This is a genomic window from Thalassospira sp. CH_XMU1448-2 (assembly GCF_037027285.1).
In the GTDB taxonomy this organism is placed as follows: Bacteria; Pseudomonadota; Alphaproteobacteria; order Rhodospirillales; family Thalassospiraceae; genus Thalassospira; species Thalassospira profundimaris_C.
Genome location: NZ_JAYMEA010000003.1, coordinates 399,566 through 455,913, shown reverse-complemented (window position 1 = coordinate 455,913; position 56,348 = coordinate 399,566). Strand labels below are relative to the sequence as shown.

57 protein-coding genes (1 of these 57 cut by a window edge) are annotated in these 56,348 nt (G+C 54.2%); 29 read left to right on the top strand and 28 right to left on the bottom strand.

Going from position 1 to position 56,348, the window contains the following annotated elements; genetic code table 11:
• Positions 1-90: 90 nt before the first annotated feature.
• Entirely contained in the window at positions 91-1,359 is a 1,269-nt protein-coding gene (locus WA318_RS14640) for a DUF3422 family protein (RefSeq protein WP_336082401.1), read from the top strand.
• 69 nt (positions 1,360-1,428) lie between these two features.
• Here the strand turns inward: WA318_RS14640 and WA318_RS14635 are convergent, their stop codons facing one another.
• A complete protein-coding gene (locus tag WA318_RS14635; RefSeq protein ID WP_336082241.1) occupies positions 1,429-2,484 on the bottom strand; it encodes a COX15/CtaA family protein in 1,056 nt (351 codons plus the stop codon).
• 256 nt (positions 2,485-2,740) lie between these two features.
• Between WA318_RS14635 and WA318_RS14630 the strand changes: the two genes are divergently transcribed.
• The 4 genes from WA318_RS14630 (at position 2,741) to WA318_RS14615 (ending at position 5,226) form a co-directional block, all read left to right on the top strand.
• Positions 2,741-3,301, top strand: coding sequence for a precorrin-2 dehydrogenase/sirohydrochlorin ferrochelatase family protein (locus WA318_RS14630; protein WP_336082239.1), 561 nt, complete (start codon positions 2,741-2,743; stop codon positions 3,299-3,301).
• Positions 3,298-4,041, top strand: a complete 744-nt coding sequence (locus WA318_RS14625) for a phosphoadenylyl-sulfate reductase (RefSeq protein WP_114099050.1) — start codon at positions 3,298-3,300, stop codon at positions 4,039-4,041. Before WA318_RS14630 ends, WA318_RS14625 begins: the two co-directional genes overlap by 4 nt.
• A 251-nt stretch (positions 4,042-4,292) precedes the next feature.
• Positions 4,293-4,715 carry a hypothetical protein gene (locus tag WA318_RS14620; protein ID WP_336082237.1) on the top strand — a complete coding sequence of 141 codons (423 nt, stop codon included), beginning with the start codon at positions 4,293-4,295 and terminating at the stop codon, positions 4,713-4,715.
• Position 4,716: 1 nt separating this feature from the next.
• Complete coding sequence (locus WA318_RS14615; protein ID WP_336082235.1) at positions 4,717-5,226, top strand: hypothetical protein; 510 nt, start codon at positions 4,717-4,719, stop codon at positions 5,224-5,226.
• Between the two features lie 68 nt (positions 5,227-5,294).
• Here the strand turns inward: WA318_RS14615 and WA318_RS14610 are convergent, their stop codons facing one another.
• Entirely contained in the window at positions 5,295-6,749 is a 1,455-nt protein-coding gene (locus WA318_RS14610; RefSeq protein WP_336082233.1) for a deoxyguanosinetriphosphate triphosphohydrolase, read from the bottom strand.
• A 132-nt stretch (positions 6,750-6,881) separates the two neighbouring features.
• The gene (locus WA318_RS14605) at positions 6,882-7,301 is read right to left on the bottom strand and encodes a DUF4870 family protein (RefSeq protein ID WP_336082231.1); all 420 of its coding nucleotides are present in this window, start codon (positions 7,299-7,301) and stop codon (positions 6,882-6,884) included.
• Positions 7,302-7,530: 229 nt separating this feature from the next.
• On the opposite strand from WA318_RS14605, the gene gor reads away from it, so the two are divergent.
• The gene (gene gor / locus WA318_RS14600; protein WP_114098967.1) at positions 7,531-8,889 is read left to right on the top strand and encodes a glutathione-disulfide reductase; all 1,359 of its coding nucleotides are present in this window, start codon (positions 7,531-7,533) and stop codon (positions 8,887-8,889) included.
• Positions 8,890-8,968: 79 nt separating this feature from the next.
• Here the strand turns inward: gor and WA318_RS14595 are convergent, their stop codons facing one another.
• Positions 8,969-9,433 (bottom strand): Lrp/AsnC family transcriptional regulator, encoded by a 465-nt coding sequence (locus WA318_RS14595; protein ID WP_114098968.1) that lies wholly within the window; start codon positions 9,431-9,433, stop codon positions 8,969-8,971.
• Positions 9,434-9,594: 161 nt separating this feature from the next.
• Between WA318_RS14595 and WA318_RS14590 the strand changes: the two genes are divergently transcribed.
• Entirely contained in the window at positions 9,595-10,611 is a 1,017-nt protein-coding gene (locus WA318_RS14590; protein ID WP_336082227.1) for a 1-aminocyclopropane-1-carboxylate deaminase, read from the top strand.
• A gap of 99 nt (positions 10,612-10,710) precedes the next feature.
• Here the strand turns inward: WA318_RS14590 and WA318_RS14585 are convergent, their stop codons facing one another.
• From WA318_RS14585 to WA318_RS14570, 4 genes are all read right to left on the bottom strand, one after another.
• Positions 10,711-12,018 (bottom strand): TRAP transporter large permease, encoded by a 1,308-nt coding sequence (locus WA318_RS14585; protein ID WP_336082224.1) that lies wholly within the window; start codon positions 12,016-12,018, stop codon positions 10,711-10,713.
• 77 nt (positions 12,019-12,095) lie between these two features.
• Positions 12,096-12,701 carry a TRAP transporter small permease subunit gene (locus tag WA318_RS14580; protein WP_114098971.1) on the bottom strand — a complete coding sequence of 202 codons (606 nt, stop codon included), beginning with the start codon at positions 12,699-12,701 and terminating at the stop codon, positions 12,096-12,098.
• Between the two features lie 157 nt (positions 12,702-12,858).
• The gene (locus WA318_RS14575) at positions 12,859-13,887 is read right to left on the bottom strand and encodes a TRAP transporter substrate-binding protein (RefSeq protein ID WP_181850327.1); all 1,029 of its coding nucleotides are present in this window, start codon (positions 13,885-13,887) and stop codon (positions 12,859-12,861) included.
• Positions 13,884-14,483, bottom strand: coding sequence for a gluconokinase (locus WA318_RS14570; RefSeq protein WP_114098972.1), 600 nt, complete (start codon positions 14,481-14,483; stop codon positions 13,884-13,886). Before WA318_RS14570 ends, WA318_RS14575 begins: the two co-directional genes overlap by 4 nt.
• Before the next feature lie 166 nt (positions 14,484-14,649).
• Here WA318_RS14570 and WA318_RS14565 point away from each other — a divergent pair, with 166 nt between their 5' ends.
• The gene (locus WA318_RS14565; RefSeq protein WP_114098973.1) at positions 14,650-15,675 is read left to right on the top strand and encodes a LacI family DNA-binding transcriptional regulator; all 1,026 of its coding nucleotides are present in this window, start codon (positions 14,650-14,652) and stop codon (positions 15,673-15,675) included.
• 3 nt (positions 15,676-15,678) lie between these two features.
• Here the strand turns inward: WA318_RS14565 and WA318_RS14560 are convergent, their stop codons facing one another.
• From WA318_RS14560 to WA318_RS14550, 3 genes are all read right to left on the bottom strand, one after another.
• The gene (locus WA318_RS14560) at positions 15,679-16,251 is read right to left on the bottom strand and encodes an IMPACT family protein (RefSeq protein WP_114098974.1); all 573 of its coding nucleotides are present in this window, start codon (positions 16,249-16,251) and stop codon (positions 15,679-15,681) included.
• A gap of 80 nt (positions 16,252-16,331) precedes the next feature.
• Entirely contained in the window at positions 16,332-16,976 is a 645-nt protein-coding gene (locus tag WA318_RS14555; protein WP_147252018.1) for a hypothetical protein, read from the bottom strand.
• 105 nt (positions 16,977-17,081) lie between these two features.
• On the bottom strand, positions 17,082-17,825 hold the full coding sequence (locus tag WA318_RS14550; RefSeq protein ID WP_114099054.1) for a sulfite exporter TauE/SafE family protein: 744 nt from the start codon (positions 17,823-17,825) through the stop codon (positions 17,082-17,084).
• A 369-nt stretch (positions 17,826-18,194) separates the two neighbouring features.
• Here WA318_RS14550 and WA318_RS14545 point away from each other — a divergent pair, with 369 nt between their 5' ends.
• From WA318_RS14545 to cysS, 5 genes are all read left to right on the top strand, one after another.
• Positions 18,195-19,580: a class II 3-deoxy-7-phosphoheptulonate synthase gene (locus tag WA318_RS14545; protein ID WP_114098976.1), complete on the top strand. Its 1,386-nt coding sequence runs from the start codon at positions 18,195-18,197 to the stop codon at positions 19,578-19,580.
• 291 nt (positions 19,581-19,871) lie between these two features.
• Positions 19,872-20,357: a hypothetical protein gene (locus tag WA318_RS14540; RefSeq protein ID WP_114098977.1), complete on the top strand. Its 486-nt coding sequence runs from the start codon at positions 19,872-19,874 to the stop codon at positions 20,355-20,357.
• Between the two features lie 100 nt (positions 20,358-20,457).
• Positions 20,458-22,134, top strand: coding sequence for an NAD+ synthase (locus tag WA318_RS14535; RefSeq protein ID WP_336082218.1), 1,677 nt, complete (start codon positions 20,458-20,460; stop codon positions 22,132-22,134).
• Positions 22,135-22,148: 14 nt separating this feature from the next.
• Complete coding sequence (gene gltX / locus WA318_RS14530) at positions 22,149-23,501, top strand: glutamate--tRNA ligase (RefSeq protein ID WP_336082216.1); 1,353 nt, start codon at positions 22,149-22,151, stop codon at positions 23,499-23,501.
• A gap of 69 nt (positions 23,502-23,570) precedes the next feature.
• Positions 23,571-24,947 (top strand): cysteine--tRNA ligase, encoded by a 1,377-nt coding sequence (gene cysS / locus WA318_RS14525; RefSeq protein ID WP_336082214.1) that lies wholly within the window; start codon positions 23,571-23,573, stop codon positions 24,945-24,947.
• A gap of 73 nt (positions 24,948-25,020) precedes the next feature.
• On the opposite strand, the gene WA318_RS14520 is transcribed toward cysS, so the two are convergent.
• On the bottom strand, positions 25,021-25,413 hold the full coding sequence (locus WA318_RS14520; protein ID WP_336082212.1) for a carboxymuconolactone decarboxylase family protein: 393 nt from the start codon (positions 25,411-25,413) through the stop codon (positions 25,021-25,023).
• Positions 25,410-25,784 (bottom strand): MerR family transcriptional regulator, encoded by a 375-nt coding sequence (locus tag WA318_RS14515; RefSeq protein ID WP_336082210.1) that lies wholly within the window; start codon positions 25,782-25,784, stop codon positions 25,410-25,412. Before WA318_RS14515 ends, WA318_RS14520 begins: the two co-directional genes overlap by 4 nt.
• 218 nt (positions 25,785-26,002) lie before the next feature.
• Between WA318_RS14515 and WA318_RS14510 the strand changes: the two genes are divergently transcribed.
• A complete protein-coding gene (locus WA318_RS14510; protein ID WP_336082208.1) occupies positions 26,003-26,953 on the top strand; it encodes an aldo/keto reductase in 951 nt (316 codons plus the stop codon).
• A 23-nt stretch (positions 26,954-26,976) separates the two neighbouring features.
• Positions 26,977-27,702 carry a DUF6064 family protein gene (locus WA318_RS14505; protein WP_336082206.1) on the top strand — a complete coding sequence of 242 codons (726 nt, stop codon included), beginning with the start codon at positions 26,977-26,979 and terminating at the stop codon, positions 27,700-27,702.
• Here WA318_RS14505 and WA318_RS14500 read toward each other — a convergent pair.
• From WA318_RS14500 to lsrA, 6 genes are all read right to left on the bottom strand, one after another.
• Positions 27,692-28,348, bottom strand: coding sequence for a LysE family translocator (locus WA318_RS14500; RefSeq protein ID WP_336082204.1), 657 nt, complete (start codon positions 28,346-28,348; stop codon positions 27,692-27,694). The genes WA318_RS14505 and WA318_RS14500 overlap by 11 nt on opposite strands.
• A 157-nt stretch (positions 28,349-28,505) precedes the next feature.
• Positions 28,506-29,753 (bottom strand): class II aldolase/adducin family protein, encoded by a 1,248-nt coding sequence (locus WA318_RS14495; protein WP_336082201.1) that lies wholly within the window; start codon positions 29,751-29,753, stop codon positions 28,506-28,508.
• Positions 29,754-29,842: 89 nt separating this feature from the next.
• Positions 29,843-30,868 (bottom strand): autoinducer 2 ABC transporter substrate-binding protein LsrB, encoded by a 1,026-nt coding sequence (gene lsrB, locus WA318_RS14490; protein ID WP_114098985.1) that lies wholly within the window; start codon positions 30,866-30,868, stop codon positions 29,843-29,845.
• 11 nt (positions 30,869-30,879) lie between these two features.
• The gene (locus tag WA318_RS14485) at positions 30,880-31,881 is read right to left on the bottom strand and encodes an ABC transporter permease subunit (protein ID WP_336082197.1); all 1,002 of its coding nucleotides are present in this window, start codon (positions 31,879-31,881) and stop codon (positions 30,880-30,882) included.
• Positions 31,881-32,930 (bottom strand): autoinducer 2 ABC transporter permease LsrC, encoded by a 1,050-nt coding sequence (gene lsrC, locus WA318_RS14480; protein WP_114098987.1) that lies wholly within the window; start codon positions 32,928-32,930, stop codon positions 31,881-31,883. Before lsrC ends, WA318_RS14485 begins: the two co-directional genes overlap by 1 nt.
• Positions 32,923-34,428, bottom strand: a complete 1,506-nt coding sequence (gene lsrA / locus WA318_RS14475; RefSeq protein ID WP_336082195.1) for an autoinducer 2 ABC transporter ATP-binding protein LsrA — start codon at positions 34,426-34,428, stop codon at positions 32,923-32,925. The genes lsrC and lsrA overlap by 8 nt, the downstream gene beginning before the upstream one ends.
• Positions 34,429-34,664: 236 nt before the next feature.
• Between lsrA and WA318_RS14470 the strand changes: the two genes are divergently transcribed.
• Genes WA318_RS14470 through WA318_RS14460 form a run of 3 tightly spaced genes read left to right on the top strand, consistent with a single transcriptional unit; the run spans position 34,665 to position 37,531 of the window.
• On the top strand, positions 34,665-35,609 hold the full coding sequence (locus tag WA318_RS14470; RefSeq protein ID WP_114098990.1) for a sugar-binding transcriptional regulator: 945 nt from the start codon (positions 34,665-34,667) through the stop codon (positions 35,607-35,609).
• A gap of 3 nt (positions 35,610-35,612) precedes the next feature.
• Complete coding sequence (lsrK, locus tag WA318_RS14465) at positions 35,613-37,178, top strand: autoinducer-2 kinase (RefSeq protein ID WP_336082192.1); 1,566 nt, start codon at positions 35,613-35,615, stop codon at positions 37,176-37,178.
• Positions 37,179-37,225: 47 nt separating this feature from the next.
• Entirely contained in the window at positions 37,226-37,531 is a 306-nt protein-coding gene (locus WA318_RS14460; RefSeq protein ID WP_114098992.1) for an antibiotic biosynthesis monooxygenase, read from the top strand.
• A gap of 116 nt (positions 37,532-37,647) precedes the next feature.
• Here WA318_RS14460 and WA318_RS14455 read toward each other — a convergent pair whose 3' ends face one another.
• Together WA318_RS14455 and WA318_RS14450 are read right to left on the bottom strand one after the other, a co-directional pair.
• Complete coding sequence (locus tag WA318_RS14455) at positions 37,648-38,343, bottom strand: DsbA family oxidoreductase (RefSeq protein WP_336082189.1); 696 nt, start codon at positions 38,341-38,343, stop codon at positions 37,648-37,650.
• 187 nt (positions 38,344-38,530) lie between these two features.
• On the bottom strand, positions 38,531-38,791 hold the full coding sequence (locus WA318_RS14450) for a hypothetical protein (RefSeq protein ID WP_336082187.1): 261 nt from the start codon (positions 38,789-38,791) through the stop codon (positions 38,531-38,533).
• A 309-nt stretch (positions 38,792-39,100) separates the two neighbouring features.
• Here WA318_RS14450 and cimA point away from each other — a divergent pair, with 309 nt between their 5' ends.
• From cimA to WA318_RS14430, 4 genes are all read left to right on the top strand, one after another.
• Entirely contained in the window at positions 39,101-40,714 is a 1,614-nt protein-coding gene (gene cimA, locus WA318_RS14445; protein ID WP_443082641.1) for a citramalate synthase, read from the top strand.
• A gap of 210 nt (positions 40,715-40,924) precedes the next feature.
• On the top strand, positions 40,925-41,707 hold the full coding sequence (locus WA318_RS14440; protein WP_336082182.1) for an RNA methyltransferase: 783 nt from the start codon (positions 40,925-40,927) through the stop codon (positions 41,705-41,707).
• A 293-nt stretch (positions 41,708-42,000) separates the two neighbouring features.
• Positions 42,001-42,618, top strand: a complete 618-nt coding sequence (rpsD, locus tag WA318_RS14435; protein ID WP_114098997.1) for a 30S ribosomal protein S4 — start codon at positions 42,001-42,003, stop codon at positions 42,616-42,618.
• A 296-nt stretch (positions 42,619-42,914) separates the two neighbouring features.
• On the top strand, positions 42,915-43,568 hold the full coding sequence (locus tag WA318_RS14430) for a LysE family translocator (RefSeq protein WP_336082178.1): 654 nt from the start codon (positions 42,915-42,917) through the stop codon (positions 43,566-43,568).
• Between the two features lie 94 nt (positions 43,569-43,662).
• Here the strand turns inward: WA318_RS14430 and WA318_RS14425 are convergent, their stop codons facing one another.
• From WA318_RS14425 to WA318_RS14410, 4 genes are all read right to left on the bottom strand, one after another.
• A complete protein-coding gene (locus WA318_RS14425) occupies positions 43,663-45,861 on the bottom strand; it encodes a mechanosensitive ion channel family protein (protein WP_336082176.1) in 2,199 nt (732 codons plus the stop codon).
• Between the two features lie 192 nt (positions 45,862-46,053).
• Complete coding sequence (gene grxD / locus WA318_RS14420; RefSeq protein WP_114099000.1) at positions 46,054-46,389, bottom strand: Grx4 family monothiol glutaredoxin; 336 nt, start codon at positions 46,387-46,389, stop codon at positions 46,054-46,056.
• A gap of 92 nt (positions 46,390-46,481) precedes the next feature.
• A complete protein-coding gene (gene rarD / locus WA318_RS14415) occupies positions 46,482-47,390 on the bottom strand; it encodes an EamA family transporter RarD (protein WP_336082173.1) in 909 nt (302 codons plus the stop codon).
• Between the two features lie 159 nt (positions 47,391-47,549).
• Positions 47,550-47,783, bottom strand: a complete 234-nt coding sequence (locus tag WA318_RS14410; RefSeq protein WP_114099002.1) for a BolA family protein — start codon at positions 47,781-47,783, stop codon at positions 47,550-47,552.
• A 310-nt stretch (positions 47,784-48,093) separates the two neighbouring features.
• Between WA318_RS14410 and WA318_RS14405 the strand changes: the two genes are divergently transcribed.
• A complete protein-coding gene (locus WA318_RS14405) occupies positions 48,094-48,588 on the top strand; it encodes a glyoxalase superfamily protein (RefSeq protein WP_114099003.1) in 495 nt (164 codons plus the stop codon).
• Entirely contained in the window at positions 48,585-49,043 is a 459-nt protein-coding gene (locus WA318_RS14400) for a GIY-YIG nuclease family protein (RefSeq protein WP_336082171.1), read from the top strand. The genes WA318_RS14405 and WA318_RS14400 overlap by 4 nt, the downstream gene beginning before the upstream one ends.
• Here WA318_RS14400 and moaA read toward each other — a convergent pair.
• From moaA to WA318_RS14385, 3 genes are all read right to left on the bottom strand, one after another.
• Positions 49,040-50,038 carry a GTP 3',8-cyclase MoaA gene (gene moaA / locus WA318_RS14395; protein WP_114099058.1) on the bottom strand — a complete coding sequence of 333 codons (999 nt, stop codon included), beginning with the start codon at positions 50,036-50,038 and terminating at the stop codon, positions 49,040-49,042. The two genes, WA318_RS14400 and moaA, sit on opposite strands and share 4 nt — an antisense overlap.
• Positions 50,039-50,268: 230 nt before the next feature.
• The gene (locus WA318_RS14390; RefSeq protein WP_114099004.1) at positions 50,269-51,084 is read right to left on the bottom strand and encodes a hypothetical protein; all 816 of its coding nucleotides are present in this window, start codon (positions 51,082-51,084) and stop codon (positions 50,269-50,271) included.
• Between the two features lie 203 nt (positions 51,085-51,287).
• Positions 51,288-51,473 carry a DUF3553 domain-containing protein gene (locus WA318_RS14385; protein WP_068517193.1) on the bottom strand — a complete coding sequence of 62 codons (186 nt, stop codon included), beginning with the start codon at positions 51,471-51,473 and terminating at the stop codon, positions 51,288-51,290.
• A 267-nt stretch (positions 51,474-51,740) separates the two neighbouring features.
• Between WA318_RS14385 and WA318_RS14380 the strand changes: the two genes are divergently transcribed.
• From WA318_RS14380 to WA318_RS14360, 5 genes are all read left to right on the top strand, one after another.
• Positions 51,741-52,346: a histidine phosphotransferase family protein gene (locus WA318_RS14380; RefSeq protein WP_114099005.1), complete on the top strand. Its 606-nt coding sequence runs from the start codon at positions 51,741-51,743 to the stop codon at positions 52,344-52,346.
• 143 nt (positions 52,347-52,489) lie between these two features.
• Positions 52,490-55,192, top strand: a complete 2,703-nt coding sequence (locus tag WA318_RS14375) for a hybrid sensor histidine kinase/response regulator (protein WP_114099006.1) — start codon at positions 52,490-52,492, stop codon at positions 55,190-55,192.
• Positions 55,193-55,207: 15 nt separating this feature from the next.
• Complete coding sequence (locus WA318_RS14370; protein ID WP_114099007.1) at positions 55,208-55,714, top strand: chemotaxis protein CheW; 507 nt, start codon at positions 55,208-55,210, stop codon at positions 55,712-55,714.
• An 84-nt stretch (positions 55,715-55,798) separates the two neighbouring features.
• Entirely contained in the window at positions 55,799-56,164 is a 366-nt protein-coding gene (locus WA318_RS14365) for a response regulator (protein WP_114099008.1), read from the top strand.
• Positions 56,165-56,237: 73 nt separating this feature from the next.
• On the top strand, positions 56,238-56,348 hold the 5' end (the start) of the coding sequence (locus WA318_RS14360; protein ID WP_336082163.1) for a chemotaxis protein CheB. It continues 1,605 nt past the right edge of the window; the window shows 111 of its 1,716 coding nt (coding positions 1-111); the start codon lies at positions 56,238-56,240; its stop codon lies beyond the right edge, outside the window.

Below are 56,348 nucleotides of genomic sequence, written 5' to 3'. Positions count from 1 at the left end.
CGTCTATACAGGTACTGTCAGCGTTCGGTCAGAAACCGCCACTGAACGCTTTATATAGACCGCAATGGCCAATTATGAAAGCCCGTGGCAATGTTTGTCGAACATCCCCAGCGTGTCGCCCTTCATAACGAAATTCATGCCCGCCCGTTTGGCGGTGTCAGCAGCCCGACGCGATGTTCCTGCATTGCTTTTCACGCTGGCGAAGAGCTTGATGAAGGCGTCCGGGACCATTTCATGACGTTCTGCAAGCGCTTCAGTCTGACGCCGCCCGCACCGGATCAGAAATATTACGAAGCCGCCTGTGACGGCTTTTCCGTCATTTGGGAACGTCACGCGGAATTCACGGTCTATGTGTTCAAGCGCATGGAGCCGTTCGATAACCCGTTCGAAGACCCGGTCATTAATCTGGTACCTCAGGACTGGCTGTCGGAAACGCCGGGCCAGTTAATGGTCGGACTTCATATCGTGGTTGAGAAAACAGACAGGACCGAAGAAGAGATTTCACGTCTGTTTGATCATAATGGCCTGACCGGAAGCCGGGTTCTGGGCGGTACGGCGCAAATCTGGACCGATTTTCGTCTGCATGGGGATGGCTTTGGTCGCATGCTGGTCAAGGATCTGGGTATGGAGCAGCTGCAGGCCGGGCGTCTGGTGCAGCGTCTCAAGGAAATTGAAGTCTATCGTATGATGGCGCTTCTTGCTTTTCCGATGGCCCATTGCGCGACGCCCAAGGTGTCCGAGATCGATACGCGCCTGTCGGAAATTACCGCTGAAATGGCCAGCAAGACCCAAACCAATGACGAGGAAACCTTGTCTAAGTTGACGGATCTTGCAGCCCAGACCGAAGAAATGGCCGCGTCGCTGAATTATCGTTTCAGTGCTGCGCGTGCCTATTACCGGATCGTACAGGCCCGCCTGAACGAGCTTCGTGAAGAACGTATCGAGGGTGTCCAGACCATTACCGAATTCATGGAACGTCGCCTGGCTCCGGCCATGCGCACCTGCCAGAATATCGGTGATCGGCTGGAAGTGCTGTCGAAACGTGTGGCGCGCGCCAATAACCTTTTGCGTACGCGCGTTGATATCCTGCTTGAGGCGCAAAACCGCGATCTTCTGGCCAGCATGGATCGTCGTGTCAAATTGCAACTGCGTCTGCAACAAACTGTTGAAGGTCTGTCTGTTGCCGCGATCACATATTATGCGGTCGGGCTGTTGGGCTATTTGTTCAAGGCGATCAAGGATGCCGGTGTTCCGATCAATGACCGGATCGCAACCGGGATTGCTGTGCCGGTTGTCCTTGCGATGATCTGGTTTGCCACCCATCGGGTGAAAAAGGCCCTGCATAAGGCCGATAGTTAAGTTGAAGATTTTGGAATTAAAAAAAGGGCAGCACCTGGCTGCCCTTTTTTGTTTTTGGGAAACGCGACCTTAAGCGACGTCGCGCAGCTTGTACGCGGCATAGGTTGCTGTTCCGACCAACACCACCGCACCAGCCTGATGAGCAACGCCGAGCGGTAGCCAGATGACGCTGAGCAAGGTCGAGATGCCAAGGGCGACCTGAAGGCAGGCGGCGGCCAGAACAAGGTGCGTGGCAAAGCGCTGATCAGAAGTCAGGTTCCATTTTCCAGCCCGCCACCAGAACAGGATCACCATCACAAAGGTCAGTTTCGCCAGCCAGCGATGATCCCACTGCACCGTCATGTGGTCTTCAAACGGGGCCAGCCAGGCCGGATCAAACACGAACAGGCCATCGGGGACAAGCTGCCCATCCATCAGCGGGAAGGTGTTAAAGGCATAACCGGCATCAAGCCCGGCAACAAAGCCGCCTGAAAGGGCCGTAAAGACGATCAGTCCCAAAAGCTGCCAACTGCGTTTGGAGGCATCTGTACCAATGGCGCGCGGTGCAAGCTGTTGCAGGCCGACCCATAAAAGCGCAATGAAAATTACCAGCGCCAGTCCGAAATGCGCGGTCAGGCGATACTGGCTGACATCGGGGCGATCCACCAGACCGCTCATCACCATGTACCAGCCCATCAGGCCCTGAAGACCGCCCAGAATGAAAAGGCCCCAAAGCTTCCACTTGGTAGCGCCATCAATCGACTTTTTGGCAAGGAACCAGACGAACGGGATAAAGAATACAACCCCGATCAACCGACCCCAAAGGCGATGGATGAATTCCAGCCAGAAGATCGATTTGAAATCTTCGACCGACATCCAGGCATTGATTTTCTGGAATTCCGGATACTGGCTGTATTGCTGATAAAGGGCGGTCCAGTCGGCGTCATTCAGTGGCGGGATGATGCCGGTAAACGGACGCCATTCAACAATCGAAAGTCCCGATTCTGTCAGGCGCGTCATGCCGCCAATCACCACCATGATAAAGACCATTGCCGCACAGCCAAACAGCCAGATAGCGACATTGCGATGGGCAACGGGGGATATGGCCGGGTGATCGGTCAGGGCGGGGGCGGCACTGCTTGGCATCGGGACGCTCTCTTGATCGTTAGTCTGATCGGCATGGTTATGCCGGATTTTGGCCCAATATAAGGGCATTTTTGAAAAATTGCAGGAAAAGCTTTACGCGGGATACCCGGTCTTTGGATCAGATAATTTGCCTCAAATAAAACACTGTTAATTGTGTTGTATAATTATAAAACACATAAAAAATGTATTGAATATTTTAATTTCCACACCCATAGTCATGGACAACAAACAGAAACTTCTTTTTAGAGGATCGACGATGTTTCCCATCAATCTGGACCTGACGCGACTTTCGGTCGCTTTGGTCGGGAACGGTCAGGCAGCCCTGAACCGTTTGCGCCAGTTTGACGGTGATGGGGCAAAATACGTCACCGTTTACTCGGAAAGCCCGATACCCGAACTGGTCGATCAGGCCGGTGATCGCCTGCATCGATATTTGCCGAATTCAGCAGATGTGAATGCGGCATCCATCATGTTCATTGTCGACCTTGGCAAAGAAAAGGCCGCCGAACTTGCCGCCATTGCCAAGGCGGTCGGCACCATCGCCAATGTCGAGGATGTGAAGGAATACTGTGATTTTTTTTCACCAGCGCGTGTTCAGCGCGGTGATCTGATGATCACGGTTTCGACCAATGGTCACAGTCCGCGTCTGGCCGGTCGTATCCGTCGCGCCATTGAAAACTGGCTTGTACCGACCTGGGACAGGCGGTTGCGTGAACTGTCTGATCAGAGAGAGAAATGGAAAGCAAGCGGCGCAGATATGCAGACCTTGCTTCAAAAGACCGACGAATATATCGATCGGCGGAGATGGTTGCCATGAATGTAATGCGTGAAGAAGATATTGTTTCGGGCGGCTCGATGTCGGTCGAGGAAGCAACCGATCGCGCTCGGCGCCTGCTGGACAAATATGGTCACTTGCAGGGCGTATCGCTGATCGAGCCGATGGTGCATGAGGAATTCAAGGGCCGTGTGACCATGACCTCGTCGTTTGGGACCGAGGCGGCGGCTTTGCTGGCACTGGTTGCCGAAGTCGACCGCAACTTGCCGGTCATTTTCCTTGATACCCGCAAGTTGTTTGGCGAAACCCACAAATATCGTGAACAGCTTGTTGATCAGCTGGGCCTGACCAACATCAGGATCATGCGCCCGGACGAGGAAAAGCTGAAGGCCGAAGACCCCAACGGCATGCTGTTTGCCTCGGACACCGCCAAATGCTGCTATTTGCGCAAGGTCGAGCCGCTTCAGCGTGCGCTTGAGGGCTATGACGCCTGGCTGACCGGTCGCAAAAGGTTCCATGGCGGTGAACGTGATGCGCTTCCGGTGGTTGAACCAGCCGGTTCGCGGATCAAGATCAACCCGCTGGCCGGTTACAAGCGCGAAGATATCGACGATATCTTTGAACATCGTGCATTGCCGCGCCATCCGCTTCAGGCCGAGGGATTCCTGTCGATCGGCTGCATGCCGTGCACGGACCGTGTTGATCCGAATTCAAGCGATGTCCGTGCTGGTCGCTGGGCCGGTCAGGACAAGACCGAATGCGGCATTCACTACATCATCTAAGCGTATTGATGTCTTAACGAAAAACCCGGCCGTCTGGCCGGGTTTTTCGTTAAGCTGTAGTTGGTCGGAATTTACGTAGTCACAAGGTGTTGGTTGTCAAAGTAAAATAGTGCAACTCTTACAGTTTTCTTTTGATGACGGATGCTCTTGCTTTGGTTGTATTTGATGGGTAATGTTCTTCAAAATTTATGGGGTGTTGCATATACTCGGCGGAGGTGAATATATGCATGTTCTGATTAGGAGGGGAGGGGATGAAAGAAAAGCGTGAGTACGAATTTCGTAGTCTGCAGCGCGCAGAGCCTTTGATTAAGAAATTGATAAGTCAAACTGCATTATTGTCTAATCCTGACCTGTACGTAAGTATTGGGCGATATTCTGGAAATGCAGAGAAATTACTTAAGATGGCGGGTGATTGTAATTGCAATATTAATGTTTACGCTGTCTTGGGACCAAGTTTCAAAGATGGTGTGCTAAAGGTGATTGAAGGGAGTAAGTCATTCAAGTTGAAGAAACTTGTTATTCATTTTGATGATTTTATTCCTAACTATTTAGTCTCTGACGCAGGTTATTACTTGCAAAATGGAATAGAATTTGATGAGGCAGTTGTCAGTTTTAAGAAAAAGGATATGAAGAATTTCTTGATCAGCTTGTTTGAAGATGAGATTGGGGGATAACATGAATGAACTGATAAGGACGTTTTTTATATTCTCATTTGCTGTCGTCGCTTTCTCACAATACATGAGAACTTCTTCATCTTCTTTGGTCAACGATTTGCGAAATAAGGCTAGAGAGCTAGATGATCGTTGGAGGATGTTGCATAGTTCAAATGAAGAAATATTGAATAAATTAGGCGGTAACTCCGAGTATAAAAACAAGAAAGAAATTTTATTCTCAAGTAAGTGTGACATCCAACATGATGGAAAGTGGTATTACGTTTTATTTTTCTACCTTTGTAGTGTTATAGTATTTGCAGCGATTGAATCTGTGATGCCATCTGTTTTGGCCGGATATTTATCTTATATGTATTTATACAAAGATCAAATATCTGGGGTGTATTGTCTAATCGGTATTTTTTTAAACATGGCAGTTTTTAGAAGTGGTCATAATGCTATCAAGCCTCGATCTTTGGCTAGAGAGACACATAAAGATTTGGAAACAATACACCGGACACTAATTGGTTTTTGAAGACTAGGTGCCACTTAAGTGCGAATCTTCTTAAACGAAAAACCCGGCCAGATGGCCGGGTTTTTTGATTAGATCGTGATGCCCTGAAGCTTTCGGAACAGGGTCACGGCATAGCGGTCCGTCATGCCCGAGATGTAATCCATCACCCGCATCAGACGGCTGTAAAGATCGGGTGCCTCGGACAGTTTCCCGGCCAGAAGCTTGTCAATCCGGTCGGCCTGTGGGGGCAGGCGCTTGCCGTGATTTTTATGTTCATCAAGGTCAATGGCCGCACGGACAAAACTGTCGAGCAAACCGTTAATCACCTCGAACCCGGCCATCTCGATTGGCAGGACATGGGGGGCGTTATAAATCTTTTCGACTGCCAGTTTCTTGCAGGCCTTGGCATGCGGGCCAAGCGGCGTGTTGGCCAGCAAATCACCTTCAAGCGTGCCGGACAAAAGCGCATCTTCATTGGCAATAAAGGCATCAACAGCGGCTTTCACCAGATTGCCAATCGCCTTGCCGCGCAGGAAGCCGATCCGGTCATTTTCCGATTTTTCGGCATACCATTCCTCGGAACGCAGGTCTTGCCAGCGTTGTTCGGCATCGCCGTCGTATTTTTCCGGGTGCCGGGCAATCGGGGCCAGTGCACGTTCGACTTCTTCAAAGCTCACACAGCCCAGTTCCCAGCCATCTTCAAGATCGACCACGGAATAGCAAATATCGTCGGCCGCCTCGACAAGATAGACCAGCGGATGACGCCGCCAGGCCCCATCAAACCCGTCAAGCGGTGACAGCCCGCAAACCCGCGCAATGGCGAAGGCAATATCGCGTTCCGCCTGATAATAGCCGGGTTTTTTAAGTCCGGTATATTCACGGCGCCGACTATCGGGGACCGAGGTACTGCGCGGATATTTGATAAAGCTGCCCAGCGTCCCGTAGGTCAGGTTAAGTCCGCCATCAAAGCGTTTCATTTCAAGCTGGCTGATGATGCGCAAGCCTTGCGCATTGCCTTCGAAGTGACGCAGGTCTTCAAGTTCGGGCCCGGATAGCCGCGAGGTCAGCTCATCCTTGGCAAGGCGGGATGTTGTGAACCATTCATTGATGGCATCTTCGCCGGAATGGCCGAATGGCGGGTTGCCGATGTCATGGGCAAGGCAGGCTGCCTGAACCATATAGCCGATATCGGCCACGGTTGTTCCTGACCCTTCGGGAAGATTGGCAACGATATGCGCACCGGCCATGAGGCCAAGCGACTGCCCGACCGATCCGACTTCGATCGTGTGGGTCAGGCGGGTATGAACGTGGTCATTTTCCGAAAGCGGATGCACCTGTGTCTTGTTCTGAAGACGGCGGAACGAGGATGAAAAGATTACCCGGTCAACGTCGATCTGAAACGGGCTTCTGCCATCGGGGGTGGGATAGGGGGCGCCTTCGGGAAGACTGATCTTGCCATCCCGAAATTCCAGTCGATGTGAAGAAAGAAGGGTTTCCCAGCGCATTTTATCGCCAGACCCCTGCGCAGACGACGCCAATGTCATGGCGGTGCTACCCCTGTCCGTGTCATGTGTTCCAACTTGGCAATGACTTTAACGGTCCGGGGAGTCCGGTGCAATCGGGCAAAGTGACTTCTTGCCGATTGCACCGCCAATTCTGCCTGATCGGGCTATGGCTTAGCCAAAGAACCAGCTTTGCGGATTGTCAATCGGACGACCATTGAGTGCACGCAAAAGCCCGACAACATTCCGCCCGATAAACCAGGCCGTGGTGTAAAGCCCCATCAACCCGACAACAGCCCAGCCCAAAAGCGGGATCCAGCCAATCACAAAGGTAAAGAAGCCCAGAATGATGGCGTAAAGGATGCTGATCCAGAATGTCCGGATCACGAATGTATAGTGGCTGTTGGTCCAGTGATTGTCTTCTTCGCGCGCGATATAGGACACGATCAGCGCAATAAGCCCGGTGGCAAAGGCCGTAAACAGGGTTGCAATCATCAGCCCGTAACAGACAAGGGCCGTGTTCCCGCCGCGCTCGTCAACATAGCGCGGCGCATTGTCAAAAGACGCATCCTGACCGTGGATATGGTCGTTCATAGACGTATTCCTACAAAAGTTATCGCAATCCCCATCGCGTCTTTTCCATCATATAGCGTGAAAGTTTAAAAATGCTATGTCGGGTTGATGAAACTGTTGCCGGTTTTGGAACCTCACGGGCCTTCACATGAAATTTACGACGGCTTTGCTTGGTTTTGCCTCGACTTTGGGAATTATCGCCCTACATTTGGCGCCATGATGTCAATTGACCGAAAATAGGGATTTCCGCATGTCGGACTATGATTTTGATCTGTTTGTGATCGGTGCCGGGTCGGGCGGTGTTCGTGCCGCACGCGTGGCATCGGGATATGGCGCAAAGGTCGCCATCGCCGAAGAAAGTCAGGTCGGCGGCACCTGCGTCATCCGTGGCTGTGTGCCCAAAAAGCTTCTGGTATATGGTGCGCACTTTGCCGAAGACTTCGAAGATGCGTCCGCTTATGGCTGGACCCTTCCGGGGGAGCCTACCTTTAGCTGGAAGACGCTGATCGCCAACAAGGATGCCGAAATTGATCGCCTGAACGGCATTTATAAACGGCTTCTGGCGGGCTCGAATGTCGAGCTGTTCGAACATCGCGCGACCTTCAAGGATGCCCATACCCTGATCGTTGGTGATCGCGAAGTTACCGCCGAGCGCATCCTGATTGCCGTGGGTGGTCATCCGACCAAGCCCGATCTTCCGGGGGTTGAACACGCCATCACCTCGAACGAGGCATTCTATCTTGAAGAATTGCCCAAGCGTGTTGTTGTTGTCGGTGGTGGTTATATCGCGGTCGAGTTCGCCGGTATCTTTGCCGGTCTGGGATCACAGGTGACCCAGCTTTATCGCAGCGAACAGATCCTGCGTGGCTTTGATAACGATATCCGCAACCATCTGGCCGAGGAAATCGTCAAAAAGGGCATCGATTTGCGGGTGAACACCAATGTCACGGCGATTGAAAAGCAGGCTGATGGCAGCCTGTCACTGACCCTGACCGATGGTTCGACCCTTGAAGCCGATCAGGTGATGTTTGCCACCGGTCGTGCGCCTAACACGGCGGGTCTTGGCCTTGAAAATGCGGGTGTCGAGGCTGATGAACGCGGGGCGGTCAAAATCAATCAGGGCCTTCAGACCACCACGGAAAACATCTATGCCGTTGGCGACGTGACTGACCGCGTGCAACTGACCCCGGTTGCGATCAAGGAAGGCATGGCCTTTGCCGATAGTGTCTATGGCGGCAAACCCTGGCATATGACCTATCAGGCGATCCCGACCGCCGTGTTCAGCCAGCCGCCGGTTGGCACTGTCGGCCTGTCCGAAGAAGAAGCGCGTGCAAAGGGCGGCGAGGTCGTGATTTTCAAATCCACCTTCAAACCGATGCGCCACACGCTTTCGGGCCGTGATGAAAAAACGCTGATGAAGCTGATCGTCGATAAGACCACCGACGTCGTGCTTGGTGCCCATATGGTTGGTCCCGATGCAGCCGAAATCATTCAGGGTATTGGTATCGCAGTCCGTATGGGCGCAACCAAGGCCCAGTTTGACCAGACCGTTGCGGTTCATCCGTCCGCGGCTGAGGAATTCGTCACCATGCGGTTCCCGGTCGAATAATCGGTAACTTTAACGCAGTTCATTAAAGGCGGCATCCCGGCAAGATGCCGCCTTTCTTGTCATCGGAAGGTTTGTCGTGTCAAAACGGCAACGGCGCGTTATCGACCACTTCCTTCATGACAAAGAATGTCCGGGTCTGGCGAACGCCGGGCAGGGCGATCAGTTGGTCGCCGTGCAGGTGATTGAAATCGGCCATATCGCGGACCCGAATTTTCAGGAAATAGTCGAAGTCGCCCGCCACCAGATGACAATCAAGGATGAACGGCATCTTGCGACAATTGGCTTCAAACTCGGCAAAGCTTTCCGGGGTGGAGCGATCAAGGACCACACCCACAATCACCAAGGCCCCCCGGTCGACCTTTTCCGGTGCGATCTGGGCGCGGATGTTTTTGACATAGCCTTCTTCAAACAGCTTTTGCGTTCGACGGTGGCAGGTTGCCGCACTGACATTGACCTGTTTGGCAATTTCGGCGTTGCCCATGCGGCCATCGCTCTGGAGCAGGCGCAAAATCTTGTAGTCGATCTTGTCTGGCTCAAAGGACATGAAAGAACCTTCCGTTATTTTCGCAATTTATGGAATGAAGTTCATTTTCAATAAATCTTGACGACGGGTGCTTCAAATATCAACCCAAACTTCGAGAGCACATTCCATCCACATGGCGCTAGCCTGATTGCGGTCTTCAATCCGTTGTCAGGGAGTGCCCGATGAATCTGAAAAAATTTGAAAAATACCCGCTAACCTTTGGTCCGACCCCGATTGAGTCGCTGCCGCGCTTATCCGCGCATCTTGGCGGGGATGTCGACCTTTATGCCAAACGCGAGGATTGCAATTCCGGTCTGGCATTTGGCGGCAACAAAGTCCGCAAGATGGAATATATCATCCCCGATGCGCTGAAATCCGGGGCCGATACACTTGTGACCATTGGCGGGGTGCAATCCAACCATACCCGCCAGGTTGCAGCCATTGCCGCCAAGATCGGAATGAAATGCCGGTTGGTGCAGGAAAGCTGGGTGCCGTTCAATGACGCGGTCTATGACCGGGTCGGGAACATATTGATGAGCCGTGTGATGGGCGCACAAATCGAGCTGGTGGACGAAGGTTTTGATATCGGCATCCGCGAAAGCTGGGAGGCCGCCCTTGAAGATGTAAAGGCCAAGGGTGGCGTGCCCTATGCTATTCCGGCCGGTGCATCGGTGCATAAATATGGCGGACTTGGTTTTGTCGGCTTTGCCGAGGAAGTCCGTGCCCAGGAAGCCGAGCTTGGTTTCAAGTTTGACTATGTCGTTGTTTGTACCGTGACCGGATCAACCCATGCCGGAATGGCGGTCGGATTTGCCGCCGACGGTCGTGCCGACAAGGTTGTGGGTATTGATGCCTCCGCCACCCCCGATCAGACCCGTGCGCAGGTTCTGGATATCGCGCAGAAGACCGCCGATCTGGTCGAGCTTGAAGGCGGAATATCGGACAGGGACATCACATTGATCGAGGATTACGCCTATCCGCTGTACGGCGTGCCATCCGATGAAACAAACGAAGCCATCCGTCTTTGCGGCCGTCTGGAAGGCATGATGACGGACCCGGTATATGAAGGCAAATCGATGCAGGGCATGATCGATCTGGTGCGCAAAGGCTACTTCCCGAAGGGATCAAAGGTTCTATATGCCCATCTTGGCGGCGTTCCGGCGATCAACGCCTATAGCTATCTTTATCGCAACGGATAAGCAGTTTCGATTGTCACGGATTTCTGATGTCGCAATTGAAAGAAAAACAAAGGGCGGAGCCGTCTGGCTCCGCCTTTTGTCGTGTGGTGATAAATGTGATCAGCGTCCGGTGATGCCGGGGAACATGATCAGGATTCCGACCGCGAGTATCTGAAGACAGATAAAGGGCAGAAGAGCCTTGAAAATATCGCCAAGCGTGATGTCCGGCGGCGCCACGGATTTAAGATAGAACGCCGCGGGGCCAAACGGAGGTGACAGGAAGCTGACCTGCATGTTCATGGCAAACAGCACCCCGAACCATACCGGATCAAAGCCAAGCTGTTTCACGATCGGTACAAAGATCGGCATGGTCAGAAGCGCGATGCCGACCCAATCGAGAAACATTCCCAGAATGAACAGGATCAACATCATGAACAGGATAATGGTGATCGGGTCATCGGAAATCCCGGTGATCAGTCCCGACACGAAATTGATCCCGCCCATCAGGTTAAACACACCAACAAGGGCTGATGCGCCAATCCCGATCCAGACAATCATGCCACAGGTCGAAAGGGTTTGAACCGCTGCTGCCTTCAGCATGGCAATCGAGAATTCACCACGTACGACGGTTGAGGCAATCACACCGGCAACACCGACGGCGGACGCTTCTGTGACGGATGCAATCCCGCCGTAAATGGACCCCAGCACACAAAATACGACCATGATCGGAAGGAAGAGCCCTTTGAGCAGCCGCATTTTTTCGGCATGCGGGATCTTTTCGGTCTGGGGTGGCGGGGCGATATTTTTGCCCGTGTAGGACCGGAACAGGACATAGGCGACATAGAAGCCTGCCAGCATGAAGCCCGGAACAAAGGCCGATGTGAACAGATCACCGATCGATACGTTTGCAGTCAGTCCGTAAATGATCAGAACGATGGATGGGGGCACCATGGTGCCCAGCGATCCGCCAGCACAAACCACACCAATTGCAAGGTTCTTGTCATAGCCCTGTCGCAGCATCTGGGGCAGCGCGATCAGGCCAAGCAGAACAATTTCGCCGCCGATAATGCCGCTCATGGCAGCCAGAATGACAGCAACGAAAATCGTCTGAACTGCAACACCGCCGCGCAAACGTCCGCCGAACAGGCGCATGGCGTCAAACAGGTCTCTTGCGACGCCTGATCGGTCCAGGATGGCAGCCATCAGGACGAACATCGGGACCGAGACAAAGACAAAGGATGAAACGAATGAATAAACCCGGCTGGTAATCAGTGGCACTGCCATCGGACCGAACCAGCCAAGGGTGAAGATCAGGGCAATCAAAAGCGTGACAAAGGCCAGCGGCATGCCGGTTATCAGGAAACCGAGCAGCAGGACGAACATGGCAAGCGTGCCGTATTCGATGCCCAGAGACTGTAAATCAAACATTTAAAGTTATCCTGTCGCGCCGGTCACATTCAGAAAATAATGGTCCGGCTGTCGGTGCATCAAAATGAAAGGGGCATCTATTTGGTCTGATCCGACCCGGTGACCGGCGTATTACGCATATAGTTGATGGCTTGCCAGAAGAACTGGACCATCAGAAGGATCAGGGTCAGAAGCAGGAATACTTTCAACAGGCCGGGATAAGGCGCGTTGAATGCGCTTCCGGTTGTTTCCAGATGAATGTCACCGGACGGCGTAATGGTGGCACGCTTGACCATGAGCCAGGCGGCCCATGCAAAAAAGCCCGACGCAATCATGCAGACAACCGAGATGCCGACATCAAGCGCTTTGCGCAGCTTTGGTCCGGCAAAGTCATAAAGCATCACGACACGGATATGTTTGTCGCGTGACGCGCAATAAAGCCCGCCAAAAACAAACCCGACAGCAGACAAAAACGTTGTTGTTTCATGCGCCCAAAGGGTCGGATCGTTAAACACATGACGCATGAAGATTTCAAAAATCAAAACCCCCATCGCCAGCAAAAATCCGAATGCAAAAATCGGACTTAACTTGTTTACAATGTGACCAAGTCGGCCTGAAACGGCGGGAACGTCATCGGTTGCCGCATCCTGATCAATCGCAGGAGGGATATCTTCATGGGGTGGATCTATGGGACTGGTAGCCATAGTCAGCAATCCTTGCAATGCGGAGAATACAATCCGGCACAGGGAGGTTTGCTTCCCGCTATCGTCTCTTATAACGGGGGCAGCCGGATTGTATTCAGGTGGTTACCGGCAGCGATGTTTGGGCATCACTGCCGGTGATCCATTTATGTCACCTGACTTAGATCATACCTTGTGCGGTAAGATATTTGACAAGGGTATCATAAACCCGCTGTGCGTTTTCGGAACGTGCAGCAACCTTTTCCCACTGGCTGGTGGCAATCTGGCGGAACTTGGCGCGTTCTTCAGCCGACCAGTTATGAATGGTGACGCCACCATCTGAACGGGCCTTCGCAACTGCTTCCATGTCTTTCATGGCAAGACGTGCGTCCATGTCATGAGCAAGATCACGGACAGACATTTCCAGAATGGCCTTGATGTCGTCAGGCATGGAATCCCATTTTGCCTTGTTGATCGAAACTTCGAGCATCGGCATGGAATGGAAGCCCGGATAGACCGGATGTTTTGCAACATCATGCAGACCCATGGCCTGGTTGGTCGAGAACACGGTGGCGTCCGCTGCTTCGATCACTTTTTTATCAAGCGAGGTGAACACTTCAGACTGCGGAATGTTGACCGGGGCGGCACCGGCAGCGGCAAAGACCTGCTGTACCATGCCTTCCGGGGCACGCATTTTCAGACCCTTGAGGTCTGCAACGCCATCAAGCGGAACCGCAGAGACAAAGGCTTCGAGGCCCGGGGTTACTGCGCCGATGAAATGAAGGCCATATGGCTCGACAAGGCTGTTCATCAGCTCTTTGCCGCCACCATATTCAACAAAGCGCAGCATTTCCGACGGGGCAGACCATGCGCCGACCGGGTTGGCAATCAGACCGAATGCAGGATCCTTACCGGTGAAATAGCTGGTATCGGTGATATGGCCGTCAATAATTCCGGCGCTGATCGCATCCTGAGTTTCGGCATGTTCGACGATCGAGTTGACTGGCAGCATTTCGATGACAACACGGCCACCTGTCATGTCGCTGACGCGCTTTGCCCATTCCTGTTCAAGAACGAAGTTTGGAACGCCAGCGGCGTCGCTGGACTGGAACTTAAGGCTGTAATCCTGTGCGTTGGCGGCCATCGGTGCCGCAGCAATCAGGCTGGCGATAAATGTTGCTCCTACGAGCGATTTCAGTGTCTTGGTCATCTGTCTTCTCCCTGGCATACCGGTTTTCCGGAGGTGTTTTCTTTGACAATGGAAGAACTGCCGTTTTCGCAGTTTGGCAGTTTGGAAATAACTGTCGAAACGACAGCGTCGATCGGGGCATCGACTAAGACAGTCACACAGTTCTCATCCGGCCCCGGCGGTTCGAGATCTGCAAGCTGACTGTCCAAGAGAGCGGAAGGCATGAAATGTCCGACGCGACGTTCCAGTCGTGTTTTGATCACGTCACGTGTGCCGTCCAGAAATACAAATGTTACCGGCTGCAAGTTCCGGCTCAGAACTTCGCGGTAACTGCGTTTAAGTGCCGAGCAGGCAATGAAGATAGTGCGTGATGCGCCAGCCTGTTCGTTTTGTTTTGCGGTCGCCCGTGCAGCGCTGCTAACCGCTTCAAGCCAGGGCCAGCGCATTTCGTCATTCAATGGCTGGCCGCGCCGCATATGTTCGACATTATTTGACGGATGATGGTCGTCTGCATCCAGCCACAGGTTATTGGTTTCCTCCGCAACACGGCGGGCGATTTCGGTCTTTCCCGAACCTGAAACTCCCATAACCACGACATACTGTGTCTGTCGATACACCAAGATATTTCCACCCGACTATTGTTATCAGGGCGGTCCTTTGATCGTGGTTTCGCCCTGTGATTTATAATGTTAGCGCTAACATAATGTTAGCGCTAACATTGAGTCAACAGCCTAATTTACAAGGCACTTGTCGATATCGAAAAGACGTAATAAATCTAATGCTATGAGAAAACGCAAAGGGGCCGGGCGGCCAACGATTGCTGATGTGGCCGACAAGGCGGGCGTCAGTACGATTACAGTTTCACGTGCATTGCGCGATCCATCAAAGGTGTCTGACTACCTGCGCCGGAAGATTAATAACGCCGTGAACAAGCTCAATTATGTGCCGCACAGCCATGCGAGTGCACTGGCATCGACTCGCTCCAACATTGTCGGCGTCATTGTCCCATCTCTGACCAACAACGTGTTTGCCGATACCCTGCGCGCCATATACGACGAACTTGAACAGGGCCCGTTTCAGGTCCAGTTGGGGAACTCGCGTTATGTGGCCGCCGATGAAGAACGCCTGATCCGGACTTTCCTCGGGCAGGGGCCTTCTGCGATGATTGTTGCAGGCAAGGATCAGACGGATGCCGCACGTGAACTTTTGCAGAATGCCGGATGTCCGGTGGTTCAGGTCATGGATATCGGTGATGATCCCATTGATATGATGGTGGGATTTTCGCATTTCGAAGGTGGTCGGGCAGCCGGTCGGCATCTGGTGCAAATGGGATACAAGCGTATCGGCTTCCTTGGGGCACGTATGGATCCCAGATCCCACAGTCGTCTCGAAGGGTTCAAGGATGCCCTTCAGTCGGGTGGCCTCTATGACCCTGATCTGATCATGACAACGACGGTGTCTTCCAGCGTATCGCTTGGTGCGGAGCTCATAGAACAATTGATTGCGCGTCGTTCCGATCTTGATGCCGTGTTCTGCAACAACGATGACATGGCGCTTGGCGCGCTGTTTGGCTGCCAGAAAGCTGGAATTTGTGTGCCGGACGACATGGGCATTATCGGTTTTAACGATCTGGAAATGATGGCGGCAAGTCATCCTTCGCTGACCTCGATCCACACCGATCGATACGCAATTGGCAAGCGCGCCGTCGAGATGATCAAGGCCGAACTGGATGGTGAAGCAACGGACCAAAAGATCGTTGATCTTGGTTTCGAGCTTCAGCAGCGCGAAAGCACATCACGCAATAAATAGGCGTTATTCTTCCGGCGGTAGCGGAAATTTCCCGGCAAGTTCAGCAAGCGTTTCGCGCGGGCCTGCAATTTTGATTCTGGTGCCCGTGGTATCGAACTGGCGATCTAGGATGGTAATACCATCCTGTGCGCAGGCTTGCTCCAATGTTCCGGCATCTGAAAATCCGGCAAAAATCTCAGCTTCGCCTTGCGGGATATATTCAATAATCTCGGCAACATCGCAGGCGGCATTCGCCGCCCCGCTATAGGCGCGCACCAACCCGCCCGTACCCAGCTTGGTGCCCCCGAAATAGCGTGTCACAATTACGGCCACATTGATCAGATCCCGCCCCTGAAGAACCTTAAGACACGGGATGCCAGATGTGCCGGATGGTTCGCCGTCATCCTTGCCATGTTCGATCAGTTGACCTTCGTCATTGAGATAGCGATAGGCATTGACGTGATGATTAGCCTTGGGGTGAAGGGCGCGCAATTCATTAATCCGCTTTGCCAGATCATCATAAAAGACGAGTTCTGCAAGAAAACGGGATTTCTTTTCTTCGGTTTCGGCAAAGGCGGGACGGGCGATGGTTTTCATGGACGGGTTGATATCAAACTCCGCCCCTGATCACCAGTCTTCAGCATGAAGGGATCAGGGCGAAGATTAGTTGTCGGCACTTAACGGGTGGCCGGGATCAGCAGGACACCCTCGGCAAACTGGGTTTTGATCATTGCGCGCCATACCGTATTCAGGTCAATGCCGAGTTCCTTGCTGGCTATGCTGAAATCCGGCTCCTGTGGTGATGGCGTGTTCCAGTCCATTGCCTGTGTATCAACGAAATCGAAAACCACATTCATCCGTGATCCGGATTCTTGCAGTATTGAGGCAACTGGCACGTAAAAGGCGTGTTCGTTCGGTTGCCCGATGAACTGTTTGATCTTGCGATGTCCAACCACCATGAAGAACAGCTTACCATCAAGGTTGAAACCCTTCATCATCGCCAGCATGTTTGAGGTCGATTCTGTCCGCTCTTGCGCGCGATGGACGAATTTCCAGTTGCTGTTGCCGATATAACGACCGTCAAGGGCGCTCGCACATGCCATCTCGAAAACGTCGTTTTCCCTTGTTGCACCGGCCAATGCCTTGGCCGACATGATGTTGCGATTTTCATCGCAGAACGTCAGCGTACTAAGGTGCATGATCCGCAAATTGGATGTGAAATTCTCAAAGGATTGCTTGTTCTGAGCATCTGCCGGATGCGGGGCAACAAGGAACAGGCAAAAACAAAGGGCGGCAAATGCCTTGGTCAGCGGGCGGATCATCGTTCCGGTTTCCATAAGGTCGTGATTTATAATAACTATCTCACGCATTTATAGGCGACGGAGTTTCGTCTGAATACAACTTTTCGGTGTTTTTCCTTGGGCCGCTTAGGTCGTGACAAACTTCCCGATCAGGATAACCCCGAAGATAATCAGCATGATCAGGACAACCTTGCGGAAGGTTTCTGCATCTAGGCGGTTGCGCACCGCTGCGCCAAGCTTGGTGCCGATATAGACCGGGACCAGTCCGGCAAGGGAAATCCAGACCGTTTCAAGTGTCATCATCCCCATGCGCCACAGACCAAACGCCATGACGATGCTTGAAAGACTGAACGAGATATTGATGGCCTGGATAAAGCGTTTGGGATCAAGCCGCATCGAAAGCAGAAAGGGCAGAACCGGCATCACCTGTGATCCGGTAATGCCATTGACCAGTCCGGTCGAAAAACCCGAAATCGGTGCCAGACGACGGGCAACCTTGTCCGAGATCGGTTTGCCATGGCGAAACAGCGTGATTGCCCCGTAATTCATCAAAACCAGCCCCAGAACCGCACCTGCAAGAATGCTGTCGACCATTTCAAGAACGGCAAGTCCAATCAGAAGGCCCGGAATGGTGGCCAGAAACATCGGCCAGAACCGGTTGACGGTTTCGCGAAAATGCCCCGCTTGCGCCATGACGATCGAGTTACTGACAAGGGACGGAATGATCACAAGCGGCATGCCGGCCTTAAGCCCCAAACCAAGGGCAAGGATCGGCAGGGCCGATGTTGAAAACCCGAGACCCGTAGCGCCCTTTACAAAGGCCGCAACAAAATAGGCGCAGGCAATAACGACAATTGTTTCAATGGTCATGGGGATCCGCAGACAGGTGGTGACGCGCGCGCAGTTTGCCCGCATTTGGCGAATTGCGCAAATGGTCTGACAATTGCGAAGAACCGGATTCGCCCCCACTTGTCTGGTATGATGATTTGGTAATCACCTGACTGCCTTTCATAATTAAGTGGTTATGAGTGGAATTTTGCGTGATTTTTGGGTGGCTTGGCAAAAAATTGCGGGTTTTTATCGTCCTTAAGTCTAGAAGGGGTGGAAATGCGTGTGCAAAACCCGTATCAAGTTTGACCCGGTTCAAGGACCGGGGCACAGGGCGGAAATCTGCCGGAAAACTGGATTTGTGTTATAATGGCGGCATGATGATGAACATGCCGGATTGAGAGGAAGCAAATGAGCAAGAGCTGGAGCATTGATAGCTGGCGCAACCTGCCGATCAAGCAGGTGCCGACTTATCCTGATGCACAGGCCCTCGAGGCCGTAGAGCAAGAGCTCGGCAGCTATCCTCCTTTGGTATTTGCTGGCGAGGCGCGCGCGCTTAAAGAGAAGCTTGGTGAAGTCGCAGAAGGCAATGCCTTCCTGCTGCAGGGCGGTGACTGTGCCGAAAGCTTCAAGGAATTTCACCCGAACAACATTCGCGACACCTTCAAGGTGATGCTGCAGATGGCAGTTGTCCTGACCTTTGGGGCATCCTGCCCGGTGGTCAAGGTCGGTCGCATGGCGGGCCAGTTTGCCAAGCCGCGTTCGGCTGATACCGAAACCATCAATGGTGTTGAACTGCCAAGCTATCGCGGTGACGTGGTCAATGGCATCGAATTCACCGAAGAAGCCCGTATTCCGGACCCGCAGCGTCAGATCCGCGCCTATAACCAGTCGGCGGCGACGCTCAACCTGCTGCGCGCCTTTGCCCAGGGCGGTTTTGCCGATCTGACCAAAATCCATCGCTGGAACCTGTCATTTGTCGATGGCAGCCCGGCAGGCGAGCGCTACAGCAAGCTGACCACGCAGATCGACGAGGCTGTCGCCTTCATGCAGGCCTGCGGCATCACGGCTGACAGTGCTCCGCAGCTGCGTGAAACCGATTTCTATACCTCGCACGAAGCCCTTCTTCTGGGCTATGAACAGGCCCTGACCCGTCAGGACAGCCTGACTGGCGAATATTATGATTGCTCGGCGCATATGCTGTGGATCGGGGATCGTACCCGTAACCTTGACGGTGCCCATGTTGAATTCATGCGCGGGGTCAAAAACCCGATCGGCATGAAATGTGGCCCGACCATGGATGAAGATGATCTGATCCGTCTGATCGACCGTCTGAACCCGCAGAACGAAGCCGGTCGTCTGACCCTGATTGCGCGTATGGGCGCTGACAAGGTCTTTGATAACCTGCCGCGTCTGGTCAAACGCGTTAAGGCCGAAGGCCGCAAGGTCGTCTGGTCCTGCGATCCGATGCATGGCAACACGGTCAAGGCAACCAACGGCTATAAAACCCGTCCGTTTGACTCGATCCTGTCCGAGGTTAAAAACTTCTTTGATGTTCACAAGGCCGAAGGCACCCATGCCGGTGGCGTTCATTTCGAAATGACCGGAACCGACGTAACCGAATGCATCGGTGGTGCACGCGAAGTGACCGAAGATGCGCTTTCGGATCGTTACCACACCCATTGTGACCCGCGCCTGAATGGCGGACAGGCTCTTGAGCTTGCCTTCCTGATCGCCGAGATGATCAAGAAAGAACGTGACACTGTTCGCGCAGAACAGCTGGCGGCTTCTGCCTGATTATCCTCTCGGGATTGGAAGGCTGTATTCTTGCAAACAAGGCGTCCGGGAAACCGGGCGCCTTGTTTTATTTCGGCGGAAAGCAGATCGACTGTTGAGAGGTAAAAACGTTACGGAGTGCGCGGAATATCAGAATTTCCTTACCTTGAAGGCTGCTTTGGGATGTTTTGTCTCGCAATCAAGGCGCACTGATGTAAAAAAACCTCTACCAAAGGGGATGAAATATTCTTAAGTATAAACAATTACAGGGCATTCCTGCACAGGAATAGAATTCAAGAGGTCGCAACGCGTATGGTGGATGAAGCTGATTTCACCGAATGGCAGAAGAAAGTAGAGGGAACCAACATTTCCTCGACCACGCTATTGGCGACTGACTATCTCAACCATTTCAACGAGATCGTGATGCTTCTCGAAATGGTGCCCGACATGCCCGACATGATCGAGGACTGTAAGGAATGGGCCCCGAAAAGCTATCAGGACCATTTTCGTGACAGCGCATTTTCCGATCGTGAACTGGCGATTGAGGCCTATGACCATGTGCCGGCCCGATTCCGTCAGCCGTTTGAAGAAACGATCAATCACCTTAATACGATTGTCCGCCACGCCATCACCCAGCTTGAAATGATCATTGCCGAGGGTAATGAGGAGCTCTTGCGTGAAACAGCCCATGCGATCACGGTATCGCTGCAAAAATTCATGGATGTGGCCAGCGGGATCATCCATGGATCGGCCAAAACCATGAGTCAGGATGAAATCGACGCGGCACTTGCCCTGTAACGGGCGAAGCGGTCGGATTTTTACGTGAAAAATACTTGTGGAATGCAGCATTGCCCATTCCGCAATTGACAGCGCGTAAGGCGGCTCCTATTCCAACATCATGACAAAGAATCTTGCCATTGCGATTGCCCAGCTGAACCCGATTGTCGGTGACGTCGCCGGAAACCGGGACAAGGTTGTGGCTGCCTGGGAAACTGCGGCCGACAGGGGCGCGGACATTGTCCTTTATTCCGAACTGGTCCTGTCGGGCTATCCGCCAGAAGATCTGGTGATGAAGCCCGCCTTCATGCGCCATCTGCATGAAGCAGTGACCAGCATTTGCGAAGAGACGGCCAAACGTGCTGATGGTCCGGCATTGTTGCTGACCACGCCGTGGGAAATTGATGGCCTGCGCCATAACGCGGTGCTTCTGATTGATCAGGGCAAGATCGTTGATGTGCGCGCCAAGCAGGATTTGCCCAACTATGGCGTGTTTGATGAAAAGCGCGTCTTTAGTGCCGGTCCGATGCCGGAACCGATTTCATTCCGCGGAGTGAAACTTGGTGTGCCGATCTGTGAAGATGTCTGGACGCCAAATGTTGTTGCCCATCTTTCCCGCGCTGGTGCCGAGATTTTCCTTGTTCCCAACGGTTCACCGTTTGAGGCCGACAAGGGCGGGCTGCGTCGCAATCTGATCGAAGATCGCGTGTCTGAATCCAGGACCCCGATGATTTATTGCAACGAGGTTGGCGGTCAGGACGAGTTGGTCTTTGATGGCGGGTCGTTTGGGCTCAATGGTGACGGATCGCTTGCGGTGGCACTTCCGGCCTTTGCTGAAGATGTGGTTGTCACGAACTGGAGCAAGGGTGACAACGGCAAGTGGCGCTGTGCCGATGACGCGCCCAAGGCTGAATACCCGACGGGTCTTGATGCGATTTATCAGGCCCTTGTTCTGGGCCTGCGCGACTATGTGAACAAAAACCATTTCCCCGGTGTCGTGATCGGCATGTCTGGCGGGATTGATAGTGCGCTTTCGGCTGCTGTGGCGGTGGATGCATTGGGGGCGGATCGTGTGCGTCTGGTGATGATGCCATCGCCCTATACGTCACGCGAAAGTCTTGAAGATGCCGAGATTTGCGCAGGTATGCTCAAAACCGGGATCGAAAGCATCAATATCGGTCCGGCAATGGCCGCGTTTGAACAGATGCTGGCGCCTGCCTTCGAAGGTCGTGATGCCGATATTACCGAAGAAAACATTCAGGCCCGTTCACGCGGGATCATCCTGATGGGGATTTCAAACAAGTTTGGCCACATGGTGCTGACCACCGGCAACAAGTCGGAAATGTCGGTCGGCTATGCAACGCTTTATGGCGACATGTGTGGTGGCTATTCGGTTCTGAAAGACCTTTACAAGACGACCGTGTTTGCATTGTGCCACTGGCGCAATGAACACAAACCTTCTGGCGCGATGGGCCCCGATGGCATGGTGATCCCGGAACGGATCATTACCAAACCGCCATCGGCCGAGCTCCGCCCGGATCAAAAAGACGAAGATAGTCTGCCGCCTTATGACGTCCTTGATGATATTCTTCATCAGATGATTGAAGGTGAGCGGTCTGTTCGCGATATCGTGGATAGTGGTCACGACGAGGCAACAGTACGCCGGGTTTGGCGTTTGCTGGATCGGGCCGAATACAAACGCCGTCAGGCGCCCCCGGGGGTCAAGATCACCCCGCGTGCCTTTGGCCGTGACCGTCGCTATCCGATTACCAATGGTTTCACGAACCTTGTTACGTGATTGAAAAGTTTGAAATGACAAAACCTGTACTGCGATTTGCCCCCAGCCCGACCGGGCTTCTTCACGTCGGTAACGCCCGTGTGGCACTGATGAACTGGCTCTATGCCCGGAAATCAGGTGGGAAATTCATCCTGCGCTTTGACGATACCGACCCGGAACGCTCGAAAGACGAATATGTCGATGCCATCCGCGAAGATCTGGAATGGCTTGGCCTTGACTGGGACCGTGAAGAGCGCCAGTCGCTCCGTCAGGACAAATATGACGCCGCCATTGCGGACCTTAAAAAGCGTGAATTGCTGTATCCGTGCTACGAGACCGAAGGTGAACTGAACTGGAAACGCAAGGCGGCCCGCCAGCGTCACCAGCCCTTCATCTATGACCGCAAGGCATTGACCCTTTCAGATGACGAAATCGCCGCACTTGAGGCCGAAGGCCGCAAGCCGCATTGGCGCTTCCTTTTGACCGATGGTCTGGTCGAGTGGGATGATCTGACACGCGGCCTATGCTCGTTTGATACGGAACATGTATCGGACCCGGTTCTGATCCGCGAAGACGGCTCGCTGCTTTATATGTTGGGCTCGGTGGTTGATGACCTTGAAATGGGGGTGACCCATATCATCCGCGGCGAGGACCATGTGACCAACACCGTGTCACAGATTTTGCTGTATCTGGCGATGGGCGGTAAGCCCGGTGCGCTTGAATTTGCCCATATGCCGCTTTTGGCGGGACCGGGTGGCTCGCAGCTTTCCAAACGTCTGGGCAGCCTTTCGCTGCGTGAGTTGCGCAATGACGGGTTCGAGGTCGAAGCACTGGTTGGTCTGCTGACCGGTCTTGGTGCGTCGGATAAAATCGAACCAGCAAGCCTGACGCAGGTTCTTGAGAAATTCGACCTGGATCATTATGGCCGTTCAACGCCGAAATTCGATCCGGCCGAGCTGGCAAGCCTGAATGAAAAAGTCATTCATGACATGTCATTTGAAACCGCCCGACCGAAACTGGTTGCTGCGGGTATGGCTGATGCCAATGAAATGTTCTGGAATGCGGTGCGTGGCAATTGCTGGCGCGTCGCCGAGGCACTGGAATGGTGGGATGTCATCCATCAGACCGTGATCCCGGAAATCGATGCCGAGGATGGTGATTTCGTCAAACAGGCTGCAGAAATGCTGCCCGAAGGTGAACTTGATGCCACCAGCTGGAAATCCTGGACCACCGCATTGAAAGATGCGACCGGTCGCAAGGGCAAACAGCTTTTCATGCCGCTTCGCAAGGCACTGACAGCCCGCGAACATGGCCCGGAAATGTCGGCAATGCTGGTTCTGATCGGGTCTGAAAAGGCGCGTGCGCGGTTGTGTGGGAAGGCGGTCTAAGCATCTGCTTTGATCGCCGGAAACTTGCCTGCACTTAACCGCAAACATAGCCAAACGGACAAAATGATAATGAACAAGACCCTTCGCATTTATGACACGCTCACCCGCGAAAAGCAGGTGTTTGAGCCGATCAATCCGGAACATGTCCGCCTTTATGTCTGCGGACCGACCGTTTATGACTATGCCCATGTCGGCAATGCGCGGCCTGTTGTGGTGTTTGATACGCTGGTGCGTGTTCTTCGCCACATCTATCCCAAAGTCACCTATGTCCGGAACGTCACCGACGTTGACGACAAGATCAATGCGCGAGCCAAGGAAAGCGGCGAGCCGATTTCCGAAATCACCAAGCGCACGCACAAGGCATATCTGGATGACATGGGTGCGCTCAATGCCGCCAAACCCGATATCGAGCCGCGCGCGACCGAACATATCGCCGAGATGATTGCGATGTGCGAAAGCCTGATCGCGCAGGGCTTTGCCTATGCCGCCGAAGGCCACGTTCTGTTTTCGGTCAGCAAGTTCGACGAATATGGCAAGCTGTCGCGTCGTGACCGCAAGGAAATGATCGCCGGTGCGCGCGTTGAAGTCGCCCCCTATAAACAGGACCCGGCGGACTTTGTTCTTTGGAAACCGTCAGATGACGATATCCCCGGCTGGGACAGCCCGTGGGGCCGTGGTCGTCCGGGCTGGCATATTGAATGCTCGGCCATGTCGACCCGTTATCTTGGCGAGAATTTCGACATTCATGGCGGTGGTTCGGATCTGGTGTTCCCGCATCATGAAAACGAACTGGCGCAAAGCTGCTGCGCGAACAAGGGGTCGAGCTACGCCAAATACTGGATGCATAACGGCCATCTGATGGTCGAAGGTGAAAAGATGTCCAAGTCGCTTGGCAACTTTGTCACCGTGCATGAGCTTTTGGAAAAATGGCCGGGCGAAGCGATCCGTTTGGCGATGATGGGAACGCATTACCATCAGCCGATCAACTGGACGGAAGAAAACCTGCGTCAGGCCAAAGAGGCGCTTGACCGGTTCTATACAGCCCTTCGTCAGAGTTCCGACGTGACCCCGGAAAATATGCCGGTGCCGCGCGCGGTACTTGAAGCGCTGTGTGATGATCTGAACACGCCGCTTGCGATTTCTGAGTTCCATAACCTTGTGACCAAATTCAACAAGGCGGAAAAGAAATTCGAGCGTGCCGAGGCCAAAGGTGAAATCCTTGCTGCGGCCAAGCTTCTGGGCATTCTTGAAGCTGACCCCGAAGCCTGGTTTACCGGGTCCGCCGATGAAGATGAGGCTGCCGAGATTGATGGCCTGATTGCCCAGCGCGCAGAAGCCAAGAAGAACAAGGATTTCGCAACCGCCGATAAGATCCGTGACGATCTTCTGGCGCGCGGCATCATCCTTGAAGACTTCAAGGAAGGTACTAGCTGGAAACGCGTTTAAGGCTTAATCCGCCTGTGAAATGATAAAAGGCCGCAGTTTTACTGCGGCCTTTTGCGTTGGCGGGGGCGCAATGTCAGGCGGCCGCGTCAAGTTCGGCAAACAGTTCCTTTGCCGCGTTCAGGCCATTGATCGCGGCGGGAAGCCCGCCATAAACCGCCATCTGCCAGATCGCCTCGATGATTTCGGTGCGCGATGCGCCTGCGGAAAGTGTATGGCGAATATTGACCTTAAGCTGTGGGGCGGTTTGCCCGCCCAATACGGTCAGGGCGGCAATCGTGCAGAGCTGCCGGGTTTTCAGATCAAGTCCCGGGCGAGCGTAATGACGGCCATAGGCCCATTCCACCAGTGTTTCGGCAAAATCAGGCACAAGTTCGTCATAGGCCTCGGCCAGTTGTCCTTCGAGTGGCGGGTTGAGCTTGGTCACAATGTCGCGACCGGCATCAAGGGCGGAGGTTTTATCTGTCATTTCGGGGCTCCGTGAAGGGGGCGAACCGTCGTGTCATAACCGGCGATTTTGGCATCGAGAACTTCAAGCGTTTCGGTCAGGCTGGCAACGCGAATGGCCAGTTCATCGCGATAGGTCTGAAGCAGGTTGCGGCGGGCCTCGATTGTGCTGTCTCCCTCGGCCCGGAGGCGGGCATATAAAACCCGGTCACGGATCGGCATGCCGAGATCCTTGAGCCGACCCAGAAATTCAAGCCAGCGCAAGACATCATCATCATAGGAACGTCGCCCACCCGGATCACGATGTGAGAGGGGTAGCAGGCCGATCTTTTCGTAATACCGCAGGGTGTGGACAGAAAAACCGCTTTTCTCTGCCACTTCGCCAATCATCATGACGGTCACCTTTGTGTTGAGGTCATTCAATCCTGAACAAGGCTAGGTGCTAGAGTGCAATCTAGGTCAAGCATTATTCTTTGACCGATTTTCATGAGGGGCGGGAAAACTGTGATCGGGTGCATATACCAAAGGTTGCGCATGGGCAGATTTCTGCCCAATTCATGTTGGATCATCAGTTCAAACGGGTTGGATGCAACAGCAAGGCAGTGTCTTCCATGTCTGAAATCGACCGTCGGAATTTTATCAAGGGTGCGGGTGCACTTGGAATTGCAGGCATGTCTGCATCAATCGGGCTGACTGTGCCGGGACTGGCGCGCGCGGCGTCGTCGGCAACGGTGCCCGACGTCATCCGTAAAACCGTTGCATCGACGGGTGAAAAAATACCTGCTGTCGGGCTGGGAAGCTGGATCACGTTCAATGTCGGCAATGACATGGTGTTGCGGGATCAGTGTGCGAGCGTGGTTTCGGCGTTTTTCAATGCAGGTGGCCGGATGATTGACAGTTCGCCGATGTATGGATCGGCTCAGGAAGTCATCGGGTATTGCCTTGATAAACTTGGGGCGCATGACCGGGTTTTTTCGACCGACAAGGTTTGGACATCGGGGGATGGTGCCGGGCAGATCGCCGAGACGGCAGAACGCTGGCATACAAGGAATTTTGATCTTTTGCAGGTGCATAATCTGGTCGGGATCAATGAAAACCTGCCGCTTTTGTTCCGGATGAAGGATGAAGGCCGGTTGCGATATGTCGGTATTACGACCTCGCACGGGCGTCGGACTGATGACATGATTGCTTTGATGAAAAACGAGCGGCTTGATTTTGTTCAGGTGACCTATAATCCGGTAGACCGCAAGGTCGAGGAATATTTGCTGCCACTGGCCTATGATCGCGGGATTGCCGTGGTTGTGAACCGGCCGTTCCGCGGCGGCAGCCTGACCCAGCAGCTGGAAGGCGAACCCTTGCCGGAATTTGCCGCCGACCTCAAAGCGGAAAGCTGGGCGCAGCTGATCTTGAAATATCTGATTGCTCATCCGTCGGTGACCTGTCCGATCCCGGCGACAACCAATCCGGCCCATGCTGCCGAAAACATGCGTGCAGCGACCGGCGTACTTCCCGATGACAAGATGCGCGAACAGATTGCCGCTGTCATTGGCGTTCTGGTTTAGGAAACGGATGTGGGGGTGGTGTCATGAGTGAATGGTGGGATTACGGACTGGCGGATTTTCTGCTGTTTTCTCCGCGGGTCTATTACCGGCTGTTTGAAACCATGAATAGTGTGTGGTGGATTGCCGTTCTTGCGGCCTTTGTTGCGGGCCTTGTTGCCGCCGGATTGGCCATGCGTCACGGGCATCGCGGCAACCGGGTGATCCTTGTGTTGCTGTCGCTGATCTGGGGTTGGGCCGGTTATGGCTTTCTTTGGCAATATTACCAGCCGATCAATTGGGCGGTGGCCTATATCCTGCCAGGCTTTGTGATCGAGGCGGTGCTACTTGCGGTTTTTGCCGCCCGTCCCCTGCCTTTGCGGTTTGGCTGGCGCGGTGATCTGACGTCCTGTGTCGGGGCCGGGTTGCTGGTGGTGGCCTTTGTGATCTATCCCTTCGTCGGTCTGATCGAGGGACGTGATTTGATACAGGCAGAGCTGTTTGGCAGTGCAGCCGATCCGACCGCACTTGGCACTTTGGGATTTGTGTTGATGGCGCGGGGCACATGGCGCTGGTTATTGTTGCCCGTGCCACTGATCTGGTGTGTGTTTGCCAGTGCGACCCTTTGGGTGATGGATCAGCAGGTGGCCTATGTGATGTTTGTTGCGGTTTGGCTGACCATCTTTTCAGGATGGCTTGATCTTAAGAACGGGGTGACAACCCGCCGCCTGACCGAGGCGGAGCTTGCCACCCCCGCATCGCTTAGCGATTAACCAGAAGCCGCAATCCGACGACCGCAAAGAACACACCAAGCACCCCGTTGATCCAGTTCGCAGCGCGCCGATAAATCGAGATCGCAGGTGCCGTCGAAAAGGCGGTGGCATAAAGCAGATGTACGCTGGTCGACAGGATGCCGCATCCGATCACGATGGCGGCACCGACCCAAAGCGGCGCCCCTTGATGAAAGCCGATCGAAATGATCGCAATCCAGGTCAGGATCGCTTTGGGATTGGTCAGATGCAGGGCAAGGCCACGAAAATAATAACCGCGTCCTGAAATCTGGCGCGACGGTGCGGTTTCCGCCTGATCTGTGGGGGCAGGTGCCTTGCGAAAGGCCGTCCGAAAGGCCCGATAGGACATCCACAACAGATATAATCCGCCAAAGATACGAATGGCCGTCATGGCATCGGCATAGGCGGCAAGGACGGCGGACAACCCGGTCAGGGTCAGAAGCCCGATGGAAAAAGATCCGGTTCCGATGCCAAGGGCAAAGCGTTGACCGGCATGGCGTCCCTGATCAAGCGACACGCCCATCAATCCCAAAAGAGCAGGGCCGGGGCTGATCAGACCGACAAGAAGTGCGGTATAGGACAATAAGATTCCCGGCAGATATTGCCCGAATTCAGCAAAGGATGGCATGGGGCGATTTCCTTTTTTGGTGGCGCGTAACTGTAAGTCGACAGGTGTCCGATGTCGAGCAACCAAAAAAGAACCCCTGCCAAAGACAGGGGTCGAGGTGGTTTGCAGTCGTTCCAGCCCCAAGTGGGGGAGTTAGAGGCATTGGAACAACAGGGAGTTATTTTTTCTGCAGCTTGGCCTGTTCGAGAGACCAGTATTCCATGTCAAACAGATCGGCCTCATTGAGCGGCTGGAATGTGCCGACTTCTTCCGCTGCATTGATGATGCGGGCCGTCTGTTCGCCAAGGTCACCGGCAATGCGTGCGGCCTTGTCATTGGCACCAAGGCCGATCAGACCGGCACCCTTGATGAGAACCATGCGCGGCCAGGCATCCAGCATGACTTTCGGTTCGCTGGCATTCGGGGCATTACGTTCAAAATAGGCCGTATACCGGGTTTTGAAATCCGCCAGTGCTGCTGCGATGTCATCGGTATTTGCGTTGGCCGCAATGATCAGCGGAAACGGCTTGATGCGGATGACGTGATCCGGGGTTGCCGTGCCACGCAATGCTATGGTTTCAAGTGCATCGTTTTCGAGATACCGACGGATCGACGGTGTGCTGCGGAAATCAAGGGCAAGTCCGCCAGCAAACGGTGAATTATCCGCGCGAAGGACGGTTTCAAGATTGGCTGCAAGTGCCGGGTCAATTTCCCGGTCCGAGCTTTCCGGGCCGGGAAGTGCAATGCCCTTGGCAGTCAGATAGTTTTCGGCATCGGTGACGAAATCAATCATGCGGTCATAGGACTGTTTGGCCGTATCACCAAAGGTGAAAAGCCCGTGGTTTTTAAGCCACAATCCTTCGCAATCGGGGAACTGGTCAAACAGATCGGCACCGGCAATCGACAGATCATAGCCCGGCATGACATAGGGAAGGAATGCCAGACGATCCCCGTAAATTTCCCGCATGATTTCTTCGGAATGGTCCTGGTTGGCGAGCGCGAGGACGGCCGTGGAATGGGTATGGTCGACGAAATCAAACGGAAGATAGGCATGCAGCAATGCTTCGACCGACGGGTTCGGGGCGGACGGGTCAAGCAGGTTGCTGCGCAACAGCGCAACCATTTCCGGGTCAGACAGCTTTTTGCCTTTACGTGCGGCATGAAGCGGGGCGAGCTTCACCGCAGGAAGGCCCGGGGCCTCAATGGTTTCAAGATCCCAGCCACTGCCTTTGACATGCATGATGGCTTCGCCGTCCGCACCGGTGACTTTGACCGAGGTATTGCCACCGCCATGCAGGACCAGATCGGCGACCTGACCGATGATGCGCGAGGTGTAAACACGCAGACCAAGTGCTTCGGGCTGACCGGCTGCGCGTGCCTCGTTGGCATAACGGGCCGCGTCATTATCGTTCCAGAGATTCTCCATCGGGCAATATCCGTAATTCTATCAAAAAATTTCTAAACAAATCCGGGTACGGCAAACCCCCAGGATTGCCGTACCCGTGGTACCAAAGATCAGAAATCGAAGTTATCGATATTGTCTTTGGTGAAGACGGTGCGGTTCGGCAGCAGGATGATGCCGTTACCGTCGGCTTCGTAGTCATAGCCCTGAACACTGTTCGGGGAGACTTCGACGGTACCAACACCCGGAATGTCGAGCTTGTCGCCAACATTCATCGGGCCATTATCAAGAACATGGTTGGCAACAAAGACCGAAATCTTGCCCTGTTCGGTAACGTCCCAAAGACCGAAACGCTCAACAGTGCCGCGTTTGACATAGGGGCGCATGACATTCGGGGTCGAGAAGCCGACAATGGTGACCTTGCCAGCGCGATCAAGGTTTTCAGCAGCCTGTGCTGAAGCCGGAAGAGCATTGGCATCCGGTGCGATGATGGCATCAAGATCCGGATAGGCTTTCAGGATGCTTTCGGCAGTCTGAAGGGATTTCTGAGCATCGTTATAACCGTACTGGGTGGTAACGATTTCCCATTCCGGATGTTCGGCTGCGATCTTTGCCTTGGCGGCGTTGGCCCACGCATTCTGATCGGTCACGGTCGGGCTTGAATAGAAGAAAGCGACTTTTGCCTTTTCCTTTTTGATGCCGTCATTTGCCATATCGACAAGAAGACCGCCAAGCTGTTCCGGGGTGCCCTGGTTGATATAGTAGCTGCGGCATTCCGGTTTCACGTCGCTGTCCCAGGTCATGACCAGAACGTCGCGCTTCATGGCGCGCTGCAAGGCCGGGCACAGGCCATCGGGGGAAACCGACGACAGAATGATCGAATTGTAACCCTGGTTCACGAAGTTGTTCACGAACTGGACCTGACCGGAAACGCTTGGTTCGGTCGGGCCATCATAGGTGACATCGATGCCCAGTTCCTTACCGGCTGTGGTCGCACCATTGCCGCCACTGGTAAAGAAGCCAACGCCGACAAGTTTCGGAATGAAGGCGATCTGGTTTTCGGCAAAAGCCGGTGCTGCTGCCAGAAGCGAGCCGGCAAAGGCTGCTGCGGTCATCAGTTTAAGCGTTCTTCCTGACATTTCTTTCCTCCTTATGATGCTGCGCGTTTTCGGTTCGTCGCCGTTATTCGCGCAGCGACAAAATCGGCCAGCACGGCGCTTCCATGGCGCAATGCGACCGCAACCACCAGCAACGCACCGGAGAGCGCGCTGGAAATCTGACTGGGGACACCGCTCATTTGCAGGCCTTGCTGCAAATAACCGATGACAAGGGTGGCAAGCAGGGTGCCGATGATCGACCCCTGGCCACCATAGATTGACGCACCACCAAGGACTGCTGCGGTAATTGCGGGCAACAGCGTTGCGGTGCCAAGGTCCACACGTGCCGATCCGAAATAGGATGACAGAACAAGGCCCGCGACCCCGGCAAAGACGCCGGTCATGACATAGGTGATGGTCTGAATGGTTTTGATCGGAAGGCCGCTATAGCGGGCGGCATGTTCGCTTAGTCCGCACATAAAGACCGAGCGGCCAAAGCGCGAATAATGCAGAACTACAAACAGGATGGCGGCTTCGATCAGCAGAACAAGGAACGGTGCCGGAAGCCCGCCCAGTTCAAAATAGGCAAAGGATGTAAAGGCATCGGGGAAATTGCCAATCCCCTCATAACCGCTGGCACCGACCACGCCCGAAAGCACGGTCGCAGCCCCGCCAAACAGGTACAAACTGCCAAGGGTGACGACAAGCGGCTGAATGCGCGAGACATGAATGACCGTGGCATTGAAAAGGCCTGCCATCGCACCGGCGGTCAGGGATGCCAGCATCGATACCGGCAGAGGCATGCCAAAAAAGTTTGCGATGCCAAAGACAATGGCGCAAAGGCCAACCGCAGATGCAAAGGATACATCGATCCCGCCAGCGATAATGACAATGGTCAGTGGCAGAGCGACGATCCCGATCTGGGCAAAGTCACTGGTGCTGTAAAGCAGGTTCGAGAGATTAAGGAAGCGCGGATTGATCATGCCAAAGATCGCAAATTCGGCGACCAGCATGGCCAGAAGGGCCGTTTCCCAACGCAGAAGATAACGTTTCATTATTTGCCAGCCTCCTGAATGCGGGTTTTAGGCAGTACATCCGAACCCGGTGCCGCAGATTGATCGGAGTGATTGTGATGATGGACCGCATAGCGTTTGGCGCGGATGGCGCGATCAACAGCCATGCGAACACGGCCATCAAGCAGCAGCACCAGAAGCAACACGGCACCGGCAATGAAATCGTTCCAGAAGGCCGGGATTTTAAGGAACACCAGCGCACTGTCGATCGAGGTCAGGAAAATGACGCCAACGAAGATGCCCGGAACTGTTCCGCTTCCGCCCAAAAGGCTGACGCCACCCAGAACGTTTGCTGCAATCGCCTTGAGCTCAAGCCCGTTGCCAGCCTGATTGGGGATGAAGCCGATCTGCGCGGCAAAGATCATGCCCGCAACGGATGCCAACACACCGGCGGCAACAAAGGCTGCGATCTGAACAAGCTTGACCGGAATGCCAAGATGACGGGCCGCTTCGCGGTTATCGCCCACGGCATAGAAATAGCGTCCAAAACGGGTTTGGCGAACAAACAGCCCGACCACGATCAGGGAAGCAATGACAATGACGGTCAGAACCGAGAATCCGACGGAGCCATTATCGGCTAGGGCCTTAAGCGACAGGGGAAGTTCCTCGATCCAGTTGCCGCCGGTCATGATCAGCATGACGCCGCGGAACAGGCCAAGTGTGCCAAGGGTCGCGATGATTGATGGCACATTGAGCATGGTGACAAGCAGGCCATTGATCAGCCCGGCAATGGCACCGGTCAAAAGGCAGGCGGCAATGGCAAGCCCAAGACTGTGCCCGTCATTAAGCATCATGCCAAGGACGACGGCGCTCAGCCCGAGAACAGAACCGCTTGAAACATCGATGTTGCGGGTCAGGATCACCAGCATGGTGCCCAGTGCAACCGACATCAGAACAAGGCTGTTGGACATGACAACCGATGCGGTCGACAGCGACAGATAACCCGGTGCCGCAGCCCCGATCAGAAGAAAGGCAAGAATGGTGACCGCGCACAGGGTCGCCACGCGATTGCGTGCGAAGAAATCAAGCATCGGTGTGGCTCCCGGACTCGAAGGCAAGATGGGCGATGGCATCAACCGTTACGGCGTCGTGTTCAAGTGCGCCGCATTGAAGGCCATGCGCCATGACGACAACCCGGTCGGCAAGTTGTTCGATCTCGTCAAAGTCAGACGAAATCAGAACAACGCCTAATCCCTTGGCAGCCAGTTCACGAATAAGACGGTAAATGTCGTTGCGGGCGGCAACGTCAACACCACGGGTAGGTTCATCAAGGATCAAAACCCGTGGGTCAGCGGCCAGACATTTCGCCAGCAGGACCTTTTGCTGGTTCCCGCCGGAAAGACGACCGGCCTGTTGTCCTTCGCCCTCGCATTTGATGCCAAGGCTTTGACGGAATGCGTCAAAGGCAGATGTCTCGTCCTTGCGTTTCGGGAAGAAACCCAGACGATGCATGGTGTAGCCAGACATGTTCCATGCAAGGGATGCCTCAAGGAACAGTCCGTTTTGCTGACGGTCTTCGGGCAGATAGACCAGACCGGCATCGACACAGTCACGCGGCGAACGTTTGGTCAGCGGGGTGCCCAGAAGATTGAGGTTGCCGCCGCGTGCCGGACGCAAACCAAACAGGGTTTCTGCAAGCTCAGACCGACCGGCACCGACAACACCGGCAAGGCCGACAATCTCGCCCGCCCGAACATTAAACGAAATGTCGCGGAAACCTTCGCCACTGAAGCGGTCAATTTCCAGAACCACATCGCGTGTGCCGAAATCAATGTCGTTGGCCGCACGTGCAACCGGTTGGGCCGATTGCACGGTTTTGGTCATGGCTTCGACGATCTGATTGTCGTCATATTCGCTAAGCGGGCCGGATAGAACAATTGCACCATCGCGCAAAACGCTGATCACGCTGCAAATCTCGCGAATCTCGCGGAGCTTGTGCGAGATAAAGAAGATGCCAACACCCTGTGCCTTTAGCTGACGGACGCGGTCAAACAGGGCGTTTGCCTCGTGCGGGGTCAGGGCCGATGTCGGTTCATCAAGAATAAGGACACTGGCCTTGCGAATCAGGCCGCGCATGATTTCGACAATCTGGCGGTCGGCAATTTCAAGTGTTGCGGCCTGCGCATCAAGATCAAGCGAAACCGCAAGATCGCGCAGCAGGGCTTCTGCCTCGGCGCGCAGGGCGCGCGGTTTGGCCTTGAGACCAAGACAGATATTTTCCAGCACGGACTGGTTAGGAAGGATGTGAGCTTCCTGCGGGACAAGATAGAGACCAAGCGCCTGTGCGGCAGATGGAGATGCCTTGCCCAGAAGCTGTTCATTGATTTCGACCGTTCCCTGATCAGCATCAACCAGACCGGCGATGGTTTTCATCAAGGTGGATTTACCCGCGCCGTTCCCGCCCAGAAGAGCGTGAACCTGCCCGGCTAGCAGTTCGATATTGATCCCCTTGAGAACCGGTGTTCCGCCATAGGATTTCCATATGTCGGCAACACGGACTGCGATCCGGGGTGTTGTATTCTGTTCCATCCCTAGGAGCCTGTTCATTTGTTTTTATGAAAAACATTTGATCACATGATTCCAAATTCGTCAACAAGCATGATTTTTTGATGAATTTCGCTGATATACAAGGATATTGAACGAAAATGTGCTGCGATGCGGAAAATTTTTATGCAATTCCATGTCGTGCGCACAGCTGTTGACGTGATCATTTGTTTCATGAATAATCAAATGAACATCAAATCAGAATTTCAGGGACTGGAAATATGGCGTCGGACGGAAGCGACTGGAGTTATGCGGATGCGGAGGAGGAAACTCTAACCCGTATTGCGTGGTACTACTATAACGATGGCATGACCCAGGGCGAAATCGGCGACAAGCTTGGTCTTTCGCGTATCAAGGTTTCCCGTCTGCTCGAAAGCGGTCGACGAACCGGCATTATTCAGGTGCGGATCAATTCCCGGTATCAGGGCTGTCTTGAACATGAACAGCGTCTTTTGGATGCCTGGGGCCTTCGCGAAGTACGTGTTGTGCCGAATCTGGAAAACGGTGATCTGAACGAACGTCTTGGTCAGGCGGCTGCGCAGTTTCTGATGCAGCGTCTGGGGAACGACGATCTTCTTGCTGTGGGTTGGGGGGCGACGGTCAGTCACACCATTCAGCGCATCGGGCATATGGCCAATGAACGCAATGTATCGCTGGTCAGTTTGACCGGCGGGGTTGCGACCTATGTTGACGGGATGCGCACCGCGAACTGGGGCAGCAGTGTCCATCTGTTACCGGCACCGCTTGTGGTTTCCGAGGATTCGGTCGCCCGGGCCCTGATGGGTGAGCCGGGCATTTCCAACGTTCTCGAGATGGCGATGAATGCTGCCTATCAGCTTGTCGGTATCGGCGAATTGAATAACGAGTCGACCGTGGTCCGCAGTGGCTATGTCACCCCGGCCGAGGTCGAGCCGCTGCGCCGCAAGGGTGCGGTGGGCGACATCCTGTGTCAGTTCTTTGATGATAATGGCGATGTGCTTGATCTGTCGCTGCATCAGCGTGTGATCGGGGCACGTCTTGAATCCCTGAATAAATCAAAGAACGTCATCGCTGCGGCGGGTGGCGATGGCAAGGTGCGCGCGATCCGTGCCGCCCTTAAAGGAAAATATGTCGACATCCTGATAACGGATGAAAAAACGGCAGAAAAATTGTTGGAGGAAGTCTAGGCAATGTCAGCAGGAGATTACCTGCTTGCGGTCGATGCCGGAACAGGCAGCGGTCGGGCAGTTGTGTTTAATCGCGATGGTCATCAGCTTGGCGCATGCCAGCGTGAATGGTGGCATAAGGAAGACCCGCGTTTCCCCGGTTCAATGGATTTTGACGTTGAGGGCAACTGGAAACTGATTTGCGACTGCATCGCCGGTGCGCTGTCCGAAGCCGGTGTTTCAGGTGACGAAATTGCCGCCGTCAGTGCGACTTCCATGCGCGAGGCAATTGTTGCCTTTGATGCGGATGGCAAGGAAATCTGGGCGTGTGCCAATGTTGATGGTCGTGCCGTTGATCAGGTGCGCGAGCTTAAGGAAAACTTCCCGGGTGTCGAGGAAGACCTTTATGGCAAGACCGGGCAGACCTTTGCGCTGGGCGCCTTGCCACGGCTTCTCTGGATCCGTCAGCAGATGCCAGACATCTATGAAAAGATTGATCGCATTGCGATGCTCTCGGACTGGGTGGTTGCCCGTCTTTCGGGGGTAATCGCATCTGATCCGTCCAATGCCGGGACTACCGGTATTTTCGGATTGAAGGAACGCAATTGGTTGCCCGAGGCCATGCGTGCGGTTGGTCTGCGTGATGATATCTTCCCGCAAGCATGTGAAACCGGAACGGCCGTTGGTCATGTCACTGCAAAGGCCGCAGCAGAAACCGGTTTGTCGACCAAAACCGCCGTTGTTGTCGGGGGTGGTGATTGCCAGTTGGGTACCGCTGGTCTTGGTGTCACCGGGATCGGGGATTGCGCGGTTCTGGGCGGGACATTCTGGCAGCAGATCGTCAATGTCGATCAGAACCTGACCGACCCGTCGATGAATTTGCGCATCAATCCGCACGTGATCACCGGCCTTAATCAGGCCGAGGCGATCAGCTTCTTTGTCGGGGCTGTGATGCGCTGGTTCCGTGATGCCTTCGGGCAAGCAGAGCTTGCGCAGGTCGATGATCCCGGCAAGGCCTATACCCTGCTTGAAAACCAGTCAAAGAATGTGCCGCTTGGTGCGCACGGGGTTATTCCGATTTTCTCCGATGTGATGCGCTATGGCAGCTGGTATCACGCCGCCCCGTCTTTCCTTAATCTCAGCATTGATCCGGAAAAATCCGGTAAGGCCGTCTTGTTCCGTGCCTTGCAGGAAAATGCCTGCATCGTGGCCGCGCGGAACCTGGAAGCGATCTTTGCGCTTAGTGGTAAACGTCCGGAGCAGATCGTGTTCGCTGCAGGTGCGGCAAAAAGCCCGCACTGGTCGCAAATGCTGGCCGATGTGACCGGTATTCCGGTGGCAACACCGGTGATCAAGGAAGCAACCGCACTTGGTTGTGCCGCAGCCGCGGCTGTTGGTGGCGGTTTGCATCATGATCTTGCCGCTCTTGGGCGTGAATGGGTGCGGTGGGAAAATACGTTCGAGCCCAACGACAAGGTCAAAGCCGATTACGACGCATTGGGTGAACGCTGGGCGCAGGCCTATGCCGCGCAGCGCCAATTGGTCGATCAGGGGGTTACGACCTCCATGTGGAAAGCGCCGGGCATCTGACCTGGCAAGAAAATTGATCGAAGTGAATTAATCAAAAAGGATAAATCATGCTCGTACAAATGGTGCATATTGAAGTCAAACCGGGACATGTCGATGAATTCATCGAGGCATTCCGGATCAACTATGAAGGAACGCGCAAAAACGAAGAGGGCAACCTGCGTTTTGATGTGCTGCGCGACCCGGAAAATGAACATAAGTTCATGATTTACGAAGTTTTCAGTTCCGAAGATGCTTTTCAGGCGCATCGCCAGACCGAACATTACAAGGAATGTGTGCGTCGCATCGACCCGATCATCACCGGCCCGCGCACGAAAACCTATTTCAACGCGGAAATGGCCGATTACCTTTCCTGAGGTAATCAGTCCGTCTTTCGGGCGGTCTGTCAGCGTCCGAAGATATAATAAAGCCCCGGTATAATGCCGGGGCTTTGCTTTATATTATATCTATAGATCCGGTTTGACCGGGTTGATCAGGCTTCGCTTTCGGCCTCGGCCAGAATTTCGTCACCCTGTCGGGCGATCTCGGAGAGGGCCTGCTCAAAGACCTCTGGCGGATGGCCGCCGGAAATGGCGAATTTGCCGTTAATGACATAGGTCGGAACCGAGCTGATACCTGCTTCGCCGAATTCGTCTTCCTCGGCGCGGACTTCCTTGGCGAATTCATCGCTGGCAAGAATTTCCGCCGCACGTTCCGGCGACAGTCCGACGTCCTCGACCGCACGTGTGAGAACACCGTGATCAGACATATTGTCCCCACCCTGGAAATAGGCAGCAAACAGATTAAGCTTAAGCGCGGTTTGCTGGCCGTATTCGCCTTCCTTGCCAGCCCAATAGAGCAGGCGGTGGGCATCAAAGGTGTTGTAGATGCGGCTGTCCGAGCTGAAATGGATCGGGAAACCGACATTTTCGGCCATCATGGTAATGCGTGCGCGATTGTCCGCACTCTGGTCAGCAGTAAGACCGTATTTTTCCTTGAGATGCTCGGCGAGGTCCTGACCTTCTGGCGGCATGTCACGGTTCAGTTCGAACGGATGCCAGCGCAGTTTAACATCGATCTCGCCATCAAGACGGCTGATGGCATCTTCAAGGTTCTTATACCCGATAATGCACCAGGGGCAGACAACGTCCGAAACGATGTCGATCTGCATGGGAATGGCGTTCGTCATTGGTAAGCCTTGCGTTATGTAATTCGATACTGCCCATCACATAATAGGTATGGGGCCAAACGCAAGAACAGATCGCAAAGCTTTATGCGAAAGAGGCTGGTGCACATCTTTACGAATGCCGGGTACAAGGCATCGGAAGGTCATATCGGAAATCTGAATGTGGAAAACGGGAGCCGGGTTTCAGCTTTCAGCTTGGTCCATCTGTCGGACTGCGCCGGGCATTGTCGACCATATATTCGGCGAATGTTTCAAGGATCGGGCAAGACCAGTCAGCACGCATACGTTCGCCGTCACGTTCCCATTCGCCGTACCAGCGTTCGTCGATGTCGCGGAAAATGGTGTAATGGGCGAACCTGTCTGATGCCGTCCAGCAATTCTTGCCTGTGCGTTGCCAAGTCAGACCGGCAAGCATCATTATATCAACGCTGGTGGTGGCTTCATATGCCATCGTCGATGTCCCTAGACCGCGGAGGGTGTGCTTCAAACTGCGGCGCAGTATCCGCAGGCTTTACAATGTATGGTAGAGTTAAGCATTGAAAGGTGGGGGTTACAACCATTCAAGGGGACAGGTGAGCTATTCTTAAGGTGGGTGCAGGGTGGGATAGGGTGGAAAACGTCCCAAGCAGCCTGATTTGCGTAATGCTGTTGCGCTGAGGGGGGTTTTGCGGCAATTTGCCAGACCCGTTTACCGGAAAGAGCCGATCCGTAAGGGAAAGCAAGGCCACCCGGGAAGAGAATTCGATCAGTTGGAATGAATATGTCAGACAAGCGCGTCTATCTATATGACAGTACCTTGCGCGACGGGCAGCAGACCCAGGGCGTGGATTTTTCGGCCGCGGACAAGACCGCGATTGCCAAGGCACTGGACGAATTGTCGATTGACTATATTGAAGGTGGTTGGCCGGGGGCAAATCCGACCGATGATGCATTCTTTGCCAATCCGCCCAAGCTTAAGAATTCCAAACTGACCGCTTTTGGCATGACGCGTCGTGCCGGCCGTTCGGCATCAAATGATCCGGGGCTGGCAAGCCTCGCGCAGAATGCGCCGATCGTTTGTATGGTGGGCAAAAGCTGGGACTTTCAGGTCACCGAGGCGCTGGGGATCGAGCTTGATGAAAATCTGGCGATGATTTCGGAATCCATTGCCCATCTGAAATCACAAGTTTCCGAAGTCATGTTCGATGCCGAGCATTTCTTTGATGGCTATAAAGCCAACCGGGACTACGCGCTTTCGGCGATCAAGTCGGCCTATGAAGCCGGTGCGCGCTGGGTGGTTTTGTGCGACACCAATGGTGGCACGCTGCCGGACGAGATTTTTGACATCGTGACCGATGTTTGCTCAGTCATTCCGGGCGGCAACGTCGGCATTCATTGCCATAATGATACGGAAAACGCGGTCGCGAACTCGCTTGCGGCGGTGCGTGCGGGGGCGCGACAGGTGCAGGGCACGCTGAATGGTCTGGGCGAGCGTTGCGGCAATGCCAACCTGATTTCGATCATTCCGACCCTGATGCTCAAGATGGGATATAATGTTGGTATCTCGCATGAACAACTGACCCATTTGCGCCGGATTTCGCATGTTCTTGACGAGCGCCTGAACCGTGAACCGTTGCGTCAGGCAGCCTATGTCGGTGACAGTGCCTTTGCGCATAAGGGCGGGCTTCATGTATCGGCTGTGGAAAAGAACCCGGCCTGTTACGAGCATGTCGAACCGGAACTGGTCGGGAACCAGCGCCATATCCTTGTGTCCGATCAGGCGGGGCGTTCGAATATTCTGGCCCGTTTCCGTGAAATCGGTGTCGAGGTCGATCCAAAATCCGAAGCGATTGGCAAGCTGGTTGAAACCGTCAAGCAGCGCGAGTTTGACGGTTATGCCTATGACGGGGCCGAAGCCAGCTTTGAACTTCTGGCCCGCAAGGCGATGGGCGAGCTTGATCGTTATTTCCGTGTGACATCGTTCCGTGTGATTGACGAACGTCGCTGGGTTGATGAGCAGGACGAGCAGGTCATCACCATGTCCGAAGCCACCGTCAAGGTCGTGGTCGGCGAAGACCAGTTCATGTCGGTCGCCGAAGGTAACGGTCCGGTCAACGCCCTTGATGCGGCATTGCGCAAGGTTCTGGTAACGGTGCCGGAATATCGCGAAGCGGTCGAGCAGATCGAACTGATCGATTATAAGGTCCGCATCATAACCCGTGGCGATGGCACGCGCGCGGTGACCCGCGTCATGATCGAAAGCCGCGACAAGGATGGCAATAGCTGGTCGACGGTTGGAGTTTCGACCAACATTATCGAGGCGTCCTATAACGCGCTTCGCGATTCCATTACCTATAAGCTGTTCAAATCCAGCGTACGCAGCCAGCACGGCTAAACCCGACGCCTTTGAACGCTGCATCATGCGACCGGGCAGTATCTGTCCGGTCGTTTGTATTTGGGGCGGGGGATGGATGCCGCGGAGCAATGTGATCGCAGCTTGCCGTCATCGAGACTGGCGCGAATGGTTGGCTTTTGCTAAGTAAGCGCCAATATTGACGGAAATATCCGTCACCAACCCGCATTTGACGACCGGAGATCTGACCCGATGAGCGACGCCGTAGGGAGTGCCAAACCCGAAACTGGGGGCATTGCCAATCCGCCCGTAATCATTCTGATTGAACCGCAGCTTGGCGACAATATCGGCAAGGCTGCGCGGGCGATGTTGAACTGTGGTCTGGTCGATCTGCGTCTGGTGCGGCCGCGCGATGGCTGGCCCAATGAACGGGCGACGGCCAATGCATCGGGTGCCGATATCGTGATTGATAACACCCGGGTGTTCGAGCGCGAGGAAGATGCCCTTGCTGATCTCAACCGCGTTTATGTGACCACGGCCCGCACCCGTGATGCGATCAAACCGGTCTTTACCCCGAAAGGTCTGGCACCGGAAATGCGCACCGTGATCGGGCGTGGTGAAAAGGTTGGTGTGATGTTCGGTCCGGAACGGACCGGTGTGCGCAATGAACATATTGCGATGGGTGATGCGGTTGTGACCGTGCCGCTTAATCCCGGTTTCACGTCGCTTAATCTGGCGCAGGCGGTTCTGCTGATCGGGTATGAATGGTGGCAGGCCGGCGTCGATGTGCCCGATTATCAGATGATGATGAACGATACCTTCCCGGCGACCAAGGATGATATGGAACGCCTGTTTGTTCATCTTGAGACCGAGCTTGATGCATCGGGATTCTTCCGGGTAGAGGAAAAACGTCCGAACATGCAGCGCAATATCCGCAACATCTTTAACCGTGCGAACTTGACCCATCAGGAAGTCCAGACATTGCGCGGCATGATCGTTGCGATGCGCGGCGGCAAGTTCAAAGCCAAGGATTGATCCTGCAAACCCGATATTGTCCAGTAGGTTATCGGGGAAGCGCCGCCGGGTTTGGCAAAGGGGCGGTTTGCTTTGACCGCTATCGCATCCGATGCGGCAGAAATGCAGGGCTTGCATGCATTGTCAGGCGGGCGATTAATGTTTGACTCTTGGTCAATCATCTCTATATTGCGCCTCACTTCCGAGAAAGCGGGTCGAAACAGGTGTTTTCGTCCCCGTTCCGTATGTCCGGATACCGGCATGTGGAAACTATCGGGACAATAAAGTGATCTTTAAAAAAAGAGAGTTACAAAATGTCGAAACGTATTGCTGCAAAGCATAAGATTGACCGCCGCCTTGGTGTTAACCTTTGGGGTCGTGCAAAGTCGCCGCTGAACAAGCGCGAATACGCACCGGGTATGCATGGCGCAACCCGTCGTAAGAAGCCGACCGACTATGGTACCCAGCTGTTCGCTAAACAGCAGCTTAAAGGCTACTACGGTTCCATCTCCGAAAAACAGTTCCTGCGTTACTTCAAAGAAGCATCGCGTCGTCCGGGTGACACCTCGGAAACCCTCGTTGGTATCCTTGAGCAGCGCCTCGACGCGGTTATCTACCGCATGAAATTCGTTCCGACCGTGTTTGCTGCACGTCAGTTCGTTAACCACGGCCACATTCTTGTTAACGGCAAGAAAGTAACCATTCCGTCCTACCTTGTTAAAGAAGGTGACGTTGTCGAAGTGAAATCCGCTTCGCGCGAAATCCCGATGGTTATGGAAGCAGCCAACCTGGCAGAACGTGACGTTCCGGAATATCTCGACGTTGATGCGAAAGCCTTCAAAGGTACCTTCGTTCGCGTTCCGAAATTCGCAGAAATTCCGTACCCGGTTCAGATGCAGCCGAACCTGGTCGTCGAATTCTACTCGCGTTAATCCTTACGGATTTCGCGACGAAACGATACGAAGACGCCCGCTGGAAACAGCGGGCGTTTTTGTTTGGCTGTATCACGGGCCACCATCGGCCAGCTTTGAAATAATCCTGTCAGAAATTGCTCTGGCGGGATTGTTTTTTGCCCAAACGGCTTTGTTGACAGACAGAGATTTCAAACTTTGTTGCCCCAAAGAGTTTCCTTGATTTTCCATGCCGCGGGCCGCATCTTGACGGTAGGAAAAATATAAAAAATGTCATACGAACCCTTTGGGTGCGTTATGAAGCCAAGGAAACACCGATGCATCTTGAAACCTGGCTTGCCTATGTTGCGGCCTATACCATGATCTGCCTGATCCCGGGGCCAAGCGTCCTGATGGTGCTGGGGCAATCTGTGTCGCGCGGACGCGGTGCGGCGCTTTATTGCGTGATTGGGGATCTTGCCGGGGGTGTGTCGGTGATGACGGCATCCTATCTTGGGCTTGGTGCGGTTCTTGCCGCATCAAGCGAGATGTTCATGGTCGTGAAATGGGCGGGCGTGGCCTATATGGCGATCCTTGGTGTCCTGCAAATTCGTCAGGCCCGCCGTGAAGGCCGATTTGGCGGGCACGCTGTTTCAGATGGCGGGGAAAATGTGGTTTCCCATCCTGCCGAACAGGGTCTTTGGACAGGTTTGCGGGCGGGGTTCCTGACCGGCGTTCTGAACCCCAAGATCATTCTGTTTTACATGGCGTTTCTGTCGCAATTCATTGATCCGACCGGCAATCAGACGGCCCAGTTCCTGATCCTGATGGTGACGTCGCTTGTGATTGTTGCAGCTGTTCTGTGCAGTTATGTCTTTGCCGCGTCACGGGTGCAGACCCTGCTTAAGGGCAAAAAGGCCCGTCAGTATCTTGGTTATGGCGGTGGTGGATTGATGCTTGGTGGCAGTGCAATCATGGCAGCGTCACGCTAGAAACCCGATCACAGCCAAACGATCAAAGAAAACCCCCGGTGCGATGTCGCATCGGGGGTTTTGTCTTTCAGGCCTGTCAGGATGCCAGCAACAGCTATGGCTTGTTGAGTTGCTCGGATGCCTGTTGGGCTGCGGCGGCAACGGCTTCCTGTTTTTGTTCCGATGTGGCGTCGGCAGGGACGTCGACCTTGACGTTGCGCGATGCCATCTGGATGCCGTTTTCCTTGAACATCGCCAGAACGCTTTGATAGACGGTTTTGCGAATGGTGAATTGTTCACCGGGTTTGGAGGTATATTTCAACCCGATCACCATGTTGAATTCCTCCATCCGGCGCACGCCCTGGGATTTCAGCGGTTCGATGAAGCTGTCGCCGATCAGCGGATCATTAAGAAGGTCGGCAGAAAGCTTTTTGACCAGCTTTTTGATCTTGTTGACGTCGGTTTCAAATGGCACACGGAATTCCAGTTTGACGATGACCCAGTCGCGGCTGTGGTTGACGATGGATTTGATTTCGCCAAACGGCACGGTCTGAAGCGGACCGCGATGGTGACGCAACTGCATCGACCGGATCGAGATGTTTTCAACCCGCCCCCTGAGGTTATCGACCTCGATATATTCGCCAAGGCGGAATGCATCATCAAGCAGGAAGAACACACCCGCGACAACGTCACGCACCAGTGCCTGACTGCCAAAGCCAAGCGCCAGACCAACCACGCCTGCACCGGCAATCAGCGGCCCGATATCAACGCCAAGCGATGACAGCGTGACCATGGCCACCATGATCACGATTACCGTCAGGGCAAAGTTCTTGAGCAGCGGCAGCAGGGTTTCAATACGTGACAGCCCGGCGCCACCACCTTCGTCACCGCCGTGACCACTGTTTGACGCGCTCATGCGTTCATCAAGGAATGTCTTGATCAGCGACCAGATCAGATCAGCAATCAGAAGGATCATGATGATTTCGGTTGATGCATCAATGATCCGGGCAAAGATCCCGGCATCCTCTGCCATCGCCAGACGATCCAGACCCCAGATGCGCCACATGCCAGCCAGCACAAAGACCAGAGCCAGCAGGCGCACGCCGCGTTTCAAGACGGTGGTGAAGACCGGAAGCTTGGGTTTGACCGGCTGGTATTCTTCGTCATGTTCAAGGGCATTTGCCTGTGCCGCGGCATTTCGCTCGGTTGCTTCCTGTTCGGCGGCTTTGACCTTGATGCGATGCTGGCCTTCGATGATGTTGCGGAAGATCACATCAAACAGACAGGCCAGACCGATCACCAGCAAGGCCTTGAGCGCGCGCTCCGCCCCGACAATTGCCGCGCCGCCGACAAGGATCAGCCAGGCCGAAACAATCGCGGGCCATAGACGGGCAATCGAGGTTGGCAGGGCGATCTTTTCGACTTCATTGGTTGCTGTGTGGCTGGCAAAGAACCGGCCAAGCCACCATGTCGCGACACAGAATGAAATGACTGCGATCAATACAGCAAGGTCAAACAGGATCACATCGCCCAGGACCATGGTTGGTGCGGCGCTGAATACACCGGCCAGCCCGAAGGCAAACAGGGAAATCCCCGCCGCCCAGGTCAGGCTTTTGGTCAGGGCAGTGGCTGCAAGCGGATCAACATTGATCATGCGAAGACCATCGGCCTTGGGCGCAAACAGGAACTGCAAAATGATCATCAGGATACGCAGCAGGAAGAACGATGTCAGCAGCGACATTACCGCTGCTTTCATGATCGGCGGCCAGTCAAAGATCAGGAATGTGCCCACCGACCCGATGGCAAATACACCAAGTGACAGCAGTGAAAGCACACAAAGGGCGATGATCTGTTTGAGGCGGTCGGAGAATTTTTCGGGTGTCTGGGCCTCAAGATAGGCGCACATGGATGCAGAAAACCGGCGATAGATGATCTCGGCAATGATTCCGACACCAACAAAAACAGCCGTGAAAATGGCAACCCACATCAGACCGGTCTTGCCGAAATCCGAAGACATCAGGGCCAGGGTGGCGTCAACTTCGTCGGGGAAGGCGCCAAAACCGCGAAGGGTTTCGTCAATATGGGCCTTGGTGCGGTTGATGCCATCATCAAGGAACGCGTAATAGCTGAAGGCCTCGGCTGCAACATCATCGGGCGCGCTGGTCGGGCTGGATGTGGCAGGGGCAGCATCATTTGATCCGGCCATGGCGGCAACGGCAGCCATTTGTGCAGATGCAGGTGTGTGCTGGGCGACAAAGCATGTAGAAACCAGCCAGATTGCCAGCCATGCCATTGTTTTGATTGCTCGTTTCATCCCTGGTCTTTTCCCCTGTTACGCGACGGTTCGCATCTCACAAAGATGGGGAACTTGGTCCCAAGCATCAAGAAATAGTTTTGCGACGTAGGGGTAATAAACGCCAAGGATGTATTTTGAACAGTCAAAGGCACAAAAAAAACGCGCCGGGCATGGCCACAGCGCGTTTTAGCGTCGGGTGTGTTGCGCGCCTTAGGCCGCGACAGCAACGCCCTTGTCTTTAAGATGCTGGGCCAGTTCGCCCGAAGCAAACATTTCGCGTACAATGTCGCAACCGCCAAGGAACTCGCCCTTGACGTAAAGCTGCGGAATGGTCGGCCAGTTCGAGAAGTCCTTGATACCCTGGCGGATTGCCGGGTCTACCAGAACGTTGATGTCCTTGAACTGAACGCCAAGCTCGGCCATGACCTGAACCACGGCAGCAGAGAAGCCGCACTGCGGGAACATTGCGGTGCCCTTCATGAACAGAACGATGTCGTTATCGTTGATGTCCTTCTGGATGCGATCGAAAACCGGATTGTCGGTCATAATGATTGTCCTTGGCTTGAGCGGCGATCTTGTGGCCGCGGAAACGAGTTAAACTTTTATGGCCGAAGATATGGCTGGAACCTGTGGTTCTGTCAACTGTTGCGGCGGTTTTTACGGGCTGTGCGAAAGTTATCCCATGTAAAAATACCAAGTCCGAACCATACAAGACCATAGGTGACCATATGCGCGCTGGTAAAGGTTTCTCCAAATACCAGAACCGCGACAAAGAACTGCAGGGTCGGATTGAGATATTGCATCAAGCCCAGAACCGAGAATTTCATGTTCCGCGCGGCATAGGCAAACAGGACAAGCGGGACTGTGGTGCAAACACCCAGTCCGACCAAAAGCAGATCATTGGTCGTGTCGGTATGGCCAAATGCCATGCCGCCCTGTCCGCTTAGCCAGACCATATAGCCAAGGGCAATTGGCGTGATCAGCGCACATTCCACAAACAGTCCGGCAATCGGATCGGCTGGTACAAATTTGCGGATTACCCCGTAAAAGCCAAAAAGGGATGACAGGCTAAGCGCAATCCAGGGCAATTGGCCGTAAAAGACCAGAAGGTTTATGACCCCGATGGCACAGATGCCAACCGACAGGATCTGAATCCGGTTAAGTTTTTCGGCAAAGAAAATCCGCGCAAGGATCAGCATGATCAGCGGCATGATGTAATAGCCAAGGCTTGCTTCAAGCGCGTTGCCGCTATTGACCGCCCAGATATAGATCACCCAGTTTCCCGCCACCAGCAAACTGCTCAGGAACAAAAGCCCCAGCGTCTTGGCCGAGGAAATAAGAACCCAAAGCTGTTTGCGACGGCCAAGTGCAAAGATCATCGCGAATGTCAAAACCGCCGACCAGATGATCCGGTGTGACAGGATTTCAAGCGGCACCGCAAAGGATACCATTTTGAAATACAGGCCAAAAATGCCCCAGATGGTAAAGGCACCAAGTCCGGCAAGTGGTCCGGCACCGATCAGAGCAGGCTTTTCCTGTGATGACATTTGATGAGCCGTGGTCAGTTAATGGGGCTGGTCAAACCGGATCGCGGGCGTGGTGGCGGGCGGTTCCGGTTTTAACGAAATCGGGCGCCGATAGGTGGTCGGCGCCCGAAAAAATCTTGCCTTTTGCCAAAATACCGACTGGCGCATGCAACTGGCGGGTTATTCCGGTGCTGACGTCTGAAGGGCAAGGGCATGCAGATCGCCGCCCATTTTGCCCTTGAGCGCGGAATAAACCATCTGGTGCTGAACCACGCGGGTTTTGCCGCGGAAGGATTCAGATACAACAATTGCAGCATAATGATCGCCATCACCGCGCAGATCCTCGATCCGGACATCGGCGTCAGGAAGGGCTTCCTTGATCATGTTTTCGATTTCATAGGCTTCCATGGCCATGGCGTTTATTCCTTATAAATGATCGGTGGCATGTGGCGGACCCCGATTAAACCTCTTTTCTCTGGTATATGTTGTTGTCACGGGGGCTGTCAATTTCTGCGCGCGGGGCAGGAACAAACATTGGTGAAAGATGCTGTGAAGCTTGTCTTGGAAGCGATATTACGCTAATTACCTAGCCTTGGGTTGCGCACACCCGCCGTCCGCAAGGTTATCCTTTGGTAAAGTGGCGCTTATGAATAAAACGGACCCGTTTCCCGATCAGGGTACGGCCCGGCAATGCGGACCCCCGGCCTCCTGTGTGGAGACGAAAATGACTTCAAACAGTCTGAATATCAGCCGTGCCGATATCGACACGGATGCGACTGAACAATTCAAGGCACAGGCAAAACGCCTGCGCAAAGCATTGGCCGCGCGCGATGTATCAATCTCGCATGCCGGATCGCTGGAACTTTTGGCGCAAAGCCACGGTTTCCGGGACTGGAATACCGCGGTCGCCATGGCGCGCCGGAACATCCCGACCAATGTTTCCGATCTTGGCATCGGCAAACGCTTTGCCGGATCGTACCTTGGCCATGCGGTCACCGGATTGATCCGCAGTGTGACGGCCACCCCGACACCGGGCGTTTTCCGGGTTGAGGTGCATCTTGATGAACCGGTGGATGTAGTGGAATCAAAGCGCTTTAGCGGCTATCGCCAGCGCATAGCGTCACGGATCAACGAACATTGCGAACCGGTTCTGGTCAATGGCATGGCCGGGCCGGGGCTTTCGATTGATCTGCTGTTGCGCGATCAAGACGGCCAGTGACACAGTTTATTGAAACGATAAATGACCAAACGCTCCGGCAGCTTCCCAAAGTTGCCGGGGCCTATGTGCTGGTGATCGAACTGGCAAATGACCTTGCCCTTCGAAACAAACGTTTTGCCGGAACCATTTTGCCCAAAGGCACCTACCTTTATTGTGGCTCGGCCAACGGCCCCGGCGGCATTGCTGCGCGCGTCAAACGCCACTGCAAAGCTGACAAGAAACCCCATTGGCATGTCGATGAACTGACCTCAAACGGGGCAGGGCGGGTTGTGTCTGTGCTGGTGGTGCCGGGCGGGAATGAGTGCGAGCTTAGGGCCCGCTTGCAACTACATGCGCCCGATATCCCGGTAATCGGGTTCGGCAGTAGCGATTGCATCGATTGCCCGTCACACTTGATGTATGTGCTGACAAATCAATTAAGTAACTTCACGGAAACCATCGCAGAAGGCGTTTAGCCCCCCGTCATGCTCATATGACGACCGACAGCCGGTTTCTGGCCTTTGCGGTCGATCACGAAGTCATGGCCCTTGGGTTTAAGGTCCATGGCGGCATCAAGCATCTGATCGAGTGCACGCGGATCGCCGGTGCGCAGGGCGGCGCGCAGGTCCACATGGTCTTCCTGACCAAGGCACATGTAAAGCGTACCGGTGCAGGTCACACGCACGCGGTTGCAACCTTCGCAGAAATTATGGGTCAACGGGGTGATGAAGCCCAGACGCCCACCGGTTTCGGCCACGGTGGTATAGCGGGCCGGGCCCGGGGTGACGTGATCGGACGGGATCAGGGTGAATTCCTGTTCCAGACGTTCGCGGACCACAGTCAGTGGCAAATACTGATCGGTGCGGTCGCCATCAATATCGCCAAGCGGCATGGTTTCGATCAGGCAAAGATCGAAACCTTCTTTCCCGCACCATGACACCAGACGCGACATTTCATCTTCGTTGAAGTTCCGAAGGGCAACCGTATTGATCTTGATGCTGATCCCGGCAGCCTTGGCGGCTTCAAGCCCGGCGAGAACCTGTTCAAGGCGGCCACGGCGGGTGATTTCGGTGAATTTCTGGGAATCAAGGCTATCAAGCGAGATGTTCAGGCGCTTGACGCCAAGGCGGGCCAGATCATCGGCATAGGTGGCAAGCTGGCTGCCATTGGTGGTCATGGTCAGTTCATCAAGCGCGCCGGTTTTGAGATGACGCGACAGGTCTGAAATCAGATCCATTATGCCACGGCGCACCAGCGGTTCACCGCCGGTCAGGCGCAATTTGCGGACACCGCGATTGATAAAGGCCGAGCAAAGCTGATCGAGTTCCTCGAGTGTCAGGACTTCGGATTTTGGCAGGAAGGTCATGTTTTCCGCCATGCAATAGGTGCAGCGGAAATCGCAGCGATCCGTTACAGAAACGCGCAAGTAGGAGACATGCCGGCCGTATTTGTCGATCAGTGGTTTGGTCATGGCGTTGGTTTGCAACATTAACTCTGGTTTCGCGGGGCCTTGGTATCAGACTGTGGCACAGCAGCCCCGGTGTTGACCAGCCCGTTTAGAATGTCTGTGATCACCTTTCCGTCAGGTGCAAACGAAAAAAGCCGCACAGGGTGCAGAATGATATCACCTGTGCGGCCTTTGTTATAGGTCACCGGCGGGTAACCGACGGGTAACTGTGCGTCGCTTTGGGCGCATCTGGCTTACGATGCCGAATGGCGGGCAATGTCGGCGTCAATCGACTTCATGACTTCGCGCAGGGTTGCGACATCTTCGCTGCCCATTTTGGCAACCAGTTCTGCGGAATGTTCGGGGACCCGAAGGATTTCACGAACATCGCCAAACAGGGCATCAAGCAGGCGAACGCAATGGGCCTCGGTGAAGTGCCAGTGGACTTCGCCAGACGGCAGGTTGTCATTGACCAGTTGCAGCAGCCATTTTTTGCGATGATCGTAATCGCGGAAATGAAGCGCCATGCGGGCAAAGACCAGATTGATGCGCAGCTTGACCGCCGGTTCCTTGGCCAGATGGTCCCAATATTCCGACGGATTGCGCAATTCGTCTTCGTCTTCGGCGTGGGCTTCGATGATTTCGTGAATTTCGCGGTCGATTTCCTGAAGCATGTCCATGCCGACCATCATGCGGATGACCTTGAAGAACGGCTGCAGGATGTCGCGTGACAATGCGCCTTCTTCAAGCGTGCCCGCAGCATCGCCTTCAAGCAGATGTTCAAAGCGTGACACCAGCAAACGCCCGAACGGATCGTGCCGGACAGCAGCATGTTCACGGGCCTTGATCGATTCAAGGTCGCTTTCAAGAACCGCCCATGCCCCGTCAAACAGGTCTTCCTTTTCGCGAAGACCGTCAATTGCCTTGATGATTTGTTCTTCGGTAATCGCGCCGCCATGGTTGCGCGCGTGATGGATCAGCCCCTGGGCGAATTGTTCCAGTACCGTAAAGGCGGCAACATGGTGGCGCTGCTTAAAACTGTCGCGTGGTGGTTTATTGGCTGCAATCATGAAGTGTCCAGACCTTGATTATCACGGTGATACATGATCAGGCAGATCTATCTGTAAGGATAGAATCCATGAGGCCCTGATCCTGCATACGCCGAATTTATTAATAAATTGGTGTCAGCAATTCGTGTGCCAAGGACAGCGCTTCGGGCCTTTGATCACGGACCCGTAATTCGAAACCGGCGCGAGCGCGCATGAAGGGCACTTTATTCGTAGCCGACAGCGGCCTCGACAATTTCGAGCACGACATGGCGGGGCCGGATGATCTGGCGGCCGGCCTCTTCGAAATTGACGGCGATTCTGTCGCCATCAACGGCCTGAATACGGCCGAGCCCCCAATCGGGCTGGTTCGGGTGGCGAACGATGGTGCCAGGAGTCAGCAAGAAATCCATTGGGTTCCCAGTCTGCAATGTGTCTGGGATATATATAGTTGGGCCTTTGACATCCCGCAATTATTCAGTACGGCGGGGACGTCGCGCTGTCATCCTGGCAACAGGCAGGCGGCAATATTTGCCGGGTTGGGCGGCTTAAATTTCGCCTCCGCTAAATAAGCTCTTAACATATCAGGGGGCAATCTGTGCCACCAGAGAGACCGGGTGTCATGTTTGGGGACGTGATGCGCTGAAGAACAAATAGAAATACCTTGGAGAACCCGAAAAATGGTTCAGGACCTCGCCCTTGAAATGACGCTGATCGAACTGATCAGTTCGCGCATTTGCCACGACCTTGTCGGCCCGGTTGGTGCTGTCAATGCCGGGGCGGAACTGATGGGCGAAGATGGCGTTGCCGATGACGAGGCACTTGCCCTGATGCGCAAAAGCGGCCTCGAAGCTGCACGGCGTCTACAATTGTTCCGGCTGGCCTTTGGCCGGGCGGGCAACAGTGTCGATACCAAATCCATGCGCGATGCGGTGCGTCAGACCTATGATGCCGAGGGCAAGGTCAACCTTGATTGGCCTGATTTGCCGATTGATCCAGCTCATGGACGAGTCGTTCTCAATATGGTGATGCTCGCCCGTGAAGCTCTGCCTTTTGGCGGAAAGATTGCGGTTTCACACGAATCCGGTCGCACAACCGTCCTTGCAGAAGGCAAACGTGCGGCATTTCGTCCGGAAGTCATGGCAGTATTGGAGAAAGACGTCGCCGCAGACGGGCTTGATCCACGTACTGTACATGGATTTTTTGTGTTAAATCTGGCCAATCGGACGGGTGGGGAGCTTTCAGTCTTGCAACAGGAAGCAAATATTGCATTGATCTATGGATAAAAAATTGATCTGCGGGTCTGGTAATAACGTGTGGTAGCTTCTACGTAAGTAACCGATGTAACATACGTTTCTCGCCATGCGCGTTTAGAATGGGAGTTCCGGTTCCGGCAAACGTCCCTTTGCCGGAGATTTGGAGGGGGTATATGGACGATCTATTAAGTGAATTTCTGACCGAGACTTCGGAAAGTCTCTCGACGCTTGACGTTGAGTTGGTGAAGCTTGAGCAGAACCCGAATGATCCGGACATTTTGTCGAACATCTTCCGTTTGGTGCATACCATCAAGGGGACCTGTGGTTTCCTTGGTCTGCCGCGACTTGAAGCCGTCGCACATGCAGGCGAGAACGTTCTGGGCAAGATCCGCGACGGCGAGCTGGTTGTAACCGCCGAAGCCGTAACGCTGGTTCTTGAGTCCATCGATACAATTAAATACCTGCTTGGCGAGCTTGAGCAGAATGAAGCCGAACCGGATGGCGATGATGCCGATCTGATTGCCCGCCTGAACCATTTTGCGGACACCGGAACGATCCTGGGTGGTGCTGCACCGGCAGCCGCACCTGAGCCCGAACCGGTTGAGGACGAACCTCTGATCGTTGGCGAAAGTGCTGTCGCGGTTGATAGTGATGCGCTTCAGGCTGCTTTTGATGCCACCGAAGTTGATCCGGAATTCGCAACCTCGTCGGAACCGGAGGAACAGCCGGCTGCTCCTGCGGCACCGCCTGCGGCAGCGAAGTCACAGCAAGTTGCCCCGGCCAAGAAACCGGCCGCCGAGCAAAAAGCCGAACCGCCGCGCGGCGAGGCCAAGGAAAGCTCGGTCGCGGCTCAGACCATTCGTGTGAATGTCGAGCTGCTTGAAAACCTGATGACGCTGGTTTCCGAGCTTGTCCTGACCCGTAACCAGCTGTTGCAGATGGTTCGCGGCAAGGATGACAGTGAATTTACCGTTCCGTTGCAGCGCCTGTCACATATCACGACCGACCTTCAGGAAGGCGTGATGAAGACCCGTATGCAGCCGATTGGCAACGCTTGGGCAAAACTGCCGCGTATTGTTCGCGACCTTGCCCTTGAGATGAACAAGAAGATCGATCTGCAGATGATCGGTGCCGATACCGAGCTGGATCGTCAGGTTCTTGAACTGATCAAGGACCCGCTGACCCACATGGTGCGTAACTCTGCCGACCATGGTCTGGAAGATATTCCGGGACGTCGTGAAGCAGGCAAGCCTGAAACCGGCACCGTGACGCTGAATGCGTATCACGAAGGTGGACACATCATCATCGAGATTTCCGATGATGGTCGTGGTCTTAACCTTGATCGGATCAAGGCCAAAGCCATTGCCAACGGTCTGGCCACCGAAGGTGAACTTGAAGGCATGGGTGAACAGCAGATTCAGCAGTTCATCTTCAAGCCGGGCTTCTCGACTGCGGAAAAGGTTACTTCGGTTTCCGGTCGTGGTGTGGGTATGGACGTTGTGCGTACCAACATCGAAAAGATCGGTGGTACGGTTGAACTGAAATCGGTTGAAGGCCGTGGTTCGACCTTCATCATCAAAATCCCGCTGACTCTTGCGATTGTTTCGGCGCTGATCGTCGAAAGTGGCGGCGAACGCTTTGCCATTCCGCAGATCAGCGTTCTGGAACTTGTTCGTGCATCGAACAATTCCGAACATTCGATCGAGCGTATTCACGACACCCCGGTCCTGCGGTTGCGTAACCGCCTGTTGCCGCTGGTGACGCTGAAGAAAATTCTGGGTCTCGATACCCAGGACCAGACCGACGAAAGTGTTGATGAAGAAGCATTCATCGTTGTCGCACAGGTCGGGACCTATTCGTTCGGTATCATCGTTGACCGCGTGTTTGACACCGAGGAAATCGTGGTCAAACCGGTTGCACCGATCCTGCGCGATCTGTCGCTGTTCTCGGGGAATACGATCCTTGGTGATGGCAGCGTGATCATGATCCTTGACCCGAACGGTATTGCGACCCGTACCGGCGAAATCACCGTTGGTGGTTCGCAAGGTGTTGAAGGCAAAGCCAAAACCGATTCGTCGGATCGCGAAACAACCTCGATGCTGGTCTTCCGGGCTGGTGGTAGCGAAGTGCGTGCGGTTCCGCTGGCACTTGTTGCCCGCCTTGAGGAAATCGATGTCGAGAATATCGAACATTCCAACGGACGTCCGCTGGTTCAGTATCGTGGCAAGCTGATGCCGCTGGTCTTTATTGACGGCAGCTATCAGATGAAGGCCGAAGGTCGCCAGCCGACCCTTGTCTTCCAGGATCGCGAACGGACCATGGGTCTTGTCGTCGACGAGATCGTCGATATCGTTGACGATGTTCTCAATGTTGAACTGACCGCAGATCAGGACGGACTTGTCGGTTCGGCTGTGATCGATGGCAAGGCAACCGATCTGATCGATGCCGGTTACTATCTTGAACTGGCCTTCAGCGACTGGTTCGGGACCGAGGACAATGGCGGCGAGAAGAAGCGTGTTCTTCTGATCGATGACAGCCCGTTCTTCCGGAACCTGTTGACGCCGATGCTGTCGGTTGCCGGTTTCCGGGTTACAGCGGTTGAAACTGCTGAGCAGGCCATGGAACTCAAGAACCGTGGTATCCTGTTTGATGCGATTATCAGCGATATCGAAATGCCGGGCATGAACGGCTTTGAATTCGCCGAAGCGCTTCAGGATGACGAGCTGTGGGGTGAAGTTCCGATCATTGCCCTGTCCTCGCATACCAGCGAAGAAGATTTCGAACGCGGTCGTCAGGTCGGTTTCAGCGACTATGTCGCGAAGTTTGATCGTGATGCCCTTGTCTCGACCCTGGTCCAGACATTGAGCAACGTGTAATCGGGAGAAAGTACAATGAGCGATAGCAACGCACTCGTCCCGAGCCATGAAAGAGGCGGCGCACTTGATCTTGGTGGTGACAGCCAGGATTTCGTCACGGCCTATATCGGCAAGCAGCTTTTTGGCATTCCGGTTCTGACGGTTCAGGATGTTCTTGGACCGCAGCGCATCACCCGCATTCCGCTGGCACCGCCAGAAGTCGCAGGGTCATTGAACCTGCGTGGTCGTATCGTTACGGCCATCGATGTTCGCAAGCGTCTTGGCTTGCGTGACAAGGACGATGATGATCCGGGCATGAGCATCGTCGTCGATCAGGGCGGCGAGCTTTACAGCCTGATGGTTGATCAGGTCGGAGAAGTTCTGAGCGTTCCCAAAAAGGCGTTTGAACAGAATCCGGCGACCCTTGATCCGCGCTGGCGGGAGTTTTCCGACGGTATTTTCCGTCTGGATAAAAAGCTTCTGGTTATTCTTGATGTTACGCGTCTGCTTGATTTTACCTCATCGATCAAGCAGGCTGGGTAACCTATTTTGATGTGTCGGACGCGCAATGCGTCCGATATTTTGCCGTTAGTGGCTTAACGACCTAAATAAACGAGAAGGAAGTCGATGAAGAGTTGTCTCGTCGTCGATGATTCGAAAGTCATCCGAATGGTGGCGCGCCGCATCCTCGAAGAATTGGGCTTTGCGGTCGTAGAGGCAGTGGACGGACAGGAGGCATTGGAAAAATGCCTCGAATCCATGCCTGAAGCAGTTCTGCTTGATTGGAACATGCCGGTCAAAAGCGGGATTGATTTCCTGCGTGACTTGCGCGCAACTCCGGGCGGGGATGAGCCAGTCGTCGTATTCTGCACCACGGAAAACGATCTGGAACATATCCAGGAAGCAATTACAGCCGGTGCGAACGAATACATCATGAAACCGTTCGACAGTGAGATCATTCAGGCGAAGTTTGAACAGGTCGGCCTGATCTAGTCCGGTCGACCCTGTTTCTGTCCTTTCCGGACTTCCGAGATTGATCTCCTGACTCACGCGGGGACGCTGCTACGTGGAAGACACGCCTATCCATTCGCCATACAAAGTTCTGATTGTGGACGATTCCGCCATTGTGCGCGGACTTGTGACACGCATGATGACCGAGGACGCCGAGATTGAAGTC

Coding starts and splice junctions, on each gene's coding strand:
- WA318_RS14640 (WP_336082401.1), top strand. CDS start 91: ATGTTTGTCGAACATCCCCAGCGTGTCGCCCTTCATAACGAAATTCAT.
- WA318_RS14635 (WP_336082241.1), bottom strand. CDS start 2,484: ATGCCAAGCAGTGCCGCCCCCGCCCTGACCGATCACCCGGCCATATCC.
- WA318_RS14630 (WP_336082239.1), top strand. CDS start 2,741: ATGTTTCCCATCAATCTGGACCTGACGCGACTTTCGGTCGCTTTGGTC.
- WA318_RS14625 (WP_114099050.1), top strand. CDS start 3,298: ATGAATGTAATGCGTGAAGAAGATATTGTTTCGGGCGGCTCGATGTCG.
- WA318_RS14620 (WP_336082237.1), top strand. CDS start 4,293: ATGAAAGAAAAGCGTGAGTACGAATTTCGTAGTCTGCAGCGCGCAGAG.
- WA318_RS14615 (WP_336082235.1), top strand. CDS start 4,717: ATGAATGAACTGATAAGGACGTTTTTTATATTCTCATTTGCTGTCGTC.
- WA318_RS14610 (WP_336082233.1), bottom strand. CDS start 6,749: ATGACATTGGCGTCGTCTGCGCAGGGGTCTGGCGATAAAATGCGCTGG.
- WA318_RS14605 (WP_336082231.1), bottom strand. CDS start 7,301: ATGAACGACCATATCCACGGTCAGGATGCGTCTTTTGACAATGCGCCG.
- gor (WP_114098967.1), top strand. CDS start 7,531: ATGTCGGACTATGATTTTGATCTGTTTGTGATCGGTGCCGGGTCGGGC.
- WA318_RS14595 (WP_114098968.1), bottom strand. CDS start 9,433: ATGTCCTTTGAGCCAGACAAGATCGACTACAAGATTTTGCGCCTGCTC.
- WA318_RS14590 (WP_336082227.1), top strand. CDS start 9,595: ATGAATCTGAAAAAATTTGAAAAATACCCGCTAACCTTTGGTCCGACC.
- WA318_RS14585 (WP_336082224.1), bottom strand. CDS start 12,018: ATGTTTGATTTACAGTCTCTGGGCATCGAATACGGCACGCTTGCCATG.
- WA318_RS14580 (WP_114098971.1), bottom strand. CDS start 12,701: ATGGCTACCAGTCCCATAGATCCACCCCATGAAGATATCCCTCCTGCG.
- WA318_RS14575 (WP_181850327.1), bottom strand. CDS start 13,887: ATGACCAAGACACTGAAATCGCTCGTAGGAGCAACATTTATCGCCAGC.
- WA318_RS14565 (WP_114098973.1), top strand. CDS start 14,650: ATGAGAAAACGCAAAGGGGCCGGGCGGCCAACGATTGCTGATGTGGCC.
- WA318_RS14560 (WP_114098974.1), bottom strand. CDS start 16,251: ATGAAAACCATCGCCCGTCCCGCCTTTGCCGAAACCGAAGAAAAGAAA.
- WA318_RS14555 (WP_147252018.1), bottom strand. CDS start 16,976: ATGATCCGCCCGCTGACCAAGGCATTTGCCGCCCTTTGTTTTTGCCTG.
- WA318_RS14550 (WP_114099054.1), bottom strand. CDS start 17,825: ATGACCATTGAAACAATTGTCGTTATTGCCTGCGCCTATTTTGTTGCG.
- WA318_RS14545 (WP_114098976.1), top strand. CDS start 18,195: ATGAGCAAGAGCTGGAGCATTGATAGCTGGCGCAACCTGCCGATCAAG.
- WA318_RS14540 (WP_114098977.1), top strand. CDS start 19,872: ATGGTGGATGAAGCTGATTTCACCGAATGGCAGAAGAAAGTAGAGGGA.
- WA318_RS14535 (WP_336082218.1), top strand. CDS start 20,458: ATGACAAAGAATCTTGCCATTGCGATTGCCCAGCTGAACCCGATTGTC.
- gltX (WP_336082216.1), top strand. CDS start 22,149: ATGACAAAACCTGTACTGCGATTTGCCCCCAGCCCGACCGGGCTTCTT.
- cysS (WP_336082214.1), top strand. CDS start 23,571: ATGAACAAGACCCTTCGCATTTATGACACGCTCACCCGCGAAAAGCAG.
- WA318_RS14520 (WP_336082212.1), bottom strand. CDS start 25,413: ATGACAGATAAAACCTCCGCCCTTGATGCCGGTCGCGACATTGTGACC.
- WA318_RS14515 (WP_336082210.1), bottom strand. CDS start 25,784: ATGATGATTGGCGAAGTGGCAGAGAAAAGCGGTTTTTCTGTCCACACC.
- WA318_RS14510 (WP_336082208.1), top strand. CDS start 26,003: ATGTCTGAAATCGACCGTCGGAATTTTATCAAGGGTGCGGGTGCACTT.
- WA318_RS14505 (WP_336082206.1), top strand. CDS start 26,977: ATGAGTGAATGGTGGGATTACGGACTGGCGGATTTTCTGCTGTTTTCT.
- WA318_RS14500 (WP_336082204.1), bottom strand. CDS start 28,348: ATGCCATCCTTTGCTGAATTCGGGCAATATCTGCCGGGAATCTTATTG.
- WA318_RS14495 (WP_336082201.1), bottom strand. CDS start 29,753: ATGGAGAATCTCTGGAACGATAATGACGCGGCCCGTTATGCCAACGAG.
- lsrB (WP_114098985.1), bottom strand. CDS start 30,868: ATGTCAGGAAGAACGCTTAAACTGATGACCGCAGCAGCCTTTGCCGGC.
- WA318_RS14485 (WP_336082197.1), bottom strand. CDS start 31,881: ATGAAACGTTATCTTCTGCGTTGGGAAACGGCCCTTCTGGCCATGCTG.
- lsrC (WP_114098987.1), bottom strand. CDS start 32,930: ATGCTTGATTTCTTCGCACGCAATCGCGTGGCGACCCTGTGCGCGGTC.
- lsrA (WP_336082195.1), bottom strand. CDS start 34,428: ATGGAACAGAATACAACACCCCGGATCGCAGTCCGTGTTGCCGACATA.
- WA318_RS14470 (WP_114098990.1), top strand. CDS start 34,665: ATGGCGTCGGACGGAAGCGACTGGAGTTATGCGGATGCGGAGGAGGAA.
- lsrK (WP_336082192.1), top strand. CDS start 35,613: ATGTCAGCAGGAGATTACCTGCTTGCGGTCGATGCCGGAACAGGCAGC.
- WA318_RS14460 (WP_114098992.1), top strand. CDS start 37,226: ATGCTCGTACAAATGGTGCATATTGAAGTCAAACCGGGACATGTCGAT.
- WA318_RS14455 (WP_336082189.1), bottom strand. CDS start 38,343: ATGACGAACGCCATTCCCATGCAGATCGACATCGTTTCGGACGTTGTC.
- WA318_RS14450 (WP_336082187.1), bottom strand. CDS start 38,791: ATGGCATATGAAGCCACCACCAGCGTTGATATAATGATGCTTGCCGGT.
- cimA (WP_443082641.1), top strand. CDS start 39,101: ATGTCAGACAAGCGCGTCTATCTATATGACAGTACCTTGCGCGACGGG.
- WA318_RS14440 (WP_336082182.1), top strand. CDS start 40,925: ATGAGCGACGCCGTAGGGAGTGCCAAACCCGAAACTGGGGGCATTGCC.
- rpsD (WP_114098997.1), top strand. CDS start 42,001: ATGTCGAAACGTATTGCTGCAAAGCATAAGATTGACCGCCGCCTTGGT.
- WA318_RS14430 (WP_336082178.1), top strand. CDS start 42,915: ATGCATCTTGAAACCTGGCTTGCCTATGTTGCGGCCTATACCATGATC.
- WA318_RS14425 (WP_336082176.1), bottom strand. CDS start 45,861: ATGAAACGAGCAATCAAAACAATGGCATGGCTGGCAATCTGGCTGGTT.
- grxD (WP_114099000.1), bottom strand. CDS start 46,389: ATGACCGACAATCCGGTTTTCGATCGCATCCAGAAGGACATCAACGAT.
- rarD (WP_336082173.1), bottom strand. CDS start 47,390: ATGTCATCACAGGAAAAGCCTGCTCTGATCGGTGCCGGACCACTTGCC.
- WA318_RS14410 (WP_114099002.1), bottom strand. CDS start 47,783: ATGGCCATGGAAGCCTATGAAATCGAAAACATGATCAAGGAAGCCCTT.
- WA318_RS14405 (WP_114099003.1), top strand. CDS start 48,094: ATGACTTCAAACAGTCTGAATATCAGCCGTGCCGATATCGACACGGAT.
- moaA (WP_114099058.1), bottom strand. CDS start 50,038: ATGACCAAACCACTGATCGACAAATACGGCCGGCATGTCTCCTACTTG.
- WA318_RS14390 (WP_114099004.1), bottom strand. CDS start 51,084: ATGATTGCAGCCAATAAACCACCACGCGACAGTTTTAAGCAGCGCCAC.
- WA318_RS14385 (WP_068517193.1), bottom strand. CDS start 51,473: ATGGATTTCTTGCTGACTCCTGGCACCATCGTTCGCCACCCGAACCAG.
- WA318_RS14380 (WP_114099005.1), top strand. CDS start 51,741: ATGGTTCAGGACCTCGCCCTTGAAATGACGCTGATCGAACTGATCAGT.
- WA318_RS14375 (WP_114099006.1), top strand. CDS start 52,490: ATGGACGATCTATTAAGTGAATTTCTGACCGAGACTTCGGAAAGTCTC.
- WA318_RS14370 (WP_114099007.1), top strand. CDS start 55,208: ATGAGCGATAGCAACGCACTCGTCCCGAGCCATGAAAGAGGCGGCGCA.
- WA318_RS14365 (WP_114099008.1), top strand. CDS start 55,799: ATGAAGAGTTGTCTCGTCGTCGATGATTCGAAAGTCATCCGAATGGTG.